The organism is Massilia sp. TWP1-3-3 (genome assembly GCF_049897805.1).
Classification (GTDB): domain Bacteria; phylum Pseudomonadota; class Gammaproteobacteria; order Burkholderiales; family Burkholderiaceae_D; genus Telluria_A.
Genome location: NZ_JAFCWX010000022.1, coordinates 1 through 57,435, shown reverse-complemented (window position 1 = coordinate 57,435; position 57,435 = coordinate 1). Strand labels below are relative to the sequence as shown.

At 63.0% G+C, this 57,435-nt stretch carries 51 protein-coding genes (1 of these 51 only partly in view); 32 read left to right on the top strand and 19 right to left on the bottom strand.

Annotated features, from left to right (window positions below; genetic code table 11):
- The 12 genes from ACP7D4_RS19590 to ACP7D4_RS19535 all read left to right on the top strand — a co-directional run.
- Positions 1-620: the end of an ATP-binding protein gene (locus ACP7D4_RS19590; protein WP_426210830.1), read on the top strand. Its footprint begins 2,251 nt before the window's first position; the window shows 620 of its 2,871 coding nt (coding positions 2,252-2,871); its start codon lies beyond the left edge, outside the window; it ends in the stop codon at positions 618-620.
- A 111-nt stretch (positions 621-731) separates the two neighbouring features.
- On the top strand, positions 732-1,658 hold the full coding sequence (gene argF / locus ACP7D4_RS19585) for an ornithine carbamoyltransferase (protein WP_426100863.1): 927 nt from the start codon (positions 732-734) through the stop codon (positions 1,656-1,658).
- 27 nt (positions 1,659-1,685) lie between these two features.
- A complete protein-coding gene (locus ACP7D4_RS19580) occupies positions 1,686-2,918 on the top strand; it encodes an argininosuccinate synthase (RefSeq protein WP_426100861.1) in 1,233 nt (410 codons plus the stop codon).
- 241 nt (positions 2,919-3,159) lie between these two features.
- Positions 3,160-4,980, top strand: coding sequence for a methyl-accepting chemotaxis protein (locus ACP7D4_RS19575; protein WP_426210828.1), 1,821 nt, complete (start codon positions 3,160-3,162; stop codon positions 4,978-4,980).
- A 90-nt stretch (positions 4,981-5,070) separates the two neighbouring features.
- Positions 5,071-6,882: a HAMP domain-containing methyl-accepting chemotaxis protein gene (locus ACP7D4_RS19570; protein ID WP_426100857.1), complete on the top strand. Its 1,812-nt coding sequence runs from the start codon at positions 5,071-5,073 to the stop codon at positions 6,880-6,882.
- A 3-nt stretch (positions 6,883-6,885) separates the two neighbouring features.
- Entirely contained in the window at positions 6,886-7,338 is a 453-nt protein-coding gene (locus ACP7D4_RS19565) for a chemotaxis protein CheW (RefSeq protein ID WP_426210826.1), read from the top strand.
- The gene (locus tag ACP7D4_RS19560) at positions 7,335-8,633 is read left to right on the top strand and encodes a CheR family methyltransferase (protein WP_426210825.1); all 1,299 of its coding nucleotides are present in this window, start codon (positions 7,335-7,337) and stop codon (positions 8,631-8,633) included. Before ACP7D4_RS19565 ends, ACP7D4_RS19560 begins: the two co-directional genes overlap by 4 nt.
- A complete protein-coding gene (locus ACP7D4_RS19555; RefSeq protein ID WP_426100851.1) occupies positions 8,630-9,340 on the top strand; it encodes a chemotaxis protein CheW in 711 nt (236 codons plus the stop codon). The genes ACP7D4_RS19560 and ACP7D4_RS19555 overlap by 4 nt, the downstream gene beginning before the upstream one ends.
- Entirely contained in the window at positions 9,337-11,697 is a 2,361-nt protein-coding gene (locus ACP7D4_RS19550; protein ID WP_426210823.1) for a hybrid sensor histidine kinase/response regulator, read from the top strand. The genes ACP7D4_RS19555 and ACP7D4_RS19550 overlap by 4 nt, the downstream gene beginning before the upstream one ends.
- Positions 11,694-12,707: a chemotaxis-specific protein-glutamate methyltransferase CheB gene (gene cheB, locus ACP7D4_RS19545; RefSeq protein WP_426100847.1), complete on the top strand. Its 1,014-nt coding sequence runs from the start codon at positions 11,694-11,696 to the stop codon at positions 12,705-12,707. The genes ACP7D4_RS19550 and cheB overlap by 4 nt, the downstream gene beginning before the upstream one ends.
- A 34-nt stretch (positions 12,708-12,741) precedes the next feature.
- Positions 12,742-13,755, top strand: a complete 1,014-nt coding sequence (locus ACP7D4_RS19540; RefSeq protein WP_426100845.1) for a diguanylate cyclase domain-containing protein — start codon at positions 12,742-12,744, stop codon at positions 13,753-13,755.
- 21 nt (positions 13,756-13,776) lie between these two features.
- Complete coding sequence (locus tag ACP7D4_RS19535; protein WP_426100843.1) at positions 13,777-14,088, top strand: pyrimidine/purine nucleoside phosphorylase; 312 nt, start codon at positions 13,777-13,779, stop codon at positions 14,086-14,088.
- Positions 14,089-14,201: 113 nt separating this feature from the next.
- On the opposite strand, the gene murB is transcribed toward ACP7D4_RS19535, so the two are convergent.
- Complete coding sequence (murB, locus tag ACP7D4_RS19530) at positions 14,202-15,230, bottom strand: UDP-N-acetylmuramate dehydrogenase (protein ID WP_426100841.1); 1,029 nt, start codon at positions 15,228-15,230, stop codon at positions 14,202-14,204.
- Between the two features lie 124 nt (positions 15,231-15,354).
- Here murB and ACP7D4_RS19525 point away from each other — a divergent pair, with 124 nt between their 5' ends.
- Together ACP7D4_RS19525 and ACP7D4_RS19520 are read left to right on the top strand one after the other, a co-directional pair.
- Positions 15,355-15,840, top strand: coding sequence for a YajQ family cyclic di-GMP-binding protein (locus ACP7D4_RS19525; protein ID WP_426100839.1), 486 nt, complete (start codon positions 15,355-15,357; stop codon positions 15,838-15,840).
- A 153-nt stretch (positions 15,841-15,993) separates the two neighbouring features.
- Positions 15,994-17,259 carry a nitronate monooxygenase gene (locus ACP7D4_RS19520; protein ID WP_426210822.1) on the top strand — a complete coding sequence of 422 codons (1,266 nt, stop codon included), beginning with the start codon at positions 15,994-15,996 and terminating at the stop codon, positions 17,257-17,259.
- 63 nt (positions 17,260-17,322) lie between these two features.
- Here ACP7D4_RS19520 and ACP7D4_RS19515 read toward each other — a convergent pair whose 3' ends face one another.
- Positions 17,323-18,258 carry an exopolyphosphatase gene (locus tag ACP7D4_RS19515; protein WP_426100835.1) on the bottom strand — a complete coding sequence of 312 codons (936 nt, stop codon included), beginning with the start codon at positions 18,256-18,258 and terminating at the stop codon, positions 17,323-17,325.
- Positions 18,259-18,598: 340 nt separating this feature from the next.
- Here ACP7D4_RS19515 and ACP7D4_RS19510 point away from each other — a divergent pair, with 340 nt between their 5' ends.
- From ACP7D4_RS19510 to ACP7D4_RS19490, 5 genes are all read left to right on the top strand, one after another.
- Positions 18,599-19,876, top strand: a complete 1,278-nt coding sequence (locus ACP7D4_RS19510) for a sensor histidine kinase (RefSeq protein ID WP_426210820.1) — start codon at positions 18,599-18,601, stop codon at positions 19,874-19,876.
- Positions 19,877-19,971: 95 nt separating this feature from the next.
- Positions 19,972-20,733 (top strand): LytR/AlgR family response regulator transcription factor, encoded by a 762-nt coding sequence (locus tag ACP7D4_RS19505; protein WP_426100832.1) that lies wholly within the window; start codon positions 19,972-19,974, stop codon positions 20,731-20,733.
- 205 nt (positions 20,734-20,938) lie between these two features.
- The gene (locus ACP7D4_RS19500) at positions 20,939-22,192 is read left to right on the top strand and encodes a PAS domain-containing sensor histidine kinase (RefSeq protein WP_426210819.1); all 1,254 of its coding nucleotides are present in this window, start codon (positions 20,939-20,941) and stop codon (positions 22,190-22,192) included.
- A gap of 99 nt (positions 22,193-22,291) precedes the next feature.
- Complete coding sequence (locus tag ACP7D4_RS19495; protein WP_426100828.1) at positions 22,292-23,302, top strand: porin; 1,011 nt, start codon at positions 22,292-22,294, stop codon at positions 23,300-23,302.
- A gap of 210 nt (positions 23,303-23,512) precedes the next feature.
- Positions 23,513-24,523 carry a porin gene (locus ACP7D4_RS19490; protein WP_426100826.1) on the top strand — a complete coding sequence of 337 codons (1,011 nt, stop codon included), beginning with the start codon at positions 23,513-23,515 and terminating at the stop codon, positions 24,521-24,523.
- Positions 24,524-24,594: 71 nt separating this feature from the next.
- Here ACP7D4_RS19490 and ACP7D4_RS19485 read toward each other — a convergent pair whose 3' ends face one another.
- On the bottom strand, positions 24,595-25,245 hold the full coding sequence (locus ACP7D4_RS19485; protein WP_426100824.1) for a class I SAM-dependent methyltransferase: 651 nt from the start codon (positions 25,243-25,245) through the stop codon (positions 24,595-24,597).
- A 25-nt stretch (positions 25,246-25,270) separates the two neighbouring features.
- Complete coding sequence (locus tag ACP7D4_RS19480) at positions 25,271-26,212, bottom strand: CysB family HTH-type transcriptional regulator (RefSeq protein ID WP_426100822.1); 942 nt, start codon at positions 26,210-26,212, stop codon at positions 25,271-25,273.
- Positions 26,213-26,408: 196 nt separating this feature from the next.
- Between ACP7D4_RS19480 and ACP7D4_RS19475 the strand changes: the two genes are divergently transcribed.
- Genes ACP7D4_RS19475 through cobA form a run of 6 tightly spaced genes read left to right on the top strand, consistent with a single transcriptional unit; the run spans position 26,409 to position 32,441 of the window.
- Positions 26,409-28,097, top strand: coding sequence for a nitrite/sulfite reductase (locus ACP7D4_RS19475; RefSeq protein ID WP_426210817.1), 1,689 nt, complete (start codon positions 26,409-26,411; stop codon positions 28,095-28,097).
- Entirely contained in the window at positions 28,090-28,647 is a 558-nt protein-coding gene (locus ACP7D4_RS19470; protein ID WP_426210815.1) for a DUF934 domain-containing protein, read from the top strand. The genes ACP7D4_RS19475 and ACP7D4_RS19470 overlap by 8 nt, the downstream gene beginning before the upstream one ends.
- 10 nt (positions 28,648-28,657) lie before the next feature.
- Positions 28,658-29,374 (top strand): phosphoadenylyl-sulfate reductase, encoded by a 717-nt coding sequence (locus ACP7D4_RS19465; RefSeq protein ID WP_426210814.1) that lies wholly within the window; start codon positions 28,658-28,660, stop codon positions 29,372-29,374.
- 34 nt (positions 29,375-29,408) lie between these two features.
- Positions 29,409-30,347, top strand: a complete 939-nt coding sequence (gene cysD, locus ACP7D4_RS19460; protein ID WP_426100814.1) for a sulfate adenylyltransferase subunit CysD — start codon at positions 29,409-29,411, stop codon at positions 30,345-30,347.
- The gene (locus tag ACP7D4_RS19455) at positions 30,347-31,666 is read left to right on the top strand and encodes a sulfate adenylyltransferase subunit 1 (protein ID WP_426100812.1); all 1,320 of its coding nucleotides are present in this window, start codon (positions 30,347-30,349) and stop codon (positions 31,664-31,666) included. The genes cysD and ACP7D4_RS19455 overlap by 1 nt, the downstream gene beginning before the upstream one ends.
- Before the next feature lie 10 nt (positions 31,667-31,676).
- Entirely contained in the window at positions 31,677-32,441 is a 765-nt protein-coding gene (gene cobA, locus ACP7D4_RS19450; RefSeq protein WP_426100810.1) for a uroporphyrinogen-III C-methyltransferase, read from the top strand.
- Between the two features lie 128 nt (positions 32,442-32,569).
- Here the strand turns inward: cobA and ACP7D4_RS19445 are convergent, their stop codons facing one another.
- A complete protein-coding gene (locus tag ACP7D4_RS19445; RefSeq protein WP_426210812.1) occupies positions 32,570-32,977 on the bottom strand; it encodes a hypothetical protein in 408 nt (135 codons plus the stop codon).
- Between the two features lie 203 nt (positions 32,978-33,180).
- Here ACP7D4_RS19445 and hemP point away from each other — a divergent pair, with 203 nt between their 5' ends.
- On the top strand, positions 33,181-33,357 hold the full coding sequence (gene hemP, locus ACP7D4_RS19440; RefSeq protein WP_426100806.1) for a hemin uptake protein HemP: 177 nt from the start codon (positions 33,181-33,183) through the stop codon (positions 33,355-33,357).
- A gap of 87 nt (positions 33,358-33,444) precedes the next feature.
- Positions 33,445-33,756: a hypothetical protein gene (locus ACP7D4_RS19435; RefSeq protein ID WP_426100804.1), complete on the top strand. Its 312-nt coding sequence runs from the start codon at positions 33,445-33,447 to the stop codon at positions 33,754-33,756.
- Between the two features lie 66 nt (positions 33,757-33,822).
- Here ACP7D4_RS19435 and ACP7D4_RS19430 read toward each other — a convergent pair whose 3' ends face one another.
- The 5 genes from ACP7D4_RS19430 to lptF all read right to left on the bottom strand — a co-directional run bounded on the left by ACP7D4_RS19430 (position 33,823) and on the right by lptF (position 38,190).
- Positions 33,823-35,112, bottom strand: a complete 1,290-nt coding sequence (locus tag ACP7D4_RS19430) for an alpha-amylase family glycosyl hydrolase (protein WP_426210811.1) — start codon at positions 35,110-35,112, stop codon at positions 33,823-33,825.
- A 78-nt stretch (positions 35,113-35,190) separates the two neighbouring features.
- Positions 35,191-35,430, bottom strand: a complete 240-nt coding sequence (locus tag ACP7D4_RS19425; RefSeq protein WP_426100800.1) for a glycogen-binding domain-containing protein — start codon at positions 35,428-35,430, stop codon at positions 35,191-35,193.
- A 68-nt stretch (positions 35,431-35,498) separates the two neighbouring features.
- Entirely contained in the window at positions 35,499-35,876 is a 378-nt protein-coding gene (locus ACP7D4_RS19420; protein ID WP_426210809.1) for a sirohydrochlorin chelatase, read from the bottom strand.
- A complete protein-coding gene (gene lptG, locus ACP7D4_RS19415; RefSeq protein ID WP_426210808.1) occupies positions 35,876-37,054 on the bottom strand; it encodes an LPS export ABC transporter permease LptG in 1,179 nt (392 codons plus the stop codon). The genes ACP7D4_RS19420 and lptG overlap by 1 nt, the downstream gene beginning before the upstream one ends.
- On the bottom strand, positions 37,051-38,190 hold the full coding sequence (lptF, locus tag ACP7D4_RS19410) for an LPS export ABC transporter permease LptF (protein ID WP_426100794.1): 1,140 nt from the start codon (positions 38,188-38,190) through the stop codon (positions 37,051-37,053). Before lptF ends, lptG begins: the two co-directional genes overlap by 4 nt.
- Positions 38,191-38,258: 68 nt before the next feature.
- Here lptF and ACP7D4_RS19405 point away from each other — a divergent pair, with 68 nt between their 5' ends.
- Positions 38,259-39,752 carry a leucyl aminopeptidase gene (locus ACP7D4_RS19405; RefSeq protein ID WP_426210807.1) on the top strand — a complete coding sequence of 498 codons (1,494 nt, stop codon included), beginning with the start codon at positions 38,259-38,261 and terminating at the stop codon, positions 39,750-39,752.
- Positions 39,753-40,021: 269 nt separating this feature from the next.
- Here ACP7D4_RS19405 and ACP7D4_RS19400 read toward each other — a convergent pair whose 3' ends face one another.
- From ACP7D4_RS19400 to ACP7D4_RS19385, 4 genes are read right to left on the bottom strand one after another with little or no spacing between them, the layout of a single operon-like run.
- The gene (locus tag ACP7D4_RS19400; RefSeq protein ID WP_426100790.1) at positions 40,022-40,474 is read right to left on the bottom strand and encodes a hypothetical protein; all 453 of its coding nucleotides are present in this window, start codon (positions 40,472-40,474) and stop codon (positions 40,022-40,024) included.
- Between the two features lie 33 nt (positions 40,475-40,507).
- Complete coding sequence (locus tag ACP7D4_RS19395; RefSeq protein WP_426210805.1) at positions 40,508-40,981, bottom strand: CreA family protein; 474 nt, start codon at positions 40,979-40,981, stop codon at positions 40,508-40,510.
- Positions 40,982-41,021: 40 nt separating this feature from the next.
- Positions 41,022-41,210, bottom strand: coding sequence for a DUF1653 domain-containing protein (locus ACP7D4_RS19390; protein ID WP_426100786.1), 189 nt, complete (start codon positions 41,208-41,210; stop codon positions 41,022-41,024).
- Positions 41,210-41,593 carry a hypothetical protein gene (locus tag ACP7D4_RS19385; RefSeq protein WP_426100784.1) on the bottom strand — a complete coding sequence of 128 codons (384 nt, stop codon included), beginning with the start codon at positions 41,591-41,593 and terminating at the stop codon, positions 41,210-41,212. The genes ACP7D4_RS19390 and ACP7D4_RS19385 overlap by 1 nt, the downstream gene beginning before the upstream one ends.
- Positions 41,594-42,068: 475 nt before the next feature.
- Between ACP7D4_RS19385 and xth the strand changes: the two genes are divergently transcribed.
- Entirely contained in the window at positions 42,069-42,839 is a 771-nt protein-coding gene (gene xth / locus ACP7D4_RS19380) for an exodeoxyribonuclease III (RefSeq protein ID WP_426210804.1), read from the top strand.
- Positions 42,840-42,927: 88 nt separating this feature from the next.
- On the opposite strand, the gene ACP7D4_RS19375 is transcribed toward xth, so the two are convergent.
- The 5 genes from ACP7D4_RS19375 to prpB form a co-directional block, all read right to left on the bottom strand.
- Positions 42,928-46,551 (bottom strand): EAL domain-containing protein, encoded by a 3,624-nt coding sequence (locus ACP7D4_RS19375; protein ID WP_426100780.1) that lies wholly within the window; start codon positions 46,549-46,551, stop codon positions 42,928-42,930.
- A gap of 307 nt (positions 46,552-46,858) precedes the next feature.
- Positions 46,859-48,049: a 2-methylaconitate cis-trans isomerase PrpF gene (prpF, locus tag ACP7D4_RS19370; protein ID WP_426210802.1), complete on the bottom strand. Its 1,191-nt coding sequence runs from the start codon at positions 48,047-48,049 to the stop codon at positions 46,859-46,861.
- Positions 48,050-50,644 (bottom strand): Fe/S-dependent 2-methylisocitrate dehydratase AcnD, encoded by a 2,595-nt coding sequence (gene acnD, locus ACP7D4_RS19365; RefSeq protein ID WP_426210800.1) that lies wholly within the window; start codon positions 50,642-50,644, stop codon positions 48,050-48,052.
- A gap of 16 nt (positions 50,645-50,660) precedes the next feature.
- Entirely contained in the window at positions 50,661-51,815 is a 1,155-nt protein-coding gene (gene prpC / locus ACP7D4_RS19360) for a bifunctional 2-methylcitrate synthase/citrate synthase (RefSeq protein ID WP_426100774.1), read from the bottom strand.
- Between the two features lie 25 nt (positions 51,816-51,840).
- Entirely contained in the window at positions 51,841-52,728 is an 888-nt protein-coding gene (gene prpB / locus ACP7D4_RS19355) for a methylisocitrate lyase (RefSeq protein ID WP_426210798.1), read from the bottom strand.
- A 217-nt stretch (positions 52,729-52,945) separates the two neighbouring features.
- Between prpB and prpR the strand changes: the two genes are divergently transcribed.
- The 3 genes from prpR to ACP7D4_RS19340 all read left to right on the top strand — a co-directional run bounded on the left by prpR (position 52,946) and on the right by ACP7D4_RS19340 (position 57,258).
- Entirely contained in the window at positions 52,946-54,550 is a 1,605-nt protein-coding gene (prpR, locus tag ACP7D4_RS19350) for a propionate catabolism operon regulatory protein PrpR (RefSeq protein ID WP_426210865.1), read from the top strand.
- Positions 54,551-54,706: 156 nt separating this feature from the next.
- Positions 54,707-56,083, top strand: a complete 1,377-nt coding sequence (locus tag ACP7D4_RS19345; protein WP_426210796.1) for a pyridoxal-phosphate dependent enzyme — start codon at positions 54,707-54,709, stop codon at positions 56,081-56,083.
- Entirely contained in the window at positions 56,080-57,258 is a 1,179-nt protein-coding gene (locus ACP7D4_RS19340; RefSeq protein WP_426100768.1) for a trans-sulfuration enzyme family protein, read from the top strand. Before ACP7D4_RS19345 ends, ACP7D4_RS19340 begins: the two co-directional genes overlap by 4 nt.
- Positions 57,259-57,435 lie beyond the last annotated feature (177 nt).

The following is a 57,435-nucleotide window of genomic DNA, read 5'->3' as shown; positions in this document are numbered from 1 at the left end:
CTTTCGTGGCGGACTCGCAAAAGGCAGCCGCGCTGGTGATGCGCGGGTTGACCAGCGCGGCCGACCTGGTCAACAGCTTCAAGCAGGTGGCGGTGGACCGCACCACCGAGCAGCGGCGCTTTTTCAATTTGCAGCAGGTATGCCACGAGATCATCGCCACCATGATGAACCGCATCCGCGCCGCCGACCATCGGATCGAGATGGACGTGCCCGACACGATCGGCATGGACAGCTATCCCGGCCCGTTCGGCCAGGTGATCACCAACTTCATCGCCAACGCCTTGCTGCATGGGTTCGCGCCCGGCGTGTCCGGCACGATGCGCCTGTCGGCCGCGCTGACGGGCGAGGCCCGGGTGCAGGTGCGCTTTGCCGACGACGGCGTGGGCATCCCGAGCGAACATCTGGGGCGCATTTTCGACCCGTTCTTCACCACCAAGCTCGGTCAGGGCGGCAGCGGCCTGGGGCTGTCGATCAGCTATAACATTGTCTCGTCGCTGCTGGGCGGGCAGATCGGGGTGAACAGCGGCTTGAACAATGCAGACAGCGCCGGTACCTGCTTCACGCTCGATCTGCCCTTGCGCGCGCCCGAGCAGGCGCCGGACGCCGGCAGCATCTACTGAAGACCGGCAGCGCTGCGCAACGGGGCAACTTGTCTATACATTCACCACGCACACCCTCGACAAAGGAAACCCTTATAATTGCTCGGACAACACTCGCAACCGGCCGTCCCCATGCCCCCAAATACACCAATCAAGCACTTCCTGCAGTTTTCCGACTTCACGCTCGACGAGTTCAACTACGTCATCGCGCGCGCGGCGGTCATCAAGCGCAAATTCAAGGCCTACGAGGTGTACCACCCGCTGGTGGACCGCACCCTGGTGATGGTGTTCGAGAAAAATTCAACCCGCACCCGTCTCTCGTTCGAAGCCGGCATGCACCAACTGGGCGGCGCCGCCATCTACCTGAACACGCGCGACAGCCAGCTGGGGCGCGGCGAACCGGTCGAGGACGCGGGCCAGGTCATCAGCCGCATGTGCGACATCATCATGATCCGCACCTTCGGCCAGGACATCATCGAGCGTTTCGCGGCCAATTCGCGCGTGCCGGTAATTAACGGGCTGACCAACGAACACCACCCGTGCCAGGTACTGGCCGACATTTTCACTTTCGTCGAACACCGCGGCTCGATCGCCGGCAAAGTCGTGGCCTGGATCGGCGACGCCAACAACATGCTTTACTCGTGGCTGCAGGCGGCCGAAGTATTCGGCTTCCACCTGAACGTGTCGACCCCAAAAGGCTACGACATCGACGAGTCCCTGGTGGCTACCAGCCGCTACACCTTTTTCGACAATCCGTCCGACGCCTGCGCCGGCGCGCACCTGGTCAACACCGACGTCTGGACCAGCATGGGCTACGAAGAGGAAAATGCGGCGCGCCTCAAAGCGTTCGCCGGCTTCATCGTCGACGCCCAGAAAATGGCGCGCGCCGCGCCCGACGCCCTGTTCATGCATTGCCTGCCGGCCCACCGCGGCGAGGAAGTCGCCGCCGACGTCATCGACGGCGCGCAGTCCGTGGTCTGGGACGAGGCCGAGAACCGGCTGCACGTGCAAAAGGCGCTGATCGAATACCTGCTGCTCGGGCGCGTCGCCAATCAATAATCACCCCTACATCAAACTGGAAACACCATGAGCGACATTAAAAAAGTAGTCCTTGCCTATTCGGGCGGCCTTGACACCTCGGTCATCCTGAAATGGCTGCAGGATAACTACCAGTGCGAGATCGTCACCTTCACCGCCGACCTGGGCCAGGGCGAAGAACTGGAACCGGCGCGCGCCAAGGCGATCAAGTTCGGCATCAAGCCGGAAAACATCTACATTGACGACGTGCGCGAAGAATTCACGCGCGACTTCGTGTTCCCGATGTTTCGCGCCAATACCGTCTACGAAGGCGAATACCTGCTCGGCACCTCGATCGCGCGCCCCCTGATCGCCAAGCGCCTGATTGAAATCACGCGCGAGACGGGCGCTGACGCCATCTCGCACGGCGCCACCGGCAAGGGCAATGACCAGGTCCGCTTCGAACTGGGCGCGTATGCCCTGAAACCGGACGTCAAGATCATCGCCCCGTGGCGCGAGTGGGACTTGCTGTCGCGCGAAAAACTGCTGCAGTACGCGCAAGACGCCGGCATCGAGATCGACATGAAGCACAAGAACGGCGGCGCGCCCTATTCGATGGACGCCAACCTGCTGCACATCTCGTTCGAAGGGCGGCACCTGGAAAACCCGAGCGCCGAAGCCGAGGAATCGATGTGGCGCTGGACGGTCAGCCCGGAAAACGCGCCCGACGCGGCCGAGTACATCGACCTGGAATACGAAAAGGGCGACATCGTGGCCATCAACGGCGTACGCATGACGCCGGCCACGGTGCTGACGGAATTGAACCGCGTGGGCGGCAAGCACGGCATCGGACGGCTGGACCTGGTGGAAAACCGTTACGTGGGCATGAAGTCGCGCGGCTGCTACGAAACGCCGGGCGGCACCATCATGCTCAAGGGTCACCGCGCGATCGAATCGATCACGCTCGACCGCGAAGTGGCGCACCTGAAGGACGACTTGATGCCGCGTTACGCATCGATGATCTACAACGGCTACTGGTGGTCGCCCGAGCGCGTGGCGCTGCAAACGCTGATCGACCATACCCAGCTGTCGGTCAACGGCTGGGTGCGCATCAAGCTGTACAAGGGCAATGTGATCGTCGTTGCGCGCGACTCGAAGACCGATTCGCTGTTCGACATGAACATTGCTACCTTCGATGAAGACGGCGGCGCCTACAACCAGGCCGACGCGGGCGGCTTCATCAAGCTCAACGCGCTGCGCATGCGCATTGCCGCCGTGGCCCGCGAAAAGCGCGGGCAGTAAGCAACAGCACGCAATAGCACGCAATAGCACGCAACAGCACGCACCAGCGAACAAGCTCGCAAGCCGCCTCCGGGCGGCTTTTTTTCGCCATCCACCCCGGGGTCAGTTCCCCCATTGCGACACGGCCTCAGCTGTATCGGGCCTCTAAGGACCAGTTCGTGTCGTAATGGGGGAACTGACCCCATTTTTATGCATATTCCATGTTACATTTCTACAGGAAATTATGTATCTGGAGAAGTGCATGTTCAAGAACATCAGGATCGCTAACAAACTGGCGCTCGGCTTTGGCACCATCGTCTTCATCATGCTGGTGCTGTTGGCGCTGGCGTACGGTGTTTTTGCGCGCCTGGCGGCGGCCAACGCGTGGGACCGGCATACGCTGGAAGTGCTGCTGGAAACCAATCAGCTCGCCACGTCCGTGGTCCAGGTGCAAAATTCGACGCGCGGCTTCATGTTGACCGGCAGCGAAAAACTGGCCGCCGCCGTCGATCCCGAAGACCTGTTGGCCCATGAGCACCTGGCGCGCGCCTTCAGCCTGACGGCCGACAACCCGGCCCAGCAGGAGCGCCTGGCGCGCCTGAAACCCATGCTCGAGGGCTGGATGCAGGAGGTGATCCGACCGCTAATCGTCAAGCGGCGCGAAGTCAATACCAAGGTGGGCGAATCCCAGCAGGTGGCCACGGCCGCCGATGTGCTTAAAGGGGCCCAGACGGTAGGCGCCATTCGCGCCCTGATCGCCGATATCGGCGCCGAGGAAAACCGCTTGCTGGCCATACGCAGCGCCGAATCGCAGTCGCTGCAAAGAACCGTCTCGCTGCTACTGGTGGGCGGCGGCGCGGTGTGCGCGCTGCTGGCGGTGCTGATCGGCTGGGTGCTCACGCGCGCGCTGCTCGCACCGGTCGACAAGCTGATGGACGCCGTCGCTGAGATCGCCCGCGGCAACCAGGGCGCGCGCGCGCAAGTGCTCGGCACCGATGAACTGGGGCGCGTCACGCTCGCCTTTAACGCCATGGCGCAAGCCATCGAGGACAGCCAGGCCGCCGAAACGGCAGCTTCCGGCGCGCTGCGCGCCAAGGTCGATGCGCTGCTCGGCGTGGTCTCGCTGGCCGCCTCGGGCGACCTGACCGGCAGCGTGCAGGTGCACGGCGAGGACGCCATCGGGCGCATGGGCCAGGGCCTGCAGACCATGGTCGACAATCTGCGGCGCTTGCTGAGCAACGTGCAAAAGGCCGGCATCCAGGTCACCACCAGCGCCACCGAAATTGCCGCCTCGGCCAGGCAGCAGGAGGCCACCGGCATTGAACAAGCGCAGACCAGCGTCGAGATTCTGGCCACCACCAAGGAGATTTCGGCCAACACGGCGCAGCTGTTGAAGACCATGGAAGGCGCCACCGCCGTGGCCGACTACACCACGGGTGCCACCGCCCAGGCGCAGACCAACCTGGCGCGTATGGACCAGACCATGGGCCAGATGGTGGCCGCCACCGATGCCATCAACGCCAAACTGGCGGCGCTGTCGGAAAAGGCGTCCAACATCAACAGCGTGCTGACCACGATCACCAAGGTCGCCGACCAGACCAACATCTTGTCGCTGAACGCGGCCATCGAGGCTGAAAAAGCGGGCGACGCGGGGCGCGGCTTTTCGGTCGTGGCCACTGAAATTCGGCGCCTGGCCGATCAAACGTCGGTCTCCACCTGGGATATCGAGCAGATGCTCAAGGAGATGCAGTCGGCGGTGTCGGCCAGCGTGATGGGCATGGATAAATTTTCCGAAGAGATCCGGCGCAGCGTGGAGGAAGTGCGCAGCGTCGGCGCCCAGCTCTCCGGCGTGATGGACCAGGTGCAGCGCCTCGCGCCCCAGTTCGATCTGGTCTTGCAGGGCATGCAGTCGCAGGCGCAGGGCGCCGCGCAGATCGCCCAGACCATGATGCAGCTGGCCGACACCAGCCACCAGAGCGTCGACTCGCTCAAGGCCACCAGCGAGGCGGTGCACCAGCTGCAGTATGCGGCGAGCGACCTGCAGTCGTCGGTTGCCACGTTTTCAGTGAACAGCGCCGCGTGATGGGCCGCCGGCACGCATCGCTTCGACGTCCCGCAGGCGCGGGCCCGTCAGTGTTACATTGTGAGCGATCAACCAGGCAGTGGGAAAAACATGTTTAAAAACCTGACAATCAGGACCAGGCTGTACGTCGGCTTCGGCGCAATCGTCTCCATTATCCTGGTGCTGCTCGCTGTCTCGTACAACAATTTTTCGCGCATGTCGGACGCCAGCCAGCTCGACCGGCGCACGCTCGAGATCATGCTCGAGGCGAACAAGGTGTCGACGGCGATGTTGGAGATCCAGGCTGAAACGCGTGGTTTCCTGTTAACCGGCAACGAGCGCTTCCTCACCCCCGAAAAAGATGAGCGCGCTATCCTGCGCAGCCACTTTGACAAGGCATACAGCCTGATGCTCGACGCCGGCGTCAAAGTCAAGATGGTTCAGCTCGGCACGCTGGTCGATGGCTGGCTGGCGCAGGTGATCGACCCGCTGGTCGCGCGCCGGCGCGCACTGGGCGCCGGCAGCGCAGCGGCGGCGCAAATCGCGCAGGCGAGCGAACTGCAGCAGGGTTTCCAGACGGTTGGCACAATGCTCGCTCTGCTCGACCAGATCAACGCCGACCAGAACCGCCTGCTTGCGCAGCGCACGCGCAATTTAGGCGAACTGCAGCAGCGCATGCAACTGCTGTTGTCGGTGGGCGGCTTGATCACGGTGGCGCTGGCGACACTGGTCGCCTGGGTGCTCACGCGCGCCTTGATGACGCCGTTAAGCGACCTGACCGACGTGGTCGGGCGCATCGCCGGCGGCGACGCGATCGCGCGCGCCACCGTGCATTCAGGCGACGAACTGGGCAAGGTGGCGCTGGAATTCAATCGCATGGCGCAGGCGATGCACGATAACCAGGCCAAGGAGCTGGCCACCTCGAACGCGCTGCGCACCAAGGTCGACGCCCTGCTGACGGTGGTGTCGAAAGCGGCCATGGGCGACCTGACCGGCGGCGTGACGGTCAACGGCGGCGACGCCATCGGGCGCATGGGCGACGGCCTGCAGACCATGGTCGACAATCTGCGCAAACTGATCAACAACGTGCAAAAGGCCGGCATCCAGGTCACCACCAGCGCCACCGAAATTGCCGCCTCGGCCAGGCAGCAGGAGGCCACCGGCATTGAACAAGCGCAGACCAGCGTCGAGATCCTGGCCACCACCAAGGAGATCTCGGCCAACACGGCGCAGCTGTTGAAGACCATGGAAGGCGCCACCGCCGTGGCCGACTACACCACGGGTGCCACCGCCCAGGCGCAGACCAACCTGGCGCGCATGGACCAGACCATGGGCCAGATGGTGGCCGCCACCGATGCCATCAACGCCAAACTGGCGGCGCTGTCGGAAAAGGCGTCCAACATCAACAGCGTACTGACCACGATCACCAAGGTGGCCGACCAGACCAACATCTTGTCGCTGAACGCGGCCATCGAGGCTGAAAAAGCGGGCGACGCGGGGCGCGGCTTTTCGGTGGTGGCCACTGAAATCCGGCGCCTGGCGGACCAGACCTCGGTCTCGACCTGGGATATCGAGCAGATGCTCAAGGAGATGCAGTCGGCGGTGTCGGCCAGCGTGATGGGCATGGATAAATTTTCCGAAGAGATCCGGCGCAGCGTGAGCGAAGTGCGCCAGGTGGGCGAACAGCTATCAAGCGTGATGGAGCAGGTGCAAAAACTGGCCCCGCAGTTCGACCTGGTCTTGCAGGGCATGCAGGCGCAGGCGCTGGGCGCTTCGCAAATTTCGGACACCATGATGCAGCTGAACGACGCCACCCAGCAGAGTGTCGATTCGCTCAAGGCCACCAGCGAGGCGGTCCACCAGCTGCAGTACGCGGCGAGCGATCTGCAGTCGTCGGTGGCCACGTTTTCGGTCAATGGGTAAGCCATGAAAGTGCTGGTTTTTCAGATTGGCGCCGACCGCTACGCATTGCGCCTGGCGGCCATTGCGCGCGTGCTGCCGGTGGCCGCGCTCAAGGCGATTGCGCTGGCGCCCCCGTTCGTGGCGGGCCTGCTCGACCTGCACGGCGAACCGGTGCCGGTAATCGACCTGTCGCGCCTGGCCGGCGTGATTCCCGAGCAGATCTGGTTCGACACGCGCATCGTGCTGGCCGACTATCCGCTGCCTGGCGGCGCCACGGCCCGCGTGGGCCTGTTGGCCGAGCACGTGATCGGCGTTGCCACGGTCAACGATGCCGATCTGCGCGAAAGCGGCGTGGCCGGCGCACCCTTCCTGGGCCAGGTCGCCAGCACCGCACATGGCTTGCTGCAGCTGGTCGAAGTCGATCAATTGCTCGCGCCCGAGGTGCGTGCGCTGCTGTTCCCGCAGGCGCTGGCATGAGCGCGCGCAGGGACGCCCGCATGGATGCCCGCATGGATGCCCGCGAGCTGATCCGGCGCGCGTCGGGTCTGAACCTGACGGCCTCGGTGGCCGAGCGCGCCGTCGCCGAACGCATGGCGCGGCGCGGGGCCAGCGACGCAGGCGTGCAGGCTTACCTGGACGCGATCGACCCGGCCGAAATCCGGGCGCTGCTGGAACTGGTGGTGGTGCCCGAGTCGTGGATGTTCCGCGACGCCGAAGCCTTTTACGCGGTGGCCGCCTTGGTGCGCGAGCGCCTGGCGGCAACGCCGGGTTCGGGTTCGGCTTCGGGTTCAGCTTCAGTACGCCCGGTGCGCATCCTGTCCATTCCCTGCGCCGGCGGCGAGGAGCCGTATTCGATTGCGATGGCGCTGGTCGACGCGGCCGTGCCCAAAGCGTCGGTGTCGATCGATGCGGTCGACCTGTCCGAAGCAGCGCTCGAGCGCGCGCGGCGCGGGCGCTACACGCGCAACGCCTTTCGCGGCGCCGAACTGGCCTTTCGCGAGCGTCACTTCAGCCAGGACGGTGAACACTATCAGATCCACCAAACGCTGCGCGAGCAGGTCAATTTCAGCCAGGGCAACCTGCTGGCCATGGACGCCATCGGCAACGCCGGGCGCTACGACATTGTCTTTTGCCGCAACCTGCTGATCTACTTCGACGACGCCACCACCGCCACCGCAATTGCCAAGCTGCGCCTGCTGCTGGCCGACGACGGCATGCTGATGGCAGGCTACGCCGAGGTGCCGGCATTTTGCAGCCATGGCTTTACGGCGCTGCGCTTGCCCGGCGCCTTTGCGCTGCAAAAGGATGCGCGCGCGCAGACGCCCGCCAGGACGAGCCTCGCGGCGCCGACGCAACGCGTCGCTCCACGGGCGCCGCGGGCCGCGCTGCCCGCCGGCCTGCCTGCGGCGGCAACGCCCGCGGTTCGGGCGCCCGACGCGCACATGCTGCTCGACCAGGCCAGGCGCCTGGCCGACCAGGGCGACCTTGGCGGCGCCGCCAGCCTGTGCCACGCTGCCCTGGCGGCCGACCCCGGGTCGGCGCAAGCCTACTTCATCCTGGGCTTGGTCAGAGAATGCGAGCAGCATGCGGCGGCGGCGCAAGACTACTGGCGCCGCTGCGTCTACCTTCAGCCCGACCACTACGAAGCACTGTGCCACCTGGCTTTGCTGGCCGACCAACAGGGGGACGCCGGCCAGGCCGCCGTCTTGAGGCAGCGCGCCGCGCGCATCTACGGCCGGCGCGCCGACGGCGCAACCAGGAAGCAGTCATGAGCCCGAGCGACATCATGAACCACCACGACGATCCGGCTCACACCCAACCCGCCCCGCTGGCCGACTGCTGGAACCGCATTGGCGTGGCCGGCGACCAGAGCTGCCCCAAGCTGGCCAGCGCCATCCACTGCCGCAACTGCCAGGTCTACGCCGAGGCCGCGCAGCGCAATTTGCAGCGCCCCGTGGACGCGCTCTACCGCGAGCAATGGGCGGCGCAATTACGCCAGCCGCGCCAGGCGCGGGTGGCGGCCGACAGCGCGGCGCTGGTGTTCCGGGTGGGGCGCGAGTGGCTGGCGCTGCCGGCGGCCAGCATCGATTCGGTCGCCCCCGAGGCCAAGGCGCACCGCCTGCCGCACCGCAGCGCGGGCGGCCTGCTGGGCGTGGTCAATGTGGGCGGCAAGCTGCACCCGCAACTCTCGCTGGCCACGCTGCTGGGCATCGGCCACGAGGAGGCTCTTGCAGTAAGCGGGCGCCACATCTTTGCGCGGCAGGTCGTGATGCAGTGGGAAGGCCAGTCCTTTGCGCTGCCCGTGGCCGACCTGCACGGCATCGAGCGCTACGCGGGGGGCACGCTGGGCGCGCCGGCCGCCACCATCAACAAGGGCCTGGTGCGCTACCTGACCGGGGTGCTAAGCGTTGCGGGCATGCACATCGGCGTGCTCGACGCGCCGCTGCTGGGCCACCAGATGGCAAGGCTGCTGCGATGAGCTACGGCGACAAGGATTTAAGCCAGTTTTCGATGATGGACCTGTTCCGCATGGAGGCGCACGGCCAGACCCAGGAGCTGACCGACGGCCTGCTGGTCATGGAACGGGGCGCTGGCACCGACGCCACGGTGGATTCGCTGATGCGCGCGGCGCACTCGATCAAGGGCGCCGCCTCGATCGTCGGGCTGGACGTGGTGGTGCAGCTCGCGCATGCGATGGAAGACGCCTTTATCGCGGCCCAGAACAAGCTGCTCGCGCTCTCCCCCGCGCGCATCGACGTGCTGCTGGCCGGGGTCGACCTGATTTTGCAGATGTCGACCTTGCCGGAGCCGGCCATCGATGGCTGGCTGGGGCAGAACAAGCAGCGCGTCGACGCGCTGATGAAAGCCATGTGCGGCATCGGCCATGTGCACGGCGCGCTGGCGCTGCCGGGGCTGTTTGGGACCACGCAGGCCGTGCCGCAGCCCGAACCGGAGGACGATGCGCTCGAACTGGCCGCGGCGATGGCGGCCATGGCGGCGCTGGAGGAGCGCGAGAACGGCGCCGCGCCGCAAGCGGGCGCGCCGCCCCCCCCTGCCGCTGCGCCGGCGGTACCAACACCGGCGCCGGCGTCCGGCAGCGCGGCAAGCGCGCGCCCTTCCCAGAATTTCGACCGCCTGCTGGCGCTGGCGAGCGAATCGCGCATCAACGCGCACCAGATGCATCCTTTCGTCACGTCGCTGCAGCGCTTCAAGCGCAACCAGGGCCTGTTGTTCCAGGCGCTCGAGCAGCTCAATGAAACGATCATCGCCAGCGGCAACGCGGCGCTGATCGACCAGTCGATGCAGGCGCTGCACAGGGCCCGCCCGCTCAAGCAATTCCTGCTCGAGCACATGGCCGGCATCGAAAGCTACGAGCGGCGCCTGCTGACAGTGTCGAACAAGCTGGTGGACGAGGTGCTCACGCTGCGCATGCGCCCTTTCCGCGACGGCGTGCAAGCGTTTGGGCGCATGGTGCGCGACCTGGCGCGCTCGTTGGACAAGGAAGCGCAGCTGATCATCAGCGGCGAAGAAACACTGGTGGACCGCGACATCCTTACCAAGATCGAAGGCGCGCTCAATCACATGCTGCGCAACGCCGTCGACCATGGCCTGGAAACGCCGGCCCAGCGCCTGGCTGCCGGAAAAAACGCGATCGGCACCATCACGCTGACGGCGCGTCACCGCGCCGGCATGCTGTCGATCGAGATTGGCGACGACGGGCGCGGCGTCGACCTTGAGCGCATCCGCAGCCATGTCGTCGCGCGCGCAATGGCCAGCGAAGCGATGGCCGCCCTGCTCTCCCCCGCCGAGCTGATGGAGTTTCTGTTCCTGCCCGCCTTCAGCCTGAAGGAAACGGCGAGCGCGATTTCCGGGCGCGGGGTGGGCCTGGACATCGTGCTGCAAACGATCCGCGAACAGAACGGCACCGTGCGCATGGAGTCCGACAGCGGGCGAGGCATGCGCACCTCGATCACGCTGCCGTTGACGCAGTCGGTGGTGCGCGCTTTGGTCATCGAGATCCAGGGCGAAGCCTATGCGATTCCGATCGTCAAGGTCGAGCGGGTGATGATGGTGGCGCACGACGCCATCCACAGGCTGGAAAACAAGCAGTTTTTCGCCTACGACGGCGAGCACCTGGGATTGGTGTCGGCCTCGCAAGTGCTGGAACTGGGTCAGATGGCCGCTGCCGGAGCCGAACTGGCGGTGGTGGTGGTCGGCTCCGGCCAGAAGCGCTACGCGCTGGTGGTCGACGCCATCGTCGGCGAGCAAAGCCTGGCGGTGCAGGCGCTCGACCAGATCTTTGGCAAGCTGCGCGACATCAGTTCGGCCGCGCTGCTCGACGACGGGGCGCCGGTGCTGATACTGGACGTGCCGGACCTGCTGCTGTCGATCGACAAGCTGCTCGGCGAAGGCGCGCTGCACCAGATGGCGCACGACGACAACCACGGCGCGCGCAAGATCAAGCGCATTCTGGTGGTGGACGATTCGCTCACGGTGCGCGAAATGGAGCGCAAGCTGCTGCACGCGCGCGGCTACCAGGTCGACATTGCGATTGACGGCATCGACGGCTGGAACGTGGTGCGCAGCGGCGACTACGATCTGGTGATCACCGACGTCGACATGCCGCGCATGGACGGCATCGAGCTGGTGGCGCTGATCAAGAAGGACCTGCACCTGCACCAGACGCCGGTGATGATCGTCTCCTACAAGGACCGGGCTGAGGACCGCGCGCGCGGCATGGCTGCCGGCGCCGACTACTATCTGACCAAGGGCAGTTTCCACGACGAGACGCTGCTCGACGCCGTATTCGAACTGATCGGAGAAGCCACGACATGAAGATAGCCATCGCCAACGATGTGGCCATGGCGGCCGAGGCGCTGCGGCGGGTGATCGCCGCCACCAGCGAGCACCAGGTGGTGTGGATCGCCCGCACGGGCCTGGACGCGGTGCGCCTGTGCGCCGAAAACCGGCCCGACCTGGTGCTGATGGACTTGAACATGCCGGGCCTGGACGGGGTCGAGGCGACGCGTCAGATCATGGCCGCCTCGCCGTGCGCGATTTTGATCGTCACCGGCCAGCCGCAGGACAATGTGAGCCAGGTGTTCCGCGCGCTCGGCGCCGGCGCGCTGGACGTGACGGCCACGCCGATCATGGCCGGCAGCACCGGCGGCGACGCCGCCCTGCTGGCCAAGATCAAGACCATCGGCAAGCTGGTGCGCGCGGCGCGTCCCGAGGCGAGCGCCAGTGGCGGCGCGCCCGATCGCGGCGAGACGGTACGCCACCTGCTTGCCATCGGCGCCTCGACCGGCGGTCCGCTGGCCGTCTCGCACATCCTGGCCGGCTGGATTGCTCCACCCGGCACCGGCATCGTGGTGGTGCAGCACATCGACGCCAACTTCGCCGGGCATTTTGCCAAGTGGCTGGGCGACCAGTTAAGCATGCCCGTCAAAGTGGTCGAAGATGGCGACGCGCTGGCGCCGGGCTGCGTGCAGATCGCGCGCACCAACGACCACTTGGTGCTGTCGGCGCGCCACCGCCTGCACTATGCGCAGGAGCCGCGCGACTATCCGTACCGCCCGTCGGTGGACGTGTTTTTCGAGTGCGTGGCGCGCCACTGGGAAGGCGACGCGACCGCCATCCTGCTGACCGGGATGGGGCGCGACGGCGCGCACGGCCTGCTGTCGATGCGCGCAGCCGGCAAGGCCACCATCGCCCAGGACCAGGCCAGCAGCGCGGTGTACGGCATGCCGCGCGCGGCAGCCGACCTCGATGCCGCCCGGCAGATCCTGTCGCTGGACCAGATCGCCAAGCTGCTGCGTGGCCGGGCCGGCTCAAAGATGGCATAATTGCTGCCAATTTTCTACTAGAACCGAATGCGCGATGACCCAATCCAGCAGTAAGCCAGCCTCTGTACTGCCGGACACCGAAGGTAAAATCAAGGTGCTGCTGGTGGACGACCAGCCCATGATCGTCGAAGCGGTGCGCCGCATGCTAAGCGACCAGGACGACATCGAATTTCACTATGTGCTCGATGCCGCCGTCGCGCATGCGCAGGCCGAAAAGATCGCACCGAACGTGATTTTGCAAGACCTGATCATGCCGGGCAAGGATGGTTTTGCCCTGATCCAGGAATACCGCGCCAGCGAACGGCTCAAGGCGGTGCCGGTGATCGTGCTCTCGGCGCGCGAAGACCCCAAGCTCAAGGCGCACGGGTTTGCCGTGGGCGCCAACGATTATGTCACCAAGCTGCCCGACCGGCTCGAACTGCTGGCGCGCGTGCGCTACCATGCGGCCGGGCATATCAGCCGGCTGCAGCGCGACGAAGCCTTCCGTTTTTTACGCGAGAGCCAGGCCAGGCTGGCCGACGCCAACATCGAACTGCAAAAGCTGGCCGCGCTCGACGGCCTGACCGGCATTGCCAACCGGCGCCGGTTCGACGACGCCATCACGACCGAGTGGCAGCGCGGCATGCGCGAACAGGGGCCACTATCCTTGATCATGTGCGACGTCGACAGCTTCAAGCTCTACAACGACGCCTATGGCCACCCGGCGGGCGACCTGTGCCTGAAAAAGACCGCCGCTGTCCTGACCGAACACTTGAAGCGCCCGGCCGACCTGGTGGCGCGCTACGGCGGCGAAGAATTTGCCATCGTGCTGCCGGAGACGGCCTCTGCGGGCGCGCTCCAAATTGCCAGCGCCTGCCGCGCCCATCTTGCACAACTCGCCATCGAACACGGCGGCGTGGCCGGGGGCATCGTCACCGCCTCGTTCGGCGTGGCCACGATGCTGCCCTCGCCTGGCGCCAGCGTGGACCAACTGATTGCGCGCGCCGACAAGGCGCTGTATGCCGCCAAGGAAGGCGGACGCAATTGCGTCAGCCAGGCTCCAGAATAACCACAACCCTGCAAGGAAACCATGAGTACGCTGCAAAACGTCACATTGAGCAAAAAATCGAATGTCTACTTCGACGGCAAATGCGTCTCGCATACGGCCGTGCTGGCCGACGGCAGCAAAAAAACCGTGGGCGTGATTTTCCCGTCGACGCTGACCTTCAACACCGGCGCGCCGGAGACGATGGAAATTGTCGGCGGTAAATGCCGGGTGCGCCTGGCTGGCGCCGACACCTGGGTCACGTACGAAAGCGGCCAGCAATTTGACGTCGCCGCCAACAGCGCCTTTGACATTGAAACGCTGGAGATGGTGGACTACGTCTGCCACTTCGGCTAAAACCGCAAGCGGGTTCAAAACCTCAACCGGGGTCAGACCACTTTTGCCGAAACGCTAAAGTGGTCTGACCCTGTTTTTTCAGCAAAAGTGGTCTGACCCTGGTGTGGAAGAAATTAAATAAAGACGGGCTCGGTTTCGAGCGTGACGCCGTAGCGGGCGGCGACGTCAGCCTGGATGGCGCGCGCCAGCGCCACGACGTCGGCTCCCGTCGCCCCGCCATTATTGACCAGCACCAGCGCCTGCTTCGGGTACACGCCCGCCGCGCCCAGCGTCCTGCCCTTCCAGCCGCATTGATCGATCAGCCAGCCGGCAGCCAGTTTTTCGCTGCCGTCCGGCTGCGCATGGTGCACCAGCGCCGGGTGCGCCGCCAGTAGCGCGTCACATTGGGCGCGCGTGACGACGGGATTTTTGAAAAAGCTGCCGGCGTTGCCGATAACGGCAGGGTCGGGCAACTTGCGTTGCCGGATCGCGACGATGATGTCGCTGATGGCTTGCGGGCCAGGTGCGCCCAAGCCCGCAGCGGCCACCGCCTGCGCCAGCTCGGCATAGCGCAAATTGGGTTGCCAATCGGTCGGCAGCGCGAACGTGACGTCGACGATGACGAGACCGGCCCCTTGCGCGTGCTTGAAGACGCTGTCGCGGTAACCGAAGCGGCAGGCTGCAGCATCCATTTCGCGCAGCACGCCCTGGTTCAGGTCGTACACGGTCAGCGCATGGAAGACGTCTTTGAGCTCGGTGCCGTAAGCACCGATGTTCTGGATCGGCGAAGCGCCCACGGTGCCGGGAATGAGCGCCATGTTTTCCAGCCCGCCCAAGCCTTGCGCCAGTGTCCATTGCACAAAGCCGTGCCAGTTTTCGCCGGCCCCGCAGCGCACCAGGGTGTGGCCGCCGTGCACGCCAACAATCTCCTTGCCAATAATGGCCATATGCAGCACCAGCGCGTCGACGTCGCCGGTCAGCACGATGTTGCTGCCGCCGCCAAGCAGCAGGCGCGGCAGCGCGGCAAGCACGGGATCGGCCATCACGGCGCGCAATTGCTCAACTGCCGTGACGGTCAAAAATGCCCGCGCGCGCGCGGCGATGCCGAAGGTATTGAGTGCCTGGAGCGGGAAATCGGGAAGGATGGAGAGGTCGGGTTGCATAAGTTACCGTGGTTTTAGCCGATTATAGGATAAATATGGGAAAAAAAGCCGTGCAACCGGGGCGAGGTGCCCGTTGTCCGTTAAAATATCGGCATTCTACATTTGCAAGTAAAAGGAAACCACCATGCCGTCATTTGATGTCGTCTCCGAAGCAGACATGATCGAGGTAAAAAACGCCGTTGAGCAAGCGAGCAAGGAAATCATCGGCCGCTTCGATTTCAAGGGCAGTTCGGCCAAGATCGACCGCAAGGAAGCAGAACTGACCTTGTTCGGCGACTCGGACTTTCAACTCGACCAGGTGCGCGATCTGCTCACCACCAAGCTGGCCAAGCGCGGCGTCGATGTGCGTTTTCTCGATGTGGGCAAGATCGAGAAAATCGGCGGCGACAAGGTCAAGCAGCTCGTCAAGATCAAGAATGGCATTGAATCGGATGACGCAAAGAAAATCGTCAAGGCCGTCAAGGAAAGCAAGATGAAAGTCCAGGCCAGCATCCAGGGCGAATCGGTGCGCATCACCGGCGCCAAGCGCGACGACTTGCAGGCGGCCATGGCCATGCTGCGCAAGGATGTACCAGACATGCCGCTCGAATTTAACAATTTCCGCGACTGAGCATAACGCGCGCGGCGCTGAATCCGTCGTGCGCCGAGCAACGTATGTAGCTTTGGGGCCATTTATGCGCTTCAGGTAGAATTGGGGTTACGCAAACCGGCCTTGATCGGCTGTGCCAGTGGACCGGTGAAACTCGGTAGTCTAAGGATAGCAATGAAACGTGTTGATGATTTCCGCCTGCGTCTGGGCAATAAGGAATATGTACCGATCATGATAGGCGGCATGGGGGTCGACATTTCGACGTCCGAGCTGGCGCTCGAGGCGGCGCGCCTGGGCGGCATCGGCCACATTTCGGACGCGATGGTGGAAGACGTGTCGGACCGTAAGTTTGACACCAGCTATGTCAAAGACAAGACCAAGACCTACAAGTTCAATATCAACAACATGGACAAGGCAGTGGTGCAGTTCGACCTGGAGCGCCTGGCCGATGCCACGCGTCGCCACGTGGGCGCGACCATGGCCGCCAAGCGCGGCGATGGTTTGATTTTCGTGAACTGCATGGAAAAGCTGACCATGAACGCGCCCAAGGAAACCTTGCGCACGCGCTTGAATGCGGCGCTGGACGCCGGTATCGATGGCATCACCATGTCGGCCGGCCTGCACCTCGGTTCCTTCGCCCTGATTGCCGACCATCCCCGTTTTCGCGAAGCCCTGCTGGGCATCATCGTGTCCTCAGTGCGCGCTTTGCAACTGTTCTTGCGCAAGATTGCCCGCCTCGACCGCTTGCCCGATTACGTCATCGTCGAGGGTCCATTGGCCGGCGGCCACCTCGGCTTTGGCATGGACTGGGCCGAGTTCGACCTGCACACCATCATGGACGAGATCCACGCGTTCATGCGCGAGCAAAAGCTGGACATTCCGCTGATTGCTGCGGGCGGCATCTTTACCGGCTCGGACGCGGTCAGCTTTCTGGAAAAAGGCGCCGGCGGCGTCCAGGTGGCCACCCGCTTTACGATCACCGACGAATGCGGCCTGCCCGACGACGTCAAGCAGGAATACGTGCGCGCGACGGAAGACGACATCATCGTCAACGGCATCTCGCCCACCGGTTATCCGATGCGCATGCTCAAGAGCACGCCAGCCATTGGCGCCGGCATCCGCCCGGGCTGCGAATCTTACGGCTACCTGCTCGACGCTACCGGCAACTGTTCGTATATCAATTCGTACAACCGCGAAGTGCTGGCCCATCCGGGTGCCAAGACCATCACCGTCATGGACAAGACGTGCCTGTGCACGCATATGCGCAACTTCAATTGCTGGACCTGCGGGCACTACACCTATCGCTTGAAGAACACCACGCACAAGCTGGCCGACGGGCGCTACCAGATGCTGACGGCCGAGCACGTGTTCAAGGATTACCAGTTCAGCGTTGACAACCAGATTGCCCTGCCCGACCGGCAGGACGCCGTCGCCGCCTGAGCCAAGCACGAGCGATAAAAAAGCCGCGAAAATCTCGCGGCTTTTTTTTGCCCTGCCGTCAAGCTAGCCTTCGATGACGATGCGGCCGATCAAGGCGGCCTGGACGTCATCGGCCAAATCATTCGACACCTGGCAGGTGCCGGCATTCTCGTGCCCGCCGCCGCCGTATTCCAGCATCAGGGCGCCGATGTTGGTGCGCGAAGTACGGTTCAAGATTGATTTTCCGGTGGCGAACACGGTGTTCTGGTTGCGCAAGCCCCACAGCACGTGCATGGAAATATTCGTTTCGGGGAACAAGGCATAGATGATGAAGCGGTTGCCGGCAAAAATGACCGGCTCCTGGCGCAGGTCGAGCACCACCAGGTTCTTGTGCACCGTGGCGCAGCGGCGGATCTGGTCCTTGCATTTCTGGCTATGATCGAAGTACAGGTCCATGCGCTCGCGCACGTCCGGCAAGTCCATGATCTCGTCGATCGTGTGGTTCTTGCAATAGTCGATCAAGTCCATCATCAGGTTGTAGTTCGAGATGCGGAAATCCTTGAAGCGCCCCAGCCCGGTACGCGCATCCATCAGAAAATTGAGCAAGTCCCAGCCCTGCGGATCGAGCACTTCCTTCTGGTTGAAGCGGGCCGCGTCGCCCTTGTCGACGGCGGCCATCATGTCAAACCAGGATGCGGGGAACACCGACGAGCCGCCGTAATAGGCGTACACCACCCGCGCCGCCGAGGGCGCTTCGGGGTGGATGATGTGGTTGTGGCTCGGCGCGTTGCGGATGGTTTCCGACAAGTGGTGATCGAACGCGAGGTGGACGCCGGGAACAAAGGGCAGATTGGTGGTGATGTCGCGGTCGCTCACTTCAATCTTCCCATCCTGCATGTCCTTGGGATGGACAAACAGAATTTCATCGATCAAGTCCAGGTGCTTGAGCAAAACGGCGCACACCAGGCCGTCAAAATCACTGCGCGTTACAAGGCGACATTTTTTCTTGTCTAGGGACATAGGCGCACCATAGGGGGATATAAGGATTATCTGAAGATCATGAAACGCCGCTGGTCGAAATCGGTTCCCCATAGTACAGCGTCGTATTGACTTCTGAAAAGCGATGTTTTCGTCGCCACGCCCAGGGCTTCCCGTGCATTCCAGGCCTCCAATCCTGCAGACTGTCGCAAACGGATGGTCGTGCGCTGGATGGGGGACTAAAGTTGCATCATCCCAACAGCGCTAAGACGCGCCGATCACGTTTTTGCGGCAGGGACATGCGATGCTTTACACTCGCCTCTGCCACTGGCCCTTGCCACGCGCCATCGCGTTTTGATTTGACTACGGAAAACAGTTCACCATGCCTTCTCGCCGCCTTTCCCAGCAGGACATCAGTGCCATCATGGCATGGCTGCATCGCGCTTTCGATGCAACCACGACCTGGGTCACCGAATTATCATGGTGGAAATTTTTCCTGTTTGCCGCCGTCTCGCTGATCGCCGCCAACATCTTGCAAGACCAGTTGTTTTCCACCTCCGGTGAAGTCGTGGTGCGCTCGGACAGCGCCAAGGATGGGCATAAGAAGAAGGGCAAGAAGCCGGAAGCGACCATCCTGATCGACGACAGCGGAATTCACTTCAATCCCGGCAAGCCGGTCAAGCAACCGGTGGCGCCGGTGCCACCGACCCCGCCCGCCCCGCCCGAGCCGGCGGCGGACCCGGCCGAGCCGGGCACGCCAGCCCCGGAGACCACGCCGGACGTGGCCTCGATGCCCGACAGCGGCGACGCGGTGCACATCGAATTGCCGCCGCAAATCGGCGAAGAACTGTCGAACGCGATCGAAAAAGCGGTGGAAGACGCGGCCGAACAGAAAGTGACGCGCTACGAAAAGCAGGCGTCGACCTGGTTCATCAGCTTTGTGTCGCTGCTTATTCTCGCCTTGCTTGCCATGAAAGCGCTGGTGGGCGGCAAGAAGCGCGCCGAGGCGGAAACCATGACGGCCAACGCTGCCGCCGAGCGCGCATCGATGCAGCGCCAGCTCTCAGAAACCAAGATGCAAATGATGCAGGCCCAGGTCGAGCCGCACTTTTTATTCAATACGCTCGCGTCCGTCGAATACCTGATCGAAACGGATCCACCGCGCGCCTCGGCCATGCAGCGCAGCCTGATCCAGTACCTGCGGGCCGTGCTGCCGCAGATGCGCGACAACGCCGTCGTTACCAACCTGGGGCGCGAAGCGGACATGGTCAAGGCGTACCTGAACCTGCTCAAGATGCGCATGGAAGAACGCCTGACGGTCGACATGCAAATTCCCGAAGGCTTGCGCAGCGCCGCCTTCCCGCCCATGATGCTGCAATCGATGGTCGAAAACGCAATCAAGCATGGCCTCGAATGCAAGGCCGAAGGCGGCACCCTGCGCATCGTCGCTGAAGTTGCCAGCGGCAAGCTGCGCGTGATCGTCGCCGACGACGGCGTGGGCTTTGGCGTGATGCCAAGCGACGGCACCGGGCTGGGTTTGCCCACCATCCGTGAACGGCTCAAGCTGCTGCACGGCGACCAGGGCCAGCTGCACATCGCCGCCAACACCCCCACCGGCGTGATTGTCACCATCGAAGTGCCGTACCAGGTGTCGAAGTAAGCACTCGCCAAGGCATCGATTGACCAAGGAATCGATTGATTAAAGCGGCGATTCGTTGAATAATTGGCACCCTGATCACCAGAGCCCAACGGACCATGCCTACAGCAATCATTGCCGACGACGAAAGACTCATGCGGGACCAGCTGCGCATGCGCCTGTCTCAGGTGTGGCCCGAACTAGAAATAGTCGGCGAAGCCAAGAACGGCGATGAAGCCATCGAACTGGTCGCGCAACTGAAACCCGACCTCACCTTCCTCGATATCCGCATGCCCGGCAAGACGGGCATGGATGCGGCGCGCGCCATCGGTACCGGCAGCAACATCGTGTTCGTGACCGCGTATGACCAGTATGCGGTCGAAGCGTTCGAGCGCGGCGCGGTGGACTACGTGCTCAAGCCGCCCGAGCAGGAACGCCTGCAAGTGACGGTGGACCGCCTCAAGGCGCGCCTGGCGCGGCCGAAAGAAGCGGTCAACGAGAGCGTGACGGCCATGCTGTCGCAGCTGGCCGAAAAGATGGCCGCGCCCAAGCCGACCTATCTGCAATGGATCCAGGCCAGCATTGGGCAAGACTTGCGCATGATTCCCGTGGAAGAGATTTTATTTTTCCGCTCGGATGAGAAATACACCTGCGTGCAGACCGAAAAGTTTGAAGCGCTGATTCGCAAACCGGTGCGCGACCTGGCCGAGGAACTCGATCCTGCGCTGTTCTGGCAGATCCACCGGGCCACGCTGGTAAACGTGAATGCGATCGAGGGGGTCACGCGCGACATTCGCGGGCGCCATCTGGTGCTGATCAAGGGCAAGCCAGACAAGCTTGAAGTGAGCCGCAGTTTCTTGCACTTGTTTAAGCAGATGTAGCCATGCAGCGCGCGACGCGTCTCGACGGCTCGCGGCGCAATGCTCTGCGTTTTTCCGCCCTACAGCTCGCCCGACAGCTCGCCCGACAGCTCGCCCTACAGCTTACGCTTGTGCGCGGCTTGTGGGCCCTCAACGCCCACTTCCTTCTTCTGCACTAAGCTGGTCCCGGGCGCGCTTCGCGTGCCACCAACGGCAGGCACGCTCCATGACATTTCCGCGTTTTCCCCGTTTGCCAGCCTGGCGCGCGGGGTTTTTCGTGCTCGGCTTCGCAGGCGGGCAACTTCTGGCGCGCGCGCTGGCAAACACCCGGGGTCCACGGTTTGCGCAAAGCCACAGCCGCGACATCATCCACAATGCCAGCGAAGCGATTATCTCCACTGACGAATCGCAAACCGTGGTGCTGGTCAATCCGTCGGCCGCATCCATGTTCGCCACCACCGTCGAGGCAATGCAAGGCAGCCACCTGAGCCGGTTCATTTATCCGCTGCCCACCGCTTCGCGCGATGCCACGCCCGCCTATTTTGGCGACGGCGCCGGGCGCGCCGGGCGCCGCGCCACCGACTACGCCGTCACGGGCGTGCGCGCCAGCGGCGAAACGTTCCCCCTCGAAGGCTCGGTCTCGAGCACGGTTGAAGGCGACAAATTGATCAACACCATCATCTTGCGCGACGTCACCGAGCGCCAGCAAGTGCAGGAAAAGCTGTCGCGCTCGCACGCCCAGTTGCGCCAACTGTCGGCCGCGCTGCAAACGGTGCGCGAGGAAGAACGCGCCCACATCGCCCGTGAATTGCACGACGACCTGGGGCAACTGCTGGCTTCGCTGCGCATGGACCTCAATTTGCTGCAGCAGGAAGCACACGCCAGGCAAGCACACACCGGCGCCACCGATGCGCGCTTGATGGAAGGTATGGAAGAGAATTTGCTGACGGCCATCCATTCGCTGCGCCGCATCGCCACCAACCTGCGTCCGCGCGCGCTCGATGAAGGCGGCCTGTTTTTCGCACTGAAAGGCTTGCGCGACGAGTTCGTGCAGCGCCACGGCATCAGTTGCGCGCTGTTCGCCGATGAAGCCGAGCTGCGCCTGGACGACGCGGCCAGCACCGCGATCTTTCGCATCATCCAGGAAGCGTTGACCAATATCGCGCGCCACGCGGCAGCCTTGAGCGTTACCATGTACCTGTACCGCATCAATGGCCAGCTCTTGATTTCGATCCGCGACGACGGGCGCGGCATCCAGGCGTCCGACTTCGACAAATCGCAGTCGCTCGGCCTGATCGGCATGCGCGAGCGGGTCTGGGGCTTGCGCGGCGAAATCAGCGTCAGCGGCGACGACCCTCCCGGCACCCGCATCGACATCGTGCTGCCGCTGCCCCCCATGCCGTCCGGCGACGAGCAAAGCGCCGCGCAAGGCGCCCCTCAGGCGCAGCCGGCGGGGCGCATCGGCGCCAATCCTCCCTGATTGCAACAATATCTCCCTGTCATCAACGTGACACACTTGCTCGATATAATTTCCGTCGATTAGTAAGCAACTCGTTGAAGCAAACCCATGGAGATTCATATGCAAGTCAAATTGTTGGCAGCTGTAGTGTTCGCGTCCCTTCCCCTGGCAGCATCGGCACAGTCGAGCGTCACCGTGTATGGCGTGATGGACGCCGCCATCGCCCACGAAGACACCGGCGCGCCTAACGGCAGCCGCAACGTCGTCAATTCGGGCAACCAGTCAAGCAGCCGCCTCGGCTTCAAAGGCACGGAAGACCTGGGCAATGGCCTGAAAGCGATGTTCAACATCGAAGCGGGCGTCGCGCTCGATACCGGTGCCAGCGACACGGCATTGTTCGGCCGCCGCTCCGTGGTCGGCTTGTCGGGCGGCTTCGGTTCGCTCACCCTGGGCCGCGAATACAGCCCGATCGCCGACGTGGCCAAGGAAACCGACGTGTTCGGCCAAGGCTTCTACGGCAGCAATCTGAATGCCTTCACCACGGGCCGCCTGACGCGCCGTCTGAGCAACTCGGTGAACTACCGCACACCTACGATGAGCGGCTTCAAGGCAGGCCTGGCGTACTCGGCCGGCGAAACTTCCACCGGCCCATCGGGCACGCTCAAGGGCGTCATGGCCGACTACACCAACGCCGGCCTGTACATCGGCGCCGGTTACCATACGCTGGAGCGCCTGGCGAGCGGCGACGACAAGGAAATGATCGTCGGCGCGGGCTACAAGTTCGGCACGGTCGAACTGAAGGCCAACTACCTGGAAGCGGACCCGACCGGTGCGAACAATCAGTTCGAACAAGTCAACCTGGGCGCTTCCTACGGCATGGACGCGCACAAGTTCTTTGCCAATTACCAGACCAACAAGCTGGAAAACGGCGCCAAGGCCAACGGGATTGCCGTCGCTTACACGTACTCGCTGTCCAAGCGCACCAACGTCTACGCGTCGTACTCGACGCTGCGCAACAACGCCACCGGTCTGTTCGGCATGAATTCGTCAAGCACCAACGTGACGCCGCCGACCACGGCGCCAGGTGCGGATCCAAAAGCGCTGGTACTGGGCATGCGCCACTCGTTCTAAGCGACCCTGTTCCCCAAAAAGCACGCCTTGCGCGTGCTTTTTTCGTTTACTCAAGGTGCTTTACTTGTGATTTGTGTCTGATTTTTGTACGACTTACGTGTAATCCACACCCCCGCCCTGCCTCCCCCGGCAACATGGGCTCTCGCCAGGGGCTATAATGCTCTCGATTAATTTGTTGCAAACTTTTGAAGTCATTCTATGGAGATTCACATGCAAGGTAAATTATTGGTAGCTGCACTGTTCGCAACGCTTCCTCTGGCCGCATCGGCGCAGTCGAGCGTCACGGTTTATGGCATTGCCGACGCATCGATCGCGCGCGAAGACACTGGCGCGCCGGCCGGCGGCCGTAACATCGTCGCTTCGGGCAACCAGTCGACCAGCCGTTTTGGCTTTCGCGGCACCGAAGACATCGGTGGCGGCCTGAAAGCCATGTTCAACCTGGAAGCGGGCGCCCAGTTCGACACCGGCATGGGCGACTCTGCCTTGTTCGGTCGCCGCGCAGTCGTTGGCCTGGAAGGTTCGTTCGGCCTGATCACGATCGGTCGCGAGTACTCGCCAATCGCCGACGTTGCAGGTTTGACCGATATTAACGGCCAGGGTTTCTACGGCACCAACTTGAATTCGTTCAACGCCGGCCGCCTGACCCGCCGCCTGAGCAATTCGGTCAACTACAAGTCGCCTTCGTACTCCGGCTTCAAGCTCGGCCTGGCCTACAGCGCCGGCGAAGTTGCCACCGGTGCCTCCCAGAACCTGAAGGGCGTGTCGGCCTCTTACACGCTGGGCAACCTGTACCTGGGCGCCGGCTACCACACCATCGAGCGCCAGCTGAGCGGCGACGACAAGGAAATGATCCTTGGCGCGGCTTACAAAATGGGCGACATCGAGTTCCGCGGCAACTACATGACTGCCGATCCAACTGGTGCCAACAACCAGTACGAGCAGCTCAACGCGGGCGCTTCGTACGCCTTCGGCGCCAACAAAGTGTTCGGCAACTACCAGCGCAGCGAGCTGGAAAACGGCGCGCGCGGCAACGGTTTCAGCGTGGCTTACTCGTACACGCTGTCCAAGCGCACCAATGTGTACGCAGCGTACGCGACGATCCGCAACAACGACCAAGCCGTGTTCGGCATCAACTCGGCAGGCAGCAGCGTTGTCGTGCCGGTCGCGTCGCTGGGCGCCGATCCTAAGGCGTTCACGCTCGGCATGCGTCATATGTTTTAAGTTTTACCCGCAATGCAAAAAGCACGCGTCAATGCGTGCTTTTTTCGTTTACGGCGCAACATCCATGGATGTCACTTCAGGCGGCAAGTCAGCATCCAGTAATACTCCAGCCGCACGATCTTGATTTCGCGCACCGACGAGGCCAGCTTCTTGCGCAGCGCGCTGTCGGACGGATAGGTCTTGGGAATTTCATAGCGCTCGCCATCGGGCGCGGTGCGGATCTGGTACGTATTGCCTTCCATATCCGTGCGCGCCACAGTCTCGCTGCTGCCTTCCACATACGCGTCGTCCAGCAGCACGATCCACATATCCTTGCCCACCCTGGCACGCAACTGCGCCAGGAATTTCTCCTGCACTTCGCGCCCCACGTGCGACCACCAGAATCCGATGAACACGGCCGTAAAATCGCCTATATCTTCCGGCAAGTCATAGGCATCGGCGACGCGCAGCGTGACTTTGTCGGCCGGCATCGCGCGCAAAGCGGCCATGGCGATCATTTCCGGATTGATGTCGGTGGCCACGACCTTGTCGGCCACCTCGGCGATGATGCGGGTCCAGTAGCCGGTGCCGCAGGCGAGTTCGAGCACGGTGTGCCCGCGCAAGGCCTCGGCGACGTGCCCGCGCATGGCTTCCAGGTCATCCTGGCGTTCAGGGCGGTCGTAGATGCGGTCGTGGTTGGAAGCGCTCTTGGCATAAAACTGGGCAGATTGTTCGGTAATCATGTTTTTCTTAAGGTAATACGTTGCGTCACAGCTCGTAGTTGTCTTTGTTGCCACTCATGGCGGACTCGACCAGCTTGCGGTTCAGCGTGGGCGCCAGCAGCTCGATAAAGGTGTAGATATAACTGCGCAGATAAGCGCCCTGCTTGACCGCCACCCGCGACACATTCATGCCGAACAAGTGGCCGACAGGAATTGCCCGCAGGCTTTTGTCGCGCTCGGCATCGAAGGCCATCCCCGCTATGATACCAACTCCCATGCCAAGTTCGACATAAGTCTTGATGACGTCGGCGTCGATAGCTTCGAGCAGCACGTCGGGCTTGAGACCGCGCAGGCCGAAAGCGTGGTCGATCTTGCTGCGCCCGGCAAACGCGCCATCGTAGGTAATCAAGGGGTAAGTCGCGATTTCTTCCAGCGACACGGCCTTCGATTTTAACAGCGCATGGTCGGGCGGCACCACGACTACATGCTCCCATTGATAGCACGGCAGCGTGATCAGGCCGTCGATGCCGGCAATCGATTCGGTGGCGATGGCCAGATCGGCCTGGTCGCGCTGGACCATCTCCGCAATCTGGCGCGGATTGCCTTGCAGTAGCGACAAGCGCACCTTGGGATACTTGAGCATGAACGCCTGCACCACCTTGGGCAGCGTGTAGCGCGCCTGCGTGTGCGTGGTGGCAATGGTGAAACTGCCGCTGTCCTGGGCCGCATATTCCTTGCCTATACGCTTGAGGCTGTCGATTTCCTGCATGATCAGTTCCACCGAGGCCAGCACCAGCCGGCCGGGTTCGGTCAAGCCGCGGATGCGCTTGCCATGGCGTGTGAAAATATCAACGCCGAGCTCTTCCTCAAGTTCAATAATGGCCTTGGACACGCCCGGCTGGGACGTGAACAGCGCCTTGGCCGCGTCGGTCAGGTTGTAATTCTGGCGCACCGCTTCGCGCACAAAGCGCAGTTGATGAAGGTTCATTGCTATTTTTTCTCTATTTCTTCAGTAAAAGCCCTGCCCGAGCATTTTAAGTGATTGCTTATGCCTGATACGCATATAAGCAAATAAATTCTTAGTCCTTTGGAATATAGACGGAGTTTATTACCATTGGGGCTAGTTTGGGGAGACTCTGGTGCTCTGCCCCGCGCATCAAGACCGTAAAAAAACAGGATTACATATGTATCGCTACGACAAATACGACCATCTCATCGTCAAGGAACGCATCGCGCAATACCGCAGCCAGGTGGAGCGCCGCATCAACAATGAGCTGGACGAAGCCGAATTCGTGCCCTTGCGCCTGCAAAATGGCCTGTACATGCAGCGCCACGCCTACATGCTGCGCATCGCCGTCCCGTACGGCCTGCTGTCGGCAAGCCAGATGCGCATGTTCGGCCACATCGCGCGCAAGTACGACCGCGGTTATGGCCACTTCACGACGCGCCAGAATATCCAGTTCAACTGGATCGAACTGGAGCAAACGCCCGACATCCTGGCCGACCTGGCCTCGGTGGAAATGCACGCCATTCAAACGTCGGGCAACTGCATCCGCAACATCACGTCCGACGAATACGCGGGCGTGGCCGCGGACGAAATCATCGATCCGCGTCCGTACGCCGAAGTACTGCGCCAGTGGAGCACCTTCCACCCGGAATTTGCCGCCCTGCCGCGCAAGTTCAAGGTGGCGATCAACGGCGCCGTGGAAGACCGCGCCGCCATTGCCGTGCACGACATCGGCCTGACGGTGGTGCACAACGACGCCGGCGAGATTGGCTTTAAAGTCATGGTCGGCGGCGGCATGGGCCGCACCCCGATCCTGGGCAGCACCGTGCGCGACTTTTTGCCGTGGCAGCACATGCTCACGTATATCGAAGCGGTCATGCGCGTGTATAACCAGTACGGCCGGCGCGACAACAAGTACAAGGCGCGCATCAAGATCCTGGTCAAGGCGCTCGGCGTGGAAGCATTCACGCGCCTGGTCGAAGCAGAATGGCTGGACTTGAAAAACAGCCCGTCCACCTTGACGGTCGACGAGATGAACCGGGTGGCCGCCTACTTCACGCCGCCCGCCTACGAGCAGCTTGAGAGCACCGACCCGCTCGCCGAGCACGCCGGCAACAAGGCGTTCTCCAACTGGCTGCTGCGTAACGTCAAGGCGCACAAGGTGCCGGGCTACGCGATCGTGCTGCTGTCGCTGAAAAAAACCGGCGTGCCGCCGGGCGACGCCACCGCCACCCAGATCGACTTCGTGGCCGACCTGGCGGATCGCTACAGCTTTGGCGAACTGCGCGTCACGCACGAACAAAACCTGGTGCTGGCCGACGTCAAGCAGGGCGAGTTGTTCAAGCTGTGGCAAGAGATCAAGGCTCATGGCCTGGCCACGCCGAACATCGGCCTGCTGACCGACATTATCTGCTGCCCGGGCGGCGACTTTTGCTCGCTGGCGAACGCCAAGTCGATCCCGATCGCCGCGGCCATTGCCGAGCGCTTCGACGACATCGACTTCCAGCACGATATCGGCGAGATCGAACTGAATATCTCCGGCTGCATTAACGCTTGCGGACATCACCATGTGGGCTCGATCGGCGTACTGGGCGTGGACAAGGACGGCAGCGAGTTTTACCAGGTCTCGATCGGCGGCGCGCAGGGTAACAACTCGGCCATCGGCAAGATCATCGGACCATCGTTCTCGGCGCAGCAAATGCCCGAAGTGATCGACCGCCTGCTGCAAGTGTACGTGCGCGAGCGCGCCGAGGACGAGCGCTTTGTCGACACCGCGCAGCGCCTGGGTGTCGCCCCGTTCAAGGAACATGTTTATGCCACGCCGATCAAGGCGGGCAACCTGGTTGGAGAAGACCACTATGCTTGAAAATCACCCACAGATCATCAAGGGCCGCGAAGTCGTCGCCGACGATTGGAGCGTATTGCGCCTCGATGAAGGCCAGACTGCTGCTGACGCCGTCGTCCCCGAAGGCAAAATCATCGTGCCGCTGGCCGTCTGGCAGGCGCAGAGCGCCGTGCTGTCGTCGCGCGCCGCAGTTGGCGTCTGGATCGCTTCCGACGAGCGCCCTGAAGTGTTGAAAGGGGAGCTGGACAAATTTGCCGTTGTCGCCGTCGACTTCCCCAAGTTCACCGATGGCCGCGGCTATTCGATCGCCTACAACCTGCGCATGCGCCTCGCCTACACGGGCGAGCTGCGCGCCATTGGCGACGTGCTGCGCGACCAGCTGTTCCAGATGCACCGCACCGGCTTTGACGCGTTTGCCACGCGCCAGGACCGCAACATCAACGATGCGCTCAAGGGCTTGACCGACTTTTCAGAGGTCTACCAGACATCGGTCGACATCAAGGCGCCGCTGTTTCGCCGCCTCGAGCGCGATGTGCGCGTCGAGAGCAACGACGTCGGCTTTGGCATCTGAGGGCGCGCGCATGAGCGATATCACCGCACTGGTGGCAAGCACCAGCGAGACGCTGGCGCGCATCGCGGCCGAGTTCTCGCCCGCCGTCTTCGCCTCCAGCCTGGCCGCCGAAGACATGGTCCTCACCGACCTGATTTTAAAAGCCGGCCTGCCGATCGGGATTTTTTCGCTCGAGACCGGGCGCCTGCACCCCGAGACGCTGGCCGTTCTCGACCAGGTCAAGGCCACCTACGGCTACGACGTGACGCTGTACAAGCCGCAGGAAGCGGCCGTGGAAAACTACGTGGCGCGCAATGGCTTGAATGCGTTCTACGACAGCGTCGAGATGCGCCGCGAATGCTGCCGCATCCGCAAGGTGGAGCCGCTCGGACGCGCGCTGGCCGGCAACAAGGCCTGGGTGACGGGCCAGCGCCGCGCGCAGTCCACCACCCGCGCCGAACTCGATGTGCAAGAAGACGACCCGGCGCACGGCATGACCAAATTCAATCCGCTGGCCGACTGGTCGGAGGAAGATGTCTGGAACTACATCCGCGCCAACCAGGTTCCGTACAATGCGCTGCATGACCAGGGCTTTCCATCGATCGGTTGCGCACCGTGCACGCGCGCCGTGCAGCCGGGCGAAGACGTGCGCGCCGGGCGCTGGTGGTGGGAAAATCCGTACTCCAAGGAGTGCGGGCTGCACATGGTCGACGGCAAGCTGATTCGCATCAAATCCGTAGCTGCTTGAATTTCAATTGGCTGAACAAGAACAGGTCCACGCAATGAATACAACAACAGACATCCCACGCGTACTTACCGACGTCAATGCGCGCCACCTCGACGCGCTGGAATCGGAAGCGATCCACATCATGCGCGAAGTGGCGGCCGAATGCGCCAATCCGGCCCTGCTTTTCTCGGGCGGCAAAGACTCGGTGGTGTTGCTGCGCCTGGCCGAAAAGGCCTTCCGCCCGGGTAAATTCCCGTTCCCGCTGGTGCACATCGACACCGGCCACAACTTCGCCGAAGTGATCACCTTCCGCGACGCCCGCGCCGCCGAACTGGGTGAGCGGCTGATCGTCGGTTCGGTCGAGGAATCGATCCGCAAGGGCACCGTGCGCCTGCGTAACCCGGCTACCGATTCGCGCAATGCCGCGCAGGCGGTCACGCTGCTCGAGACCATCGCCGAATACAAATTTGACGCCTGCATCGGCGGCGCGCGGCGCGACGAAGAAAAGGCCCGGGCCAAGGAACGCATCTTTTCCTTCCGCGACGAATTTGGCCAGTGGGATCCCAAGGCCCAGCGCCCGGAACTGTGGGACCTGTATAACACGCGCGTCCACCCGGGCGAAAACATGCGCGTGTTCCCGATCTCGAACTGGACCGAACTCGATGTCTGGCTTTACATTCAGCGCGAAAAGCTGGCCCTGCCGCCGATCTATTTCGCGCACGAACGCCAGGTCATCCCGCGCAATGGTTTACTGGTGCCGCTGACCGATTTGACGCCGGCGCGCGAAGGCGAAACCGTTGAAACGCAAGTGGTGCGTTTTCGCACCGTGGGTGACATTTCATGCACCTGCCCCGTATCATCGAACGCCACGACGGTTGAAGCGATCATCGCCGAAACGGCCGTTACCCAGATCACCGAACGCGGCGCCACCCGGATGGACGACCAGACCTCCGAAGCGTCGATGGAAAAACGCAAGAAAGCAGGATACTTCTGATGAACGCCCGCATTGACCCAAGCTCCGACACCCTGACCGAACGCGGCCTGCTGCGCTTTATTACCGCCGGCTCCGTCGACGACGGCAAAAGCACGCTGATCGGACGCCTGCTGTTTGACAGCAAAGGCATCTTCGCCGACCAGCTCGACGCCATGTCGCGCTCCAAGCACAAGCGCACCGTGGGCGACGCAGTCGACCTGTCGCTGCTGACCGATGGCCTGGAAGCGGAGCGCGAACAAGGCATCACAATCGACGTCGCTTACCGCTACTTCGCCACGCCCAAGCGCAAGTTCATCATCGCCGACACGCCTGGCCACGAACAGTACACGCGCAACATGGTCACCGGCGCCTCGACGGCGGACGCGGTCATCATCCTGATCGACGTTTCCAAGGTCAAGCTGCGTGAAGACGGCGGCGTCGACCTGCTGATCCAGACCAAGCGCCACTCGACCATCGCCCACCTGCTGCAAATCGAGCACGTGGTCGTCGCGGTCAACAAAATGGACCTGATCGGCTACGACCAGGCCATTTATGATCGCATCGTCAAGGCTTACCAGGAATTTGCCGCCACGCTGGGCTTGAAGGACATCACCCCGATTCCCTTGTCGGCCCTGACGGGCGATAACGTCGTCGAGCGCGGCGACAAGCTCGGTTGGTACGAAGGCCCGACCCTGATCGAACTGCTCGAGTCGCTGTCGGTCTACGACGAGTCGCACAATGCGCCGTTCCGCTTTCCGGTGCAGCTGGTGGCGCGCCACAACGGCCACGAAGCGAACGACTTCCGCGGCTACATGGGCCGGATCGAAGCGGGCAAGGTCAGCGTCGGCGACAAGCTGGTGGTGCAGCCTTCGGGCCAAAGCGCCACCGTCAAGGATATCGTCACGCTGGAAGGCTCGCACCAGTTTGCCGTGGTGGGCCAGTCGGTCACGCTGCTGCTCAATGAACACCTGGACATTTCGCGCGGGGACCTGCTGGCAGGCGCCGACCAGCCGGCCACGCTGCTCAAGACGCTCAACGCAGACGTGTGCTGGATGTCGGACGAGCCGCTCGACCTGCGCCGCAAATACTGGATCAAGCACGGCACCAAGCAGACGGGCGCCAAGGTCACGGCGATTGACACGCTGCTGGACATCAACACCCAGCAGCGCCATCCCGCGCAAGGCTTGAAGCTGAACGACATTGCGCGCATTTCGCTCTCCGTGCAGCAGCCGCTGGCGGCCGATGCGTATGACGACATTCGCGCCACCGGCGCCTTTATCCTGATCGATGAAGTGACCCACCAGACCGTCGCCGCGGGCATGATCCGTCTGGGCGAATAAGGCAAGCACCATGACAGCTGTTCCCGGAAAAGTCTACCTGGTGGGGGCCGGCCCCGGCGCCCAGGACCTCATGACGCTGCGCGGTGCGCGCCTGCTGGCGCAAGCCGACGTGGTGCTGCACGACGCGCTGGTGACCGCCGAGATGCTGGAACTGTGCCCGCAAGCGCAGAAGATCCTGGTTGGCAAACGCTGCGGCCAGCTGTCGACGGCGCAGCAGTTCATCAACAAGCAGCTGGTCGACAACGCCAAAAAACACGCCATCGTGGTGCGCCTGAAAGGTGGCGACCCGATGCTGTTCGGGCGCGCGGATGAAGAATTGCGCGCGCTGGAAGAAGCGGGAATCGCCGTTGAAGTGGTGCCGGGCATTACCACGGCGCTGGCGGCGGCTGCCGCAACGCGGCAACCGCTGACCAAGCGCGGCGTATCGCGCAGCGTGGCGTTTTTTACGTCGAGCACGGCGCCCGAGCACGCGGGGCAATCGGCCATTCCCGACACCGATACGCTGGTGCAGTACATGGGCGGGCGCGAGGCGAGCGTGACGGCGCAGCGCATGCTGGACCAGGGACGGCGGCCCGACACGCCGGTGGTGGTGATTGAAAACTGCAGCCGGGTCGATCAGCGCATTTTCAGGCTGACGCTGGCGACGCTGGCGCAAGGGCTGGGACAGGCGCATGGACCGGTGCTGGTGATGCTGGGCGAGGCGATGAAGCAGCGCGAGAAGCAGGCGTCAGATGCCGCGGAGCCGGAGCCGAAGCCAGCGCGCCTGCGGGCATAAATCGATATATTGAGCAAGGCGTAGGGCGGAAAAGCCCGCAGGGCGCATTTTGCCAAGCGTCCCGGGGACCTCTCGGCGGAATGCGCCCTGCGGGCTTTTCCGCCCTACAGTAGAGGCTTTGCGACTACCTACACAAACCGCTGGTCATGCTCGTCAATCTCCCACTGCAGCTTGTCAGCACTCGCGTAGGTCAGTTCCGCAATCTTCCCCAGCCTGGCAAAGGCGCGCTGCAAGCGCGCGCTGAGCTGCGGCGACTGCATCCCGGCCAGCTGGCAACGAATCTCCCGAATATCTTCCTTTAAACCGCGCAAGGCGTTGCGCAGTGCGTGATCGGTATCGATTGCCTCGCCGACCTCATCGTGCATGCGCGAACGCAAAAGATTGATGCGCTCGCCCATCAGATGGAGGCGGTCGCCAAGCCGGTCCAGCCGTAACGCGCAGCGCCGTTCGGCGCCAAACGAAGCAAACGCAACTTCAGAGCGCCGGAACACGTCAAGCACGTTGGCAAACAGGTATTTGAGGGTGTTTGCAAGCATGATCAGACCCAATCGAATCGCAGAAAATATCAAGAAAGTCTGGTCCCAATCACGGTGCACGTCAAACGTTCACGTCCCGTTTGACACTGATTTAAAACAAACGAACCGATTATTTACCGGGTGCGTTTTTGGCGCTTGCAAACCCGGGCGCCATGGGCCATAATCCAAATGCGAATAATTCTCATTTAACAGGAGGTGAGCCGATGACTAAGCACGCTTTACCGCAGCACGCCGCGGCGCCGGCCGCCCGGCAAACGCAGCCGGTGCGTCTGAGCAGCCACGACTTGCTTCGGCAAGCCCGGTCGATCGAGATCGAGCACGAGGGCAAAATCTACCAATTGCGGCTGACGCGCTTGAACAAGCTGATCCTGACCGCCTGAATTTTCCCTGAATTCCCCTGAATGCAGCCAGCCATCCGCCACCATGCGGCAAGCGAGCCAATCAACCACCATTATTAGGAGCGTTGCATGGCTATCGACCTGACAAATTCCCCCTCAACCGCGCCCGGTTTGCCGCCCCAGCCGGAACTGCTGGTCTCCAGCGCGCTGCACTTGATGACCCACTACAGCGCCCAGGCCGGGCAGGCGGGAGCGTGCGTGAAGCTGGCGTCGGTCATTGAACGGCATTTGAAGGCGCTGGCCGGCCATGGCGACCTGAACCCGGTGCTGCGGGCCACCTGCCAGCAGTTGTCGGAGCAGTGGGCCCTGGTCGTCGACAAGGCGATGCCGCGGCCGACCCGGCCGAAATTATTCCCCAGCTTCGGCCCGCGCAGTCACTGACCGGCATTGCGGCGCCGGGGTCTGAGCTGGGTCCGAGCTGGGTATGAGCTCGCACGCCCCAACTAGTCAGGCTTTGGCGATGGCGCAGCCGAAAGGCGCCAGTGTCTGGCCGCGCACGCCGTGCGCGTACAGCATCTGCTGGGCTTCGAAGGCGGCGGGCAGCGCGCAGGCGGTGTCGGCGAGGTTGACCGCGACCAGCAGACGCGCATCGGCATTGCTGCGCCAGTACACCAGCAGCTGGGGAACGCCGCTGCGCACGAAGTGCACCGCGCCCTGGCGCAGCGCCGCATGCGCGCGGCGCAACTTGATCAGCGCCTGGTAATGCTTGAACGTGCTTTGGTCGAAGCTGTCCCAGTCAAGGCGGAAATCGTCGAACAGCGAACGCCAGTCCTGCCAGCGCGGCTCGTTGAATTCCTGCCCCATCATCAGGTGCGGCACGCCGTCAAGCGTGAGCACGACGGCGGCCGCAGCCAGATGCAGCGCAGGGCCAAAGTAGCGAAAAGCCCTGCCCTGCTCCTTTTCTTCCAGCCAGCGCATGCGCAGCGCCCCGCGCGGGAAGGTGTAGGTGGACTCTTCCCATTGCCAGCGCAGCGCGTTGGCCGTCGCTTCGCCGGCGGCGATGCGCAGCATGGTCTCGCGCGCGCCGCCGTCGTACGTCAGGTCGCAGGCGTCGAGGTGATGCAGTTCGTCGGTCGATTGTGAAATCAGGCCGATGTCGGGCCGCACGGCGACCAGCGCGGCGCGGATCTCGTCCAGGAAGTCGAGCGGGGTAATGTCGGCGTCGTCAAAGCGCATGCCGTCAAGATCAAAGCCGGTCACCCAATCCTGCATGGCCTTGAGCAGCCAGGCGCGCGAGTGCCGGTTGCTGAAGTCGAAACCGGCGAAACAGGCGCGGTCCGGCACCGCATAGTAAATTGCGCCGCCGGCGTCGCGCGCAAACCATGCAGGATGGCTTACGGTGAGCACGTTGTCGCAACTGGCGCGGTTGAGCGTCCAGTCCAGCATGATGCGCATGCCGCGCGCGTGGATGTCGGCCACCAGCGCGCGCAGTTGATCGGCAGTGCCCAGCTCCGGATCGATGGCCATGAAGTCGCGCACCGCGTAGGGGTCGCCCTTCTCGCCAATGCGCGCGGCCACGCCGATGGGCTGCACCGGCATTATCCAGATCACGCTTATGCCAAGCTCCTGCAGGTAGCCCAGGCGCTCGCGCACGCCGTCAAAGGTGCCGCCGAAGGCACGCACCGACAGCTGGTAAATCACGCCATTGGCGAGCCACGGCGCACTTGCTACAGCGCTGCGGCGGCGGTACAGGTCGCCGGGCGTTTGCTGGGAGGCCTCGCCGGCCCGTACGAACACGTCGCCGAACTCGTTGATGGTAAAGCAGGAGTTGTTCTGCGCGTCTTCCGAAATCCAGGGATTGGCGGGGTCGACGATCTAGTCGCGCCCATTGACGACGTACTTGTAGTGATGGCGTCCGGGTTTGGCCGGCACCATGGCCTGCCAGGTGACGGCGCCCACCCGCGTGAGAGGGAAGCTGTCGCCCACCCAGTTATTGAAGGTGCCTGCCACCGCGACGGAGTCGATGCCGGCCCCGCCGTCGAAAGTAAAGCGGATGCCGCGCGCGGTTTTTTGCGGCAGCAGGTCGGGCCGCAGGGGTGGATTGGTGGTTGTCATGATGGCAGTATTTTACCGCGTGGCGCAGCGCTTTTACAACGCCTGCCCATCGCCAACGCCGGCTACGGTCAAGCCGATCTGGAGAACGCCGCCACGCAGTAGTCGGTCATGGCGTTGAGCACACCGGGGTCTTCGCCGACCGCGCCGGCCACGCACAGCGCGAGCTGCGGATGGTCGCTCTGCAGTTGCTCGACCATCAGCGGCAGGTCGCGCAGCAGATGCCCGCCCTGCCCCAGGAACACCGGTACGATGGTGATGTCGGTCACGCCGCCGGCGATCAGCTCGGCCACATGGGCGGGCAGGCGCGGCTCCATCAATTCCAGGAACGCCAGCGACACCGGTACCTGCGGCATGCGTTCCTGGGTCAGCGCGGCCAGCCGCTCGAACGGCGCGGCCCACGACGCGGCGCGCGCGCCATGGGCAAACAGGATCAGGGAACGGGTCATCAATGCCTTTCAACGCGCCACAGCGCGACTAATGCGAGTGCCAGGAACACCAGGCTGGGCGCGATTGCCGTCAGCGGCGCCGGCATGGAACTAAGTACGCCCAGGCTTGCGGACAAACTATTGACCAGCATGTAGCCGACACCGAGCATGATACCCGCAAAAATCTTGATGCTGATCCCGCCGCTGCGCGTTTGCAGGTAGGCGAACGGCAGCGCGAGCGCCATCAGGACGAAAATGGCAAGCGGATCGAAGAGCTTTTTCCAGAAGGCGATCTGGAAGCGCTCGCTCTCCTGCTTGTTCTCGCTCAGGTGGCGCGCATAGACGGCCAGCTCATTGGCCGACATGCGGTCCGGGTCGGAGGCCGAGACCGATATGATCTTGGGCGTCACTTCGGAAACGAGGTCCATCCCCGGCAGCTTGCGCGTGACGACCCGGCTGCTGTCCTGGCCGTAGTTGGACAAGCCCTGCTGCCCTGCGGCCGTCGCCGATGCGGCGTCCGGCGCGGTGTTTGAAAACACGGTCTGCGTGACCTCTTCCAGGCGCCAGGTGTTGTTGCCCTTGTAGCTGCCGCGCGCGGCGGTGATCAGCGATCGCATGCGAAAGTTGGTGTCGAATTCATAGAGCCGCACGTCGATCAGCTGGCCGTCATTGCGAAACTGGCGCACGTTAAAAAAACGCGAACCCGTCACGGCGCCGGTGATGCCCTCGCTGCGCACCACGTCCTTGGTCCACATGCCGCTGACGAAGCCCTGGGTGACGGTGGCGCCGCGCGCGGACAGGCGCATGCGTTCGGCCACCGGTGCGGTGCGCGGCGCGATCAGTTCGCCGAATATAAAGGTGATCAGCACCAGCACGATACCGATCTTGAACAGCATCCAGGCGGCCTGCCGGGTTGACATGCCCGACGCGCGCATGATCGTAAATTCGGAACTGGCGGCAAACTGCGCCATCGTATAAATGGTGCCCAGCAGCGCGGCGATCGGCATCACGACATACACGTGATACGGCAAGCGCAGCAGCACGAACAGCAGCGCGTGCTGCAGCCGGTAGCCGTTGTTGCCAATCACAGGCAACTGCCCGGTCAGGTCGAAGAACGCGTTCAACGCCAGGAAAGCGACCAGCACGAAGGCAACCGCCTGGGCGATCGAGACGGCGAAATAACGCTGCAGGATTTTCATGCCGCACTCGCCTTGCAGCGCGGCGCGTGCCGGCGCCGCTTGAGCGCCGCCCACAGCACCTTGGGATGGAGGCGGTGATTCACATTCAGGCGCCAGGCGAACATTCCCACCACCCACAGCGCTACGAGCAGGTGCAGCGGCCACCAGGCCGTGGCAAATTGCAGCTTGCCGCGGGCAACGGCCGACTCGGTCATCTTGGCCAGGTTAATGTAGGTGAAAAAAATCAGCAGCGCCACGATCATATTGGCCGCGTTACCGGCACGCGGATTGACGAAGCCGAGCGGAATGGCCAGCAAGATCAGCAGCAGGCAGGTCAGCGGCTCGGCGATGCGATACAGCAGTTCGGCGCGATTTTCCGGACTCGGCGCCGCTACCAGCGCCATGGTCGACATCGCGTCGGGCGGCAAGGCGCCGCCGGTCACGGGCATCTTGGTGGCCACGCGCATGCTGTAGCGTTCAAACTCCATCGACTGGAAATCGGCCTGCCCTGGCGTGCCCTGATAGCGTCGGCCGTTCTTGAGAACCAGGAATTGCCCGCCCTTGCCGTCCGCCTCGATCACGCCTTCCTTGGCGACGACGACGGTATTGATCTTGTCCTCGACGGTATTGACAAACACGTTTTGCACCACGGTCGATTCGCCCGAGACGCCTTCGACGAAAAACACGCGGTTGCTGGAGGACGATTCGCGAAACTGGCCGGGCGAGACTTTTTTCAAGTCTTCGCGTGTTTCGAAGCGCTGGACGAACTCCGTGCTTTTCATCTTGGCCCAGGGACCGGCGTAAAGACTGACGACGGCGGTGAGCAGCACCAGCGGCAGGCCGAAGGTCATGACGGGCCGGACCCAGCGCACCAGCGACAGGCCCGAGGCGAACCACACAACCATCTCGGAATCGCGATAGCTGCGCGTGACGACGGCCAGAACGGAAATAAAGCTGGTGAGAGTCAGGACAGTTGGCAGATAATTCAGCATTGCGAAGAAGATCAACGCGACCACGTCGCCTGTGGCGACCTTGCCACCGGCGGCCTTGCCAAGAATGGCGATCAGGGTCCAGGTAACGAGGATCGAAAACAGTACGGTGAAGGTAGCTCCGGCCGAAGCGGCCAGTTCACGTTGCAAGGCGCGTTGAAAAATCATTCGAAGTTGGACATCATAGTTTAGGCAGTGCGCGTCAAATACGCGAAAAACACGACATGGAGATTCAAATGGACTTTAGCATAAAAGCATTCGATACAAAAAACACCATCGCGTCGGCCAAAACAGGCTGTATCGCGGTTGCGGTATTCGAAAACAAAAAACTGTCGCCGGCAGCGAAAGAGCTCGATCACGGCGGAGAAATCAGCGCCGCGCTCAAGTCCGGCGACATCACCGGCAAGCCAGGCACCACCTTGACGCTGCGCGGCCTGGCTGGCGTGGGCGCCGCCCGCGTGCTGCTCGTCGGCCTTGGCAATGAGGAGTCGGTCAGCGAGAAAAGCTTTACCACTGCGGTGACCGCCACGCTCAAGGTGTTCTCCACACTGGGCGCGACGGACGCCATTATCGCACTACCGATGGCCGATGTGAAAGGGCGCGACGCCGCCTGGGCGATTCGCACCGTGCTCTGCTGCGCGCACGAGGCTGCCTTTCGCACCGACGGCCAGAAGAGCAAGAAGGATCCGGCGCCTGCGGGCGTGAAAAAAGTCACGCTGGCGCTCGATGCAACGGCCCAGGCCAAAAATGCGCTGGCGCAGGCGCAAGCGATCGCCAACGGCATGGACCTGACCAAGGAACTGGGCAACCTGTCGGCCAATGTGTGCACCCCGACCTACCTGGCCAACACGGCCAAAAAGCTGGCCAAGGAATACAAGTTCGACGTCGAGATCCTCGACCGCAAGCAGCTTGAAGCGCTCAAGATGGGCAGCTTCCTGTCGGTCACCAACGGCAGCGACGAGCCGCCGAAATTCATCGTGCTCAAGCACATGGGCGGCAAGTCGAAGGACGCGCCGGTGGTCCTGGTCGGCAAAGGCATCACCTTCGACAGCGGCGGCATTTCGATCAAGGCCGGCGCCGGCATGGACGAGATGAAGTACGACATGGGCGGCGCCGCCTCGGTGCTGGGCACCTTCCGCGCGCTGGGCGAAATGAACCTCAAGCTCAACGTCATTGGCGTCATCGCCAGCTGCGAGAACATGCCGTCGGGGCGCGCCACCAAGCCGGGCGACATCGTCACGTCGATGAATGGCCTGACGATCGAAGTGTTGAACACCGACGCCGAAGGGCGCCTGGTACTGTGCGATGCGCTCACCTACGTCGAGCGCTTCAATCCGGCAGCGGTGGTGGACATCGCCACGCTGACGGGCGCCTGCATCGTCGCACTGGGCAACCATAATTCGGGCCTGTTCACCCGCAGCGACGAGGCGCACGAAAAGCTGGCGGCCGAACTGCTCGCCGCCGGCAAGCAGACCAGCGACACCGCATGGCGCCTGCCGATCGAGGAAGCCTACAACGAGCAGCTCAAGTCGAATTTTGCCGACCTGGCCAACATCGGCACCCCTGGTGGCGCGAGCGTGACGGCGGCGTGCTTCCTGGAGAATTTCACGCGCAAGTACACCTGGGCGCATTTGGATATCGCAGGTACGGCGTGGAAGTCGGGCGGGTCCAAGGGCGCGACCGGGCGTCCGGTGCCGCTGCTGACGCAGTTCTTGATCAACCGCGTGTAAGCAGCGGTGGTTGAAGACAAAAAGCGGCCCGTGCGGCCGCTTTTTTGTGCTCAAGAATACGACGGCGCTGCCACTCGTGTGAACGCGCCGCAGTCAGGAGCGTAGGTCGGATAAGCGCCAGCGCAATCCGACATGCGTCAACGCGACGCATGTCGGATTGCGCTGGCGCTTATCCGACCTACCGCTTGATCCCGAAGGACGAACGGCCAAAGCCATGCAGTGCCGCCTTCGCGAGGACGATATGGCAACAGGCGTACTTTCCGACGCTCTCAATACACAGGGTTACCCGGATTGCCCTGCTGCGTCCCGGGGGCCGCTGCCGCCGGCCTGCTCGCCTTCATCAGCACCGTGAGCGTCTCGGGGTAATCAAACCCCGCTCCGGTTTTTTTATCGAGCAGATACCCCAGGCCGGCCGTTGCCACATTGCCGATCATGGCGCTCGCATTGGGCCTTGACGCAAAGCGCTCCTGCCCCACGCTCTCGGTACCCCTGCGACAGTCCACGAACAGATTGCCCGCGCTGCGCCTGACCGATACGCGACCGGGCGCCGTGACGAACCAGCGCCCCGCGTCATTGGTGATCACGCAGCCCACGCCCGTGATTTCACGGTTGTCGAAGATGGTATGAATTTCAAGCCGCTGCATGGGCGACTCGCTGATCGTCGCGCAGCCCGCCAGCGCAGCGGCCAGCGCCAGCGCGCCCCAGTGTCTTGTGAATGCCATGCCATCCTCCTTTAGCGTTGAGTGCTGCAGCGCCTACTGTAGCGGAATTGGCTGGTTCGCGGGTACCGGCACGGCCGTCACGCTGTTTTTCGGGCTGCCCTCGATCAGCTTGTCGGAGTAAACCAGGTAGACCAGCGTATTGCGCTTCGGGTCCACCATGCGCACGACGCGCGTGTGCTTGAAAAAAATCGACGCGCGCTCGCTGAACACTTCTTCGGTGCGCGCGACCTTGCCGTTGAAACTGAGCGCGCCCACCTGGCGGCAGGCGACGGACGAATCGGACTTGTCTTCGGCCAGGCCGATGGCGCCCTTGATGCCGCCGGTCTTGGCGCGCGACAGGTAGCAGCTCACGCCGCCCACCTTGGGGTCGTCAAACACTTCGACCACGATCTTGTGATCGGGCCCGATCAGCTTGAACACGGTGTCGACCGAACCGATGGTCTCGGCATTGGCAAACTGGAAGGCGGCAGACAAGACGACGCCGATGGCCACATGGCTTATGCGCATAAAAAATCCTGGAGGTTGCGGCCGCATCATGGGCCTGGCATTACGGTACCGGCGTGAAGCGCTGCACGAGCGTGCCGTCGACTTCCACCAGCTGGAAAAACACGTCTCGCGGCCGGGTCCAGAAGGACCCGTCGGGAGCCGTGTAGACAATCATTTCGGACAGGTCCGATTCAAGCGTGGCCACGCATACCAGCTGGTACAGGCCACCCTTGTAGTGCCGAAACTGCATCAGCTTTCGGACTTGTCTTCGGCCATGGCCTTCTGCTTTTTCTTCAGGCCCTGGATCACCTTGAGCACGCCTTCAATACCGGCGGTGTCGTCCAGGTCGCTGAAAGCGTCGAGCACTTCGTTGAGCACGCGGTTACGCACGGCGCTCTCGTCGGACGTGGCGGGCGCGGCGGCGCGCACGCTCTCTGGGCTGACCTCTTTCGCGGCAAGCTTGGGCGCTGCATACTTCGTCGTCGCTGCGGCAGTTTTGCCATGCGCTAACGCTGCCTGCCAGATTACCCAGCGGCGCTGCGTCTCGAATACGAGGTATTCCTCGGGTTTGTCTTCGCGGCGGCGTACGATGTGACCATCACGCTGGGCCCATGCTTCAAATGCATTGCGCATTTCGATCCTTTACAAATGCTGTGTTCGCATTTTTATCACTAATTGAAACACGTAGTTTCGAATTAGAACCACCTGTCTGGCTGCCTTGGAAGCACAGCTTTTCAGGACTAGTAGTGCCTGATTCTACGGAAAACATTCAAGCGCGGTCGGTGCACAAGCTTACCGCCAAAACTTATATTACGCTCTCCGTTATAAGAATGCAATTTTTAATTCCCGTCGAGTAACAATAGTACGAAACCCGCGTAAAGTATTACTGTTGTTACACTTTGCAACACTTATAGGCTGTTCTGCAGAAAAAAGCAATAGTGTCGTGAAATTAACATAGCATAACTTGCCAAGAATCTTACTTCGACATTAGCACAAGTTGCCTTGGATCATTATAAAACAGAATAAATTCGGTGGTCGCGCGATCTTGTACGAAATTGCGGCTGGGTTGATACTGCGCGTACCTGCAACATTTATACAACACTACAACATGAAAATCGCTACCTGGAACGTCAACTCCCTGAAAGTCCGCCTGCCGCACTTGCTCACGTGGCTAGCTGAAAACCCGGTCGACGTGCTCTGCTTACAAGAGACAAAATTAACAGACGATAAGTTCCCCATCGCACAAATTAATGAAGCCGGTTACCAGGTCGCGTTCAGCGGCCAGAAAACGTATAACGGGGTAGCGATCCTGTCGAAGCATCCGATCAGCGACGTGGTCAAGAACAATCCCCGCTATCCGGACGCGCAGCAGCGCATCCTTGCCGCCACGATAGCGGGCAGCCGTTTCATTTGCGCTTACGTGCCCAACGGGCAGTCGGTCGACTCCGACAAATACGGCTACAAGCTGGCATGGCTTGCCGCGCTGCGCGACTGGCTGGCCGACGAGATGGCAGCGCACGCGGGCGCTGGCCTAGCCATTTTGGGGGACTACAACATCGCCCCGGCGGACCAGGACGTGCATGACCCGGCGGCGTGGGCCGGACAGGTGCTGTGTTCGGACAAGGAGCGCGCCGCCTTGACTGCGCTGACCGACCTGGGTTTGACCGATGCGTTTCGCATGTTCCAGCAGCAGGACAAGTCGTTCAGCTGGTGGGATTACCGGATGCTGGGTTACCAGAAGAACAAGGGGCTGCGGATTGACCATATCCTGCTGTCGGCGGTGCTTGCCGAGCGTTGCGTGGCCTGCGCAATTGACCGCGCGCCGCGCAAGTGGGAGCAGCCGTCGGATCATGCGCCGGTGATTGCCACGCTGGCGTAGCCCTTGTGCCGGGCGAAACAGCAAATGCGCGCGCTACCGTAAGCCGTCGGCGGCGCCTGGCGCAATGCACGCTGCGCGTTTTTGCGCCCTACGTGTTCTTCAGAACCTCGGCGGCCTCGCGCGCCTCCAGCGGCTGCGCAAACAGGTAGCCCTGCGCGTACTGGCAGCCGTTCTGCTGCAGCAGCGCGTACTGCGCTTCGGTCTCCACGCCCTCGGCCACGACCGACAGCTGCAGGCTGTTCGACAGCGCCATGATGGCCGCCACAATGGCGCGGTCCTCGGTGCTTTGTTCGAGGTCCTTGATAAAGGCGCGGTCGATCTTGATCTTCTTGACCGGGAAGCGCTTCAGGTAGGCCAGGCTCGAATAACCGGTGCCGAAATCGTCGATCGACAGGCGGATTCCCATGTCGTTGATCTGCCCGAGAATTTCGAGCGTCTGTTCGCCGTGCTGCATCAGCGCCGTTTCGGTAATCTCGAATTCGAGCAGCGCCGGATCGATCCCGGTTTCGTCGAGCACGCACTGGATCGACTCGATCAGCCCGCGGTGCATGAACTGGCGCGGCGACAGATTCACCGTCAGCGGTACCGGTTTGAGTCCCTGGCGCTGCCAGGCCATGCTTTGGGCGCAGGCGCTGCGCATCACCCATTCGCCGATCGGCACGATCAGGCCGTTCTCTTCGATGATCGGGATGAAGTGGTCCGGCAAAATCAAGCCATCGTGCGGCCGGCGCCAGCGCAGCAGCACTTCCATCGCGTGCAGGCGGCGCGTGGCGGTGTCGATGATCGGCTGGTAAAACAGTTCGAACTCGTCCTTGGCCATGGCGCCGCGCAGGCTGCTCTCAAGTTCAAAATGCTGGGCTGCGGCCTGGTTCATGCGCTGCATGAAGAATTGGTAGTTGTTGCGCCCGTTCGCCTTGGCGTGGTACATGGCCGCGTCGGCGTGGCGCATTAGCGTTTCGACGTCGGCGCCGTCGTCCGGATACATGCTGATGCCGATCGACGGCGTAATGTGCAGCATGCGTCCTTCGAACGGGAACGGCAAAGCCAGCGCTTCAATGATCTTTTCGGCCACGTGGCTGCATTCTTCCGGCTCGCGGATGCCCGGCACCAGCACCACGAATTCGTCCCCGCCCAGACGCGCCACAGTGTCGCTGGCGCGCACGGCGCGGCACAGGCGGCTGGCCACTTCCTTGAGCAGGTAGTCGCCGGTCAGGTGGCCGAGGGAATCATTGATGGTTTTAAAACGGTCGAGATCGATGAACATGACGGCCAGCTTGCGCTCGGAGCGCTGCACGGCCAGCATGGCGCGGTCGAGCCGGTCCGACAGCAGCGCGCGGTTGGGCAGGCCGGTCAGGCTGTCGTGGTAAGCCATGTGGTGCACGCGCGCCTCGGCCTGGCGCCGCTCGACGATCTCGGCCTGCAGCAGCGCGTTGGCGCCGGCCAGCTCGGCGGTGCGCTCAAGCACCCGCACTTCGAGTTCGTCGCGCGCGCGCCGGATCGCTTCGGCCGCCTCGCGGCGCGCCGTCACATCATCGACCAGCCACACCGAGCGGCCGGTAACACGTTCCAGTTCGAACGGACGGCCCGACAGGCGCGCCCAGAACAAGGTGCCGTCCTTGCGCACCAGCTGGAACTCGGACATGCTCACGCGCCCGGCCCGAAAGTCGCGCGCCGTCTCAAGGCGCGCCTGCTCCCAGCTGGTCTTGTCGGGATACAGCGACTGCACCGACAGGCCATTGATTTCGCCCGTCGAGTAGCCAAACAATTCTTCCATCTTGGCGTTGCAGCGCAGATTAAAACCGTGTTCCACCACGGCGATGCCGAGCACCGCGCTGTCGAGGATGGCCTGGTTTTCCAGCAGCGCGTTGCGCAGCGACTCCTCGGCGCGCTTGGCGTCGGTGCGGTCTTCGATGATCCAGATCGTGCCCTGGCTCGGGTCTTCCGGGTTCACCACATAGCCGATCAGCTGGCACCACATCACCGAACCATCCTTGCGGGCCATCCAGACGTCGGTCTGGAACGGCTTGGCGACCGACAGCAGCGGCCCCGCTTCAGCGCCAACGGCAGCATAGACGTCGTCGCTGGGATAGAGCGCGCGGCCCGGCAGGCCGAGGCCTTCGTCATCATGGTAGCCGAACATCTCGGCAAAGCCGCGGTTGTAGCGCTTGATCACGCGGTTCTTGGTGTACAGGATGCTCATTGACGCATTCGTCATCAGGGCCTGCACCTCGATGAGCGTCTGGCGCGCTTCGGTGACGTCTTCCAGAATCCAGATCGTACCCTCTTCGCTGCGGTCGGTGTCGACCGCCTTGGCGCGCACCCGGCACCAGAACAATTCGCCGTTCTTTTTCCTGAACTGGTACTCCGCTTTCTCGAACGGCAAGCCGTTGCCCAGCAAGGGTCCGGCGTCGCGCCCGAACTGCTGGTACAGCTCTTCGGACGGGAACACCTCGAGCGCGCGGCGCCCGGTCATCTGGTCGATGGTGGAGCCGAACATCTCGGCAAAGCGCGGGTTACACGACAACATCACGCCGCCCCTGCTGAACAGGATGCCGACCGACGCATTGTCGAGAATCGCCTTTTGTTCGAGCAGGATTTTCTTGGTTGCTTCCTCGGCCGCCTTTTGCGCGCTGCGGTCGTCCAGGATCCAGATCGTGTCCTGGCGCTCGCGCCCGGCATTGATGACGTAGACGTAGGCATGGGCCCAGAAAGTGAGGCCGTCCTGGCGCCGCATCAAGCCGTCGGCCTGGTACGGGCGGCCGGAGCGCAGCAGTGGACCGGCGTCTTCCAGCATCGCGTCGTAGCTCTGCGCGCACGCATACAATTCGCTCGCAGTGCGTCCTACCCCGTCGTCGCCCGCAAAGCCAAAGAATTGGGCGAACTGGCTGTTGTAGCGCAGGATGGTGCCATCGCGCTGGAAGGCAATCGCTAACGGCGCGTTGTCCATGATGGCCTGCATCTCGAGCAGCGCGCGGCGCAGCTTGTCCTCATTATGGTGCGGCTCGTCGATATCCTCGACGATCCAGATCGTTCCGTGCGCGCTATTGTGCGGGTCGACGGCGCGCCCGTAAATACGGCACCACAGCAAGCGGCCATCCTTGCGCCGCAATTCCATTTCACGCGTAAAGGCGGCGCCCGACGAAAGCGCGGGGCCGGCCTCGACGCCCATCTCTTCGTAGCATTGCACCGAAGGGAAGATGCACACGCTGCTCATGCCAATCAGTTCGTGCTCGGCATAGCCCAACATTTCCGCGGCGCGGATGTTGCATTCCTCGATGGTCCGTCTTTTACTGAGGAGGATGCCCACGGCCGCATTTTCGAAGAGCGCTTTCTGTTCGAGCAGTGTGGTGCGCAGTTCGGCAGCGTCACCTTCAAAACGGCGGATATCGGTAAAGACAAAGGTGGCGCCTTGGCCGTTTGCCAGCGGCTTGGCCGTGATCTGCACTGCCACTTCGGCGCCGTTTGCACGCAGCGCGCTTTGCCAACGACAGGCGCTGGTCTGGGCGCTGTGCGCGTGCGCGGCGCCCTCCGCAAGCGCGCCTGCGGCGAACAGGTCGACCAGGCGAACACCATCTACCGCCGCGCCAAGCAGGTCGCGTAGTTCGGCATTGGACGCAAACACGGTGCCCGCAGCGTCGCAGGCGCATGCGGGAGACGCGATCAGCTGTAATGCGTCGACGATGAAATCGTGGTTGGTAAGTGCGCGGTCCATGCAGGAAAACCGCCTGATGAGCGGGAGCCAAGGGAGCTGTGATCATAAACCACAATTGCACCCAAGTTACAAAACTGGCCGAAAAACAAGCGCCCGGAGCGCTCTGGGAGAGTGCTTCCGGGCATTCTTACCACACGGGGCGCGTGGGAATTGGAGACAATTGGAGAAGCATTAGCAAAATGTGCTGGCGAAAAGACAACTACCGGCCCGTCCGGGCACAGTGGAAAAGCCAATGCACGCTGCCTTCTACCACGAGAGGACGGCAAGGCAAGCGAGGAAGGCATCCTTCCCCACCCTTCAGCGTGAATTAAAACGCGTCGCCCGGCACGCGTACCCAGCCTTCCATCAGCACGCGCGCGCTGCGGCTCATGATCGCTTTCTTGACCTTCCACTCGCCGTCGACCAGGTGCGCTTCGGCGCCCACGCGCAGCGTGCCGGACGGGTGGCCAAAGCGCACCGCCGTGCGCGCAAGGCCACCAGCGGCGAGATTGACCAGCGTGCCGGGAATGGCCACCGCCGTGCCGATCGCCACCGCGGCCGTGCCCATCATCGCGTGATGCAGCTTGCCCATCGACAGGGCGCGCACCTGCAGGTCGATGTCCCCGGCCGCGATCTGCTTGCCGCTAGACGAGACATAGTCGCTCGGCCCCGACACGAACGCCACCTTCGGCGTGTGCTGGAACCTGGACGCTTCGGCAATGTGCTTGATGAGGCCCATGCGCACCGCGCCATGCGCGCGGATGGTTTCGAAACGCGCAAGCGCCGCGGCGTCGCCGTTGATCGCTTCCTGCAGCTCGGTGCCGCTGTACCCGATCTCTTTCGCATTGAGAAAAATGGTCGGGATGCCGGCATTGATCATAGTCGCCTTGAAAGTTCCCACGCCCGGCACTTCCAGATCGTCGACCAGATGCCCGGTCGGGAACATCGAGCCGCCCGCGCCCTCTTCGTCGGCGGCCGGATCAAGGAACTCGAGCTGCACTTCGGCCGCCGCGAACGTCACGCCGTCAAGCGCAAAGTCGCCCGTTTCCTGCACCGCGCCGCCGCTGACCGGCACGTGCGCGATGATGGTCTTGCCGATGTTGGCCTGCCAGACGCGCACCGTGCACACGCCGTCTGCGGGCACCCGCGCCGAATCGAGCATGCCGGCACTGATGGCGAACGATCCCACCGCCGCCGACAGGTTGCCGCAGTTGCCGCTCCAGTCGACAAACGCCTTGTCGATGGCGACCTGGCCGAACAGATAATCGACGTCATGCCCTTCGCGGCTGCTGGGCGAGACAATCACGGCCTTGCTGGTGGACGAGGTGGCGCCGCCCATGCCGTCGATCTGCTTGCCGTACGGGTCGGGGCTGCCGATCACGCGCAGCAGCAGCGCGTCGCGCGCAGGGCCCGGATACTGGCACGTTTGCGGCAGGTCCTGCAGGCGAAAGAACACGCCCTTGCTGGTGCCGCCACGCATATAGGTGGCGGCGATTTTGGTCTGGGGTACGCTGGACATCTAGGCCGCCTTGGTCGATTCGAGGAAATCCTGGGCAAAGCGCTGCAGCACACCGCCCGCTTCGTAGATCGCCACTTCTTCGGCCGTGTCGAGCCGGCAGATGACCGGTACCATGAGCTGCTCGCCGCCTTTGCGCTTGATCACCAGCGTGAGCGTCGAACGCGGGGTGCGCTCGCCGATCACGTCATACGTCTCGCTGCCGTCGATCGCCAGCGTATTGCGGTCCACGCCGGGTTTGAATTCCAGCGGCAGCACGCCCATGCCCACCAGGTTGGTGCGGTGGATGCGCTCGAAGCCTTCGGCGACGATCGCTTCCACGCCGGCCAGGCGCACGCCCTTGGCGGCCCAGTCGCGCGAGGAACCCTGGCCATAGTCGGCCCCGGCGATGATGATCAGGGGCTGCTTGCGCTCCATGTAGGTTTCAATCGCTTCCCACATGCGCGTGACCGTGCCTTCGGGCTCGATGCGGGCCAGCGAGCCGGCCTTGACCTTGCCGTCGACCTGCACCATTTCGTTCTTGAGCGTGGGATTGGCAAAGGTTGCGCGCTGCGCCGTCAAATGGTCGCCCCGGTGGGTGGCGTAGGAATTGAAGTCTTCTTCCGGCAGTCCCATTTTGGCCAGGTATTCGCCCGCTGCGCTGTCAAGCATAATCGCGTTCGATGGCGACAGGTGGTCGGTGGTGATGTTGTCGCCCAAAACTGCGAGCGGACGCATGCCCTTCAGTGCACGCTCGCCGGCCAGCGCGCCTTCCCAGTAAGGCGGACGGCGGATGTAGGTGGTCTGCGCGCGCCACTCGTACAGGGGGCTGACCTTCAGGCCATCGTCGGCCTGTTTGGCGAACATCGGGATGTAGACCTTGCGGAACTGCTCCGGCTTGACGCTCGAAGCGACGATGGCGTCGATCTCTTCGTCCAGCGGCCAGATGTCTTTGAGCGTGACGGGCTTGCCCTGGGCGTCCAGACCGAGGATATCTTTTTCGATGTCGAAGCGGATGGTGCCGGCAATCGCATAGGCGACCACGAGCGGCGGCGACGCCAGGAAGGCCTGGTTCGCATACGGGTGGATGCGCCCGTCAAAATTGCGGTTGCCCGACAGGACCGCGGTCGCATACAGTTTGCGATCAATGATCTCTTGCTGGATCACCGGGTCAAGCGCGCCGGACATGCCGTTGCACGAAGTGCAGGCATACGCCACCACGCCAAAGCCGAGCTGCTCGAGTTCCGGCATCAAGCCTGCTTCTTCCAGGTACAGCGTGACGGTCTTGGAGCCTGGCGCGAGCGAGGTCTTGACCCACGGTTTGCGCGTCAAGCCAAGGCGGTTGGCGTTGCGCGCGATCAGGCCAGCGGCGATCATGTTGCGCGGGTTGTTGGTGTTGGTGCAGCTGGTGATGGCGGCGATGATCACGGCGCCGTCGGGCATCAGCCCAGGTTCGTTCTCGACCACGCCGCTAATGCCGCGCGCTGCCAGTTCGGAGGTCGGCACGCGGTTGTGCGGGTTGGACGGGCCGGCGATATTGCGCACCACCGACGACAGGTCGAACGTCAGCACGCGCTCGTATTGCGCCGTTTTCAGGCTGTCGGCCCACAGGCCGGTATGGCGCGCATACAGTTCCACCAGCAAGACCTGCTCGTCGTCGCGTCCGGTCAGCTTGAGGTACTTGATGGTCTGTTCGTCGATGTAGAACATGGCTGCGGTCGAACCATATTCGGGCGCCATGTTCGAGATCGTTGCGCGGTCGCCCAGCGTCAGGTGCGACGCGCCTTCGCCATAAAACTCCAGGTACGACGAGACCACCTTCGCCTTGCGCAAAAATTCGGTCAGCGCCAGCACGGTGTCGGTGGCGGTAATGCCAGGCTGCGGTTTGCCGGTCAGTTCCACGCCGATGATGTCGGGCAGGCGCATCCACGACGCGCGGCCCAGCATCACGCTTTCCGCTTCCAGGCCGCCCACGCCGATGGCGATCACGCCGAGCGCGTCCACCATGGGGGTGTGCGAGTCGGTGCCGACCAGCGTATCGGGAAAGGCCACGCCGTCGAGCACCTGGATCACGGGCGACATGCGCTCAAGGTTAATCTGGTGCAGGATGCCGTTACCGGGCGGGATCACGTCGACGTTCTTGAACGCCTTCTTGGTCCAGTTGATGAAGTCGAAGCGATCTTCGTTGCGGCGGTCTTCAATGGCGCGGTTTTTTTCAAAAGCGTCAGGGTCGAAACCGCCGCACTCCACCGCCAGCGAATGGTCCACCACCAGTTGGGTCGGCACCACCGGGTTGACCAGCGCCGGGTCGCCGCCTTGCAGGGCGATGGCGTCGCGCAGGCCGGCCAGGTCGACCAGGGCGGTCTGGCCCAAAATGTCGTGGCACACCACGCGCGCAGGGAACCATGGAAAGTCCAGGTCGCGCCTGCGTTCAATGAACTGGGACAGCGATGCATTCAGGCTGGCCGGTTCGCACCGGCGCACCAGGTTTTCGGCCAGCACGCGCGAGGTGTAGGGCAGCTTGTCGTAGGCGCCCGGCTCGATCGCGTCGACTGCGGCGCGGGTGTCGAAATAATCGAGCTTGGTGCCCGGCAGGGACTTGCGAAATTGCGTATTCATGATGATTCCCAGTGGTCTACTTGCGGTCCGAAATCGGCACGAAGGTGAGGTCTTCAGGGCCGACATAGTTGGCGCTCGGGCGAATGATCTTGTTGTCGATGCGCTGCTCGATCACGTGCGCGGCCCAGCCGGAGGTGCGCGAGATCACGAACAAGGGCGTGAACATGGCAGTCGGCACACCCATCATGTGGTACGACACGGCCGAGAACCAGTCCAGGTTCGGGAACATCTTTTTAACGTCCCACATGACCGTTTCGAGGCGCTCGGCGATGTCGAACATTTTCATCGAGCCCGCCTGCGTGGACAATGACCGCGCCACTTCCTTGATGACCACGTTGCGCGGGTCCGACACGGTGTAGACCGGATGGCCGAAGCCGATCACGACTTCCTTGTTGGCCACGCGGCTGCGGATGTCCGCTTCGGCTTCGTCCGGGTTTTCGTAGCGTTCCTGGATTTCAAGCGCGACTTCGTTGGCGCCGCCGTGCTTTGGACCGCGCAGCGCACCGATGGCGCCGGTGATGGCCGAGTGGATGTCGGAACCGGTGCCGGCGACCACGCGCGCGGTGAAGGTGGAGGCGTTAAATTCGTGTTCCGCGTACAGGATCAGCGAGGTGTGCATCGCCTGCTCCCATTCCTTGGATGGTTTTTTGCCGTGCAGCAGATGCAGAAAGTGCGCGCCGATCGACTCGTCGTCCGTCTCGGTCTCGATCCGCTTGCCGTTATGGCTGAAGTGGTACCAGTACAGCAGCATGGAGCCGAACGACGCCATCAGGCGGTCGGCGATCATGCGGGCGCCGGGCACGTTGTGGTCATCTTTTTCAGGCAGCACGCAGCCCAGCACCGATACGCCGGTGCGCATCACATCCATCGGGTGGGCCGACGCCGGCAGCGCCTCGAGCGCCGACTTGACCGCCTGCGGCAGGCCGCGCATCGACTTCAGGTGCGCCTTGTAGCCCTTCAGTTCAGCCTTGGTCGGCAGTTTGCCGTGCACCAGCAGGTAGGCGATTTCTTCGAACTCGCTGTTGGTGGCGACGTCGAGAATGTCGTAGCCGCGGTAGTGCAGATCGTTGCCGGTTTTACCGACCGAGCACAGCGCGGTGTTGCCCGCGGTGACGCCGGAAAGGGCGACCGATTTTTTTGGCTTGAAGGGGGTTGCTTGTACATCGCTCATGCTGGAGTCTCCTGGAATAGTTGGTTTATTTTTTCTGGGCTGCGAACAGCGCGTCGAGCTTTTGCTCGAAATCGTGATAGTTGATGCGCTCGTACAGTTCCATGCGGGTCTGCATGGTGTCGACCACGTTCTTTTGCGTGCCGTCGCGGCGAATCGCGCCGTAGACGTTTTCGGCCGCCTTGTTCATGGCGCGAAAGGCCGACAGCGGGTACAGCACCAGGCCGACGTCGGCGCCTTTGAGTTCGTCCACCGTAAACAGCGGGGTCGCGCCGAACTCGGTGATGTTGGCCAGCACCGGCACCTTGACCGCTTTCGCAAACGTGGCGTACATGGCCAGGTCGGTGATCGCTTCCGGGAAGATCATGTCGGCGCCCGCTTCCACGCAGGCGATGGCGCGCTCCATGGCCGACTCCAGGCCTTCGACGGCCAGCGCATCGGTGCGCGCCATGATGACGAAACTGTCGTCGGTGCGCGCATCCACTGCCGCCTTGATGCGGTCGACCATCTCCTGCTTGCTGACGATTTCCTTGCCCGGACGGTGGCCGCAGCGCTTGGCGCCGACCTGGTCTTCGATGTGGATGGCGCCGGCGCCTGCCTTGATCATCGAGCGCACCGTGCGCGCCACGTTGAAGGCGGACGAGCCGAAGCCGGTGTCGACGTCCACCAGCAGCGGCAGGTCGCACACGTCGGTAATGCGGCGCACGTCGGTCAGCACGTCGTCCAGGTTGGAGATGCCCAGGTCCGGCAGGCCGAGCGAGCCGGCCGCCACGCCGCCGCCGGACAGGTAAATGGCCCGAAAACCGGCGCGCTTGGCCAGCAAGGCGTGGTTGGCGTTGATGGCGCCGACCACTTGTAAGGGCGACTCTTCTTGAACAGCTTTGCGAAATGCCGCGCCTGCGGAAACTTGGGCCATGATTGTCCTTTAGTGTTGCGTGGTCGATTGAACGAGATAGCACCTACACCGCAAAAGGCGTGCCACAGGTACGAGAACGGGGTGAGTCCTTGTGAATCAAGCACTTGGGTAGCTTGCGTTTCTCCACAAGCAAACAAATGAAACAAAATATTGCATTGCCAGTGGAACATTGAAACACAAATGAAACACCATTTGAAACATGGACTACAATAAGGATATGAGCTACCAGAACCGCCCTGCCCCCGATTCGCCCGACAAACCCGTCATCTGGACGGTATCGGTGTCCCGTCTGGCCGATCTGTTTCGCGACATCACGCTTGAATACGACCACCTGGCGACCATCGAGCCGGTGAACCTGGGCTTTGACGAGGCGGCGCGCGCGATCCGCGAACGGGTCGCCACCGAACGCTGCGACGTGGTGATCGCGGCAGGTTCAAACGCGGCCTATCTCAAGGGCCGCGTCTCGGTGCCGCTGGTGATCGCCAAGGCCAGCGGCTTTGATTTCATGCAGGCGCTGGCGCGCGCGCGGCGCGTGTCGGACCGCATCGGCGTCGTCACTTACCAGCAGCAACTGCCCGAACTGGCGGAGTTCGCCGCGACCTTTGGCGTGGCCATCGCCCAGCGCACCTACGTGACCGAGGAAGACGCGCGCGCCCAGATCAATGAACTGAAAGCTGCCGGCATCCAGGCCGTCGTGGGCGCGGGCCTGATCACCGATTTGGCCGAAGAAGCGGGACTGACCGGCGTTTTCGTCTACTCGGCCGCGTCGATCCGCCAGGCCTTTGACGATGCGCTGGAACTGGCGCGCCTGACGCACCTGGAATCGATTCGCGGGCGCCGCTCGGTGGTGGCCGACACGCTGCGCGCCAAGCACGGCCTGAACGACCTGCGCGGCGTGTCCGGCGCGATGGAGACGCTGCGCCAGGCCGTGGTGCTGTACGCGCGCTCGCCAGCGACGGTCTTGATTGCCGGCGAGACCGGCACCGGCAAGGAAATGGTGGCGCAAGCCATCCACCGCGAAAGCCCGCGCAGCCTGGGCCCCAACCGGCCTTTTGTGGCCGTCAACTGCGGAGCGATCGCCGAGTCGCTGCTGGAGTCCGAACTGTTCGGCCACGAAGAAGGCGCCTTTACCGGCGCGCGCCGGGGCGGCCACGCGGGCCTGTTTGAAGCGGCCAACCACGGCACGCTGTTCCTCGACGAAATCGGCGAAATGCCGCTGGCGCTGCAAACGCGCCTGCTGCGCGTGCTCGAAGAGCGCGAGGTGGTGCGCGTGGGCGGCACGCGGCCGATTGCTGTCAACGTGCGGGTGATCAGCGCCACCCACTGCGACCTGGAGGCGCGGGTGCGCGAAGGACGCTTTCGGGCCGACCTGTTTTACCGGCTGGCGGTGCTGCGACTGGCGCTGCCGCCGCTGCGCGAGCGCGCCGATGACATTGTCGTGCTGGCCGAATGGTCGCTCAAGACTGCGCTGGCGGCGCTCGGCGCGCGACCGCACCCCAACCTGCATGCCGAAATCACAGCCTGCGCCCCGCTGCTGGAGCGCTACAACTGGCCGGGCAATGTGCGCGAACTGCGCAACATGGCCGAGCGCCTGGCGCTCTACCTGGCGGCCGAGCCGCTACAGGCACTCACGCCCGCGTTCGTGCTCGGCGTGGCGCCGGAGCTTGGGCGCGGCGCGCCTGATGCGCAATTGCTTGCCGCGCCAAAGATCGAGAGCGAAACGGTGGAGCAAGTGCTGGCGCGTTTTGGCGGGCGGCGCGACGAGGCGGCGGCCTACCTGGGCATCAGCCGCACAACGCTGTGGCGCAAGCTGAAAAAGTGATACATTCTTGAGCAAGTCGACACAAAAAGTGACTAACGAAGTCTAGAATTATTCGTTCCCTCTCCCGCAGCGCAACCGTATGATCGCCCTTTTACCGCTGGCCGCAAAGCTCGCCGAAAAATTCGCAAGCGCGCGCGCCAGCTACCTGGAGGTCCCATGTCGCCCGCAACCGCACCTGCCCTGTTTTCCCTGATTGGCAATACGCCGCTGGTCGAAGTGACCCGCATCGATACCGGCCCCTGCCAATTGTTCCTCAAGCTTGAAAGCCAAAATCCCGGCGGCTCCATCAAGGACCGCATCGGGCGCGCCATGATCGAAGCGGCCGAAGCGGACGGCAGCCTACGACCGGGCGGCGTGGTGGTCGAGGCGACGGCCGGCAATACGGGCCTGGGACTGGCGCTGGTGGCGCGCCTCAAGGGCTACCGCGTGGTGCTGGTCGTGCCCGACAAAATGGCGGTCGAAAAAATCCTGCACCTGAAAGCGCTGGGCGCCGAGATCCACCTGACCCGCTCCGACGTCGGCAAGGGCCATCCCGAGTATTACCAGGACTATGCGGCGCGCCTGGCCCGCGAGATTCCCGGCGCCTGGTTTGCCGACCAGTTCAACAATCCTGCCAATCCGCGCGCGCATGAAACCGGCACCGGCCCGGAGCTGTGGTCGCAAACGGGCCAGCAGCTCGACGCCATTGTCGTCGGCGTGGGTTCGTCCGGCACGCTGACGGGGCTGTCACGCTTTTTCGAGCGCGTGCAGCCGGCGCTGCAATTCGTGCTGGCCGATCCCAAGGGCTCGATCCTGGCCGACTACATCAACACGGGCGTGCTGCGCACCGACGCCGGTTCGTGGGCGGTGGAAGGCATCGGCGAGGACTTCATTCCCGCCATCGCCGACCTGTCGCGCGTGACCAGCGCCTACACCATCAGCGACGAGGAAAGCTTTCACACGGCGCGCCTGCTGCTGCGCCAGGAAGGCATATTGGGCGGGTCGTCGAGCGGCACTTTGCTGGCCGCCGCGCTGCGCTACTGCCGCGCGCAGAGCACGCCAAAACGCGTCGTCACGTTCGTGTGCGACACCGGCACACGCTACCTCACCAAGGTCTACAGCGATGGCTGGATGGCCGACCAGGGGCTGCTTTTGCGTGAACAACTGGGCGACTTGCGCGACCTGATCGGGCGCCGCCATGACGACGGCGACATCGTCACCGTGGGGCCGGGCGACACCCTGCTCACCGCCTTTAACCGCATGCGCAGCAGCGACCTGGCACAACTGCCGGTCATGGACCAGGGGCGCCTGGCCGGCATCATCGACGAATCGGACCTGCTGCTGCATGTAACGAGCGAGCCGGCCGGGTTCCGAAGCCCAGTCAGCAGCACCATGACGGCGCAGCTGCAAACGCTGCGCCCGTCGGCCAGCGTGCAGGACCTGCGCACCATCCTCGAGCGCGGCCTGACGGCAGTCATTTGCGACGAGGCGCGCTTTTATGGCCTGATTACGCGTTTTGACCTTCTCAACCATTTGCGCAGGACTTTATCGTGACCGACTCCACCATCAAGAAGCACCTTTCCACGCGCGTGATCCACGGCGGCCAGTTTCCCGACCCGACAACGGGCGCGGTGATGCCGCCCATTTATGCGACGTCCACGTTTGTCCAGGAAAGCCCGGGCGTGCACAAGGGGCTCGACTACGGGCGCTCGCATAACCCCACGCGCTGGGCGCTGGAGCGCTGCGTGGCGGACCTGGAAAGCGGCGCGCAAGCATTCGCGTTTGCGTCGGGCCTGGCGGCGATAGCGACCGTGCTGGAACTGGCCGACAGCGGCTCGCACATCATCGCCGGCGACGACATGTATGGCGGGACGTACCGGCTGTTCGAGCGCATACGCAAGCGCAGCGCGGGGCATGAATTCACCTACGTTGATTTGACCGATCCGCAAGCGCTGCTGGCGGCATTGAGGCCAGAGACGCGCATGGTATGGATCGAAACGCCGACCAACCCGATGCTCAAGCTGGCCGACCTGGCAGCGATCGCCACCATCTGCCGCGCGCGCGGCGTCATCACCGTGTGCGACAACACCTTTGCCAGCCCGATCGTGCAGCGGCCGCTGGAGTTTGGCATCGACATCGTGGTGCACTCGACAACCAAGTACATGAACGGGCACTCCGACATCATCGGCGGCATTGCCGTGGTGGGCGGCGAGCCGCACCAGGGGGCTTGGCGCGAACAGCTGGGATTTTTGCAAAATTCGGTGGGCGCGATCCAGGGGCCGTTCGACAGCTTCTTGGTACTGCGCGGGATCAAGACGCTGGCCTTGCGCCTGGAGCGCCATTGCGCCAGTGCGCTGGACCTGGCGCAATGGCTGGAAAGCGAACCCAAGGTGGGCAAGGTGTTCTATCCCGGGCTAGCGTCGCACCCGCAGCATGCGCTGGCCAGGCGTCAGATGAATGGCTTTGGCGGGATCATTTCGATCCAGTTAAATACCGACCTGGCGGGCGCGCGCCGTTTTCTCGAGCGCTGCGACGTGTTCACGCTGGCCGAAAGTCTGGGCGGCGTGGAGAGTTTGATCGAGCATCCCGCCTTGATGACGCATGCGACGATTCCGCAGGCCCAGCGCGCGCTGCTCGGGATCAGCGACGGCTTGATCCGGCTGTCGGTGGGCGTCGAGCATGTCGAGGATTTGCGCGATGATTTGCGCGCTGCGCTGGCGGCCATTTGACGCTTCCAGGGCCGCTTATAGTGGAAGGCACGCGTTGCGCTTTTTCACCATACCCTACCTAGCCTGAATTTTGCATAAAAAAGGGCAAGAATGCCGTAAGTGATTGATAGAATGGGAGTTATCTAGAAACCTAAGCCATCAGCACGAACACACCTTGCCCGATATGAATTCTACTCC

Bases quoted from the DNA above. Each gene is read 5' to 3' on its own strand.
- argF (WP_426100863.1), top strand. From the start codon at position 732: ATGCCCCCAAATACACCAATCAAGCACTTCCTGCAGTTTTCCGACTTC.
- ACP7D4_RS19580 (WP_426100861.1), top strand. From the start codon at position 1,686: ATGAGCGACATTAAAAAAGTAGTCCTTGCCTATTCGGGCGGCCTTGAC.
- ACP7D4_RS19575 (WP_426210828.1), top strand. From the start codon at position 3,160: ATGTTCAAGAACATCAGGATCGCTAACAAACTGGCGCTCGGCTTTGGC.
- ACP7D4_RS19570 (WP_426100857.1), top strand. From the start codon at position 5,071: ATGTTTAAAAACCTGACAATCAGGACCAGGCTGTACGTCGGCTTCGGC.
- ACP7D4_RS19565 (WP_426210826.1), top strand. From the start codon at position 6,886: ATGAAAGTGCTGGTTTTTCAGATTGGCGCCGACCGCTACGCATTGCGC.
- ACP7D4_RS19560 (WP_426210825.1), top strand. From the start codon at position 7,335: ATGAGCGCGCGCAGGGACGCCCGCATGGATGCCCGCATGGATGCCCGC.
- ACP7D4_RS19555 (WP_426100851.1), top strand. From the start codon at position 8,630: ATGAGCCCGAGCGACATCATGAACCACCACGACGATCCGGCTCACACC.
- ACP7D4_RS19550 (WP_426210823.1), top strand. From the start codon at position 9,337: ATGAGCTACGGCGACAAGGATTTAAGCCAGTTTTCGATGATGGACCTG.
- cheB (WP_426100847.1), top strand. From the start codon at position 11,694: ATGAAGATAGCCATCGCCAACGATGTGGCCATGGCGGCCGAGGCGCTG.
- ACP7D4_RS19540 (WP_426100845.1), top strand. From the start codon at position 12,742: ATGACCCAATCCAGCAGTAAGCCAGCCTCTGTACTGCCGGACACCGAA.
- ACP7D4_RS19535 (WP_426100843.1), top strand. From the start codon at position 13,777: ATGAGTACGCTGCAAAACGTCACATTGAGCAAAAAATCGAATGTCTAC.
- murB (WP_426100841.1), bottom strand. From the start codon at position 15,230: ATGCAACCCGACCTCTCCATCCTTCCCGATTTCCCGCTCCAGGCACTC.
- ACP7D4_RS19525 (WP_426100839.1), top strand. From the start codon at position 15,355: ATGCCGTCATTTGATGTCGTCTCCGAAGCAGACATGATCGAGGTAAAA.
- ACP7D4_RS19520 (WP_426210822.1), top strand. From the start codon at position 15,994: ATGAAACGTGTTGATGATTTCCGCCTGCGTCTGGGCAATAAGGAATAT.
- ACP7D4_RS19515 (WP_426100835.1), bottom strand. From the start codon at position 18,258: ATGTCCCTAGACAAGAAAAAATGTCGCCTTGTAACGCGCAGTGATTTT.
- ACP7D4_RS19510 (WP_426210820.1), top strand. From the start codon at position 18,599: ATGCCTTCTCGCCGCCTTTCCCAGCAGGACATCAGTGCCATCATGGCA.
- ACP7D4_RS19505 (WP_426100832.1), top strand. From the start codon at position 19,972: ATGCCTACAGCAATCATTGCCGACGACGAAAGACTCATGCGGGACCAG.
- ACP7D4_RS19500 (WP_426210819.1), top strand. From the start codon at position 20,939: ATGACATTTCCGCGTTTTCCCCGTTTGCCAGCCTGGCGCGCGGGGTTT.
- ACP7D4_RS19495 (WP_426100828.1), top strand. From the start codon at position 22,292: ATGCAAGTCAAATTGTTGGCAGCTGTAGTGTTCGCGTCCCTTCCCCTG.
- ACP7D4_RS19490 (WP_426100826.1), top strand. From the start codon at position 23,513: ATGCAAGGTAAATTATTGGTAGCTGCACTGTTCGCAACGCTTCCTCTG.
- ACP7D4_RS19485 (WP_426100824.1), bottom strand. From the start codon at position 25,245: ATGATTACCGAACAATCTGCCCAGTTTTATGCCAAGAGCGCTTCCAAC.
- ACP7D4_RS19480 (WP_426100822.1), bottom strand. From the start codon at position 26,212: ATGAACCTTCATCAACTGCGCTTTGTGCGCGAAGCGGTGCGCCAGAAT.
- ACP7D4_RS19475 (WP_426210817.1), top strand. From the start codon at position 26,409: ATGTATCGCTACGACAAATACGACCATCTCATCGTCAAGGAACGCATC.
- ACP7D4_RS19470 (WP_426210815.1), top strand. From the start codon at position 28,090: ATGCTTGAAAATCACCCACAGATCATCAAGGGCCGCGAAGTCGTCGCC.
- ACP7D4_RS19465 (WP_426210814.1), top strand. From the start codon at position 28,658: ATGAGCGATATCACCGCACTGGTGGCAAGCACCAGCGAGACGCTGGCG.
- cysD (WP_426100814.1), top strand. From the start codon at position 29,409: ATGAATACAACAACAGACATCCCACGCGTACTTACCGACGTCAATGCG.
- ACP7D4_RS19455 (WP_426100812.1), top strand. From the start codon at position 30,347: ATGAACGCCCGCATTGACCCAAGCTCCGACACCCTGACCGAACGCGGC.
- cobA (WP_426100810.1), top strand. From the start codon at position 31,677: ATGACAGCTGTTCCCGGAAAAGTCTACCTGGTGGGGGCCGGCCCCGGC.
- ACP7D4_RS19445 (WP_426210812.1), bottom strand. From the start codon at position 32,977: ATGCTTGCAAACACCCTCAAATACCTGTTTGCCAACGTGCTTGACGTG.
- hemP (WP_426100806.1), top strand. From the start codon at position 33,181: ATGACTAAGCACGCTTTACCGCAGCACGCCGCGGCGCCGGCCGCCCGG.
- ACP7D4_RS19435 (WP_426100804.1), top strand. From the start codon at position 33,445: ATGGCTATCGACCTGACAAATTCCCCCTCAACCGCGCCCGGTTTGCCG.
- ACP7D4_RS19425 (WP_426100800.1), bottom strand. From the start codon at position 35,430: ATGACAACCACCAATCCACCCCTGCGGCCCGACCTGCTGCCGCAAAAA.
- ACP7D4_RS19420 (WP_426210809.1), bottom strand. From the start codon at position 35,876: ATGACCCGTTCCCTGATCCTGTTTGCCCATGGCGCGCGCGCCGCGTCG.
- lptG (WP_426210808.1), bottom strand. From the start codon at position 37,054: ATGAAAATCCTGCAGCGTTATTTCGCCGTCTCGATCGCCCAGGCGGTT.
- lptF (WP_426100794.1), bottom strand. From the start codon at position 38,190: ATGATTTTTCAACGCGCCTTGCAACGTGAACTGGCCGCTTCGGCCGGA.
- ACP7D4_RS19405 (WP_426210807.1), top strand. From the start codon at position 38,259: ATGGACTTTAGCATAAAAGCATTCGATACAAAAAACACCATCGCGTCG.
- ACP7D4_RS19400 (WP_426100790.1), bottom strand. From the start codon at position 40,474: ATGGCATTCACAAGACACTGGGGCGCGCTGGCGCTGGCCGCTGCGCTG.
- ACP7D4_RS19395 (WP_426210805.1), bottom strand. From the start codon at position 40,981: ATGCGCATAAGCCATGTGGCCATCGGCGTCGTCTTGTCTGCCGCCTTC.
- ACP7D4_RS19390 (WP_426100786.1), bottom strand. From the start codon at position 41,210: ATGCAGTTTCGGCACTACAAGGGTGGCCTGTACCAGCTGGTATGCGTG.
- ACP7D4_RS19385 (WP_426100784.1), bottom strand. From the start codon at position 41,593: ATGCGCAATGCATTTGAAGCATGGGCCCAGCGTGATGGTCACATCGTA.
- xth (WP_426210804.1), top strand. From the start codon at position 42,069: ATGAAAATCGCTACCTGGAACGTCAACTCCCTGAAAGTCCGCCTGCCG.
- ACP7D4_RS19375 (WP_426100780.1), bottom strand. From the start codon at position 46,551: ATGGACCGCGCACTTACCAACCACGATTTCATCGTCGACGCATTACAG.
- prpF (WP_426210802.1), bottom strand. From the start codon at position 48,049: ATGTCCAGCGTACCCCAGACCAAAATCGCCGCCACCTATATGCGTGGC.
- acnD (WP_426210800.1), bottom strand. From the start codon at position 50,644: ATGAATACGCAATTTCGCAAGTCCCTGCCGGGCACCAAGCTCGATTAT.
- prpC (WP_426100774.1), bottom strand. From the start codon at position 51,815: ATGAGCGATGTACAAGCAACCCCCTTCAAGCCAAAAAAATCGGTCGCC.
- prpB (WP_426210798.1), bottom strand. From the start codon at position 52,728: ATGGCCCAAGTTTCCGCAGGCGCGGCATTTCGCAAAGCTGTTCAAGAA.
- prpR (WP_426210865.1), top strand. From the start codon at position 52,946: ATGAGCTACCAGAACCGCCCTGCCCCCGATTCGCCCGACAAACCCGTC.
- ACP7D4_RS19345 (WP_426210796.1), top strand. From the start codon at position 54,707: ATGTCGCCCGCAACCGCACCTGCCCTGTTTTCCCTGATTGGCAATACG.